At 54.4% G+C, this 57,397-nt stretch carries 53 protein-coding genes and 2 pseudogenes (1 of these 55 only partly in view); 38 read left to right on the top strand and 17 right to left on the bottom strand.

Features of this window, described 5'->3' with window-relative positions; all coding sequences use genetic code 11:
- The 13 genes and pseudogenes from pspC to FHC48_RS01250 all read left to right on the top strand — a co-directional run.
- On the top strand, positions 1-223 hold the 3' portion of the coding sequence (pspC, locus tag FHC48_RS01310; protein ID WP_059362794.1) for an envelope stress response membrane protein PspC. It extends 137 nt beyond the left edge of the window; only the last 223 of its 360 coding nucleotides appear in the window; its start codon lies off the left edge, out of view; it ends in the stop codon at positions 221-223.
- 12 nt (positions 224-235) lie between these two features.
- On the top strand, positions 236-460 hold the full coding sequence (gene pspD / locus FHC48_RS01305) for a phage shock protein PspD (protein WP_023292260.1): 225 nt from the start codon (positions 236-238) through the stop codon (positions 458-460).
- A 196-nt stretch (positions 461-656) separates the two neighbouring features.
- Positions 657-2,354, top strand: coding sequence for a sugar phosphorylase (locus FHC48_RS01300; RefSeq protein WP_259281106.1), 1,698 nt, complete (start codon positions 657-659; stop codon positions 2,352-2,354).
- Positions 2,355-2,368: 14 nt separating this feature from the next.
- Complete coding sequence (locus tag FHC48_RS01295) at positions 2,369-3,661, top strand: ABC transporter substrate-binding protein (protein WP_023292262.1); 1,293 nt, start codon at positions 2,369-2,371, stop codon at positions 3,659-3,661.
- A gap of 22 nt (positions 3,662-3,683) precedes the next feature.
- The gene (locus tag FHC48_RS01290) at positions 3,684-4,565 is read left to right on the top strand and encodes a carbohydrate ABC transporter permease (protein ID WP_008501242.1); all 882 of its coding nucleotides are present in this window, start codon (positions 3,684-3,686) and stop codon (positions 4,563-4,565) included.
- Positions 4,552-5,394 (top strand): carbohydrate ABC transporter permease, encoded by an 843-nt coding sequence (locus tag FHC48_RS01285; RefSeq protein WP_008501243.1) that lies wholly within the window; start codon positions 4,552-4,554, stop codon positions 5,392-5,394. The genes FHC48_RS01290 and FHC48_RS01285 overlap by 14 nt, the downstream gene beginning before the upstream one ends.
- Positions 5,395-5,422: 28 nt before the next feature.
- Positions 5,423-6,475, top strand: a complete 1,053-nt coding sequence (locus FHC48_RS01280; RefSeq protein WP_119312125.1) for a zinc-binding alcohol dehydrogenase — start codon at positions 5,423-5,425, stop codon at positions 6,473-6,475.
- A 17-nt stretch (positions 6,476-6,492) separates the two neighbouring features.
- Entirely contained in the window at positions 6,493-7,281 is a 789-nt protein-coding gene (locus tag FHC48_RS01275) for a sugar phosphate isomerase/epimerase (RefSeq protein WP_008501245.1), read from the top strand.
- Between the two features lie 11 nt (positions 7,282-7,292).
- A complete protein-coding gene (locus FHC48_RS01270; protein WP_088728495.1) occupies positions 7,293-8,351 on the top strand; it encodes a Gfo/Idh/MocA family protein in 1,059 nt (352 codons plus the stop codon).
- Positions 8,345-10,624, top strand: a pseudogene (locus FHC48_RS01265) (glycoside hydrolase family 65 protein). Before FHC48_RS01270 ends, FHC48_RS01265 begins: the two are co-directional and overlap by 7 nt.
- Positions 10,614-11,279, top strand: a complete 666-nt coding sequence (pgmB, locus tag FHC48_RS01260) for a beta-phosphoglucomutase (RefSeq protein WP_023327613.1) — start codon at positions 10,614-10,616, stop codon at positions 11,277-11,279. The pseudogene FHC48_RS01265 and the gene pgmB overlap by 11 nt, the downstream one beginning before the upstream one ends.
- A 13-nt stretch (positions 11,280-11,292) precedes the next feature.
- Positions 11,293-12,375 (top strand): ABC transporter ATP-binding protein, encoded by a 1,083-nt coding sequence (locus FHC48_RS01255; protein ID WP_021240476.1) that lies wholly within the window; start codon positions 11,293-11,295, stop codon positions 12,373-12,375.
- A 65-nt stretch (positions 12,376-12,440) separates the two neighbouring features.
- Entirely contained in the window at positions 12,441-13,355 is a 915-nt protein-coding gene (locus FHC48_RS01250) for an OmpG family monomeric porin (RefSeq protein ID WP_008501250.1), read from the top strand.
- Positions 13,356-13,390: 35 nt separating this feature from the next.
- On the opposite strand, the gene FHC48_RS01245 is transcribed toward FHC48_RS01250, so the two are convergent.
- Positions 13,391-14,401 (bottom strand): LacI family DNA-binding transcriptional regulator, encoded by a 1,011-nt coding sequence (locus FHC48_RS01245; protein WP_059364489.1) that lies wholly within the window; start codon positions 14,399-14,401, stop codon positions 13,391-13,393.
- Between the two features lie 155 nt (positions 14,402-14,556).
- On the opposite strand from FHC48_RS01245, the gene FHC48_RS01240 reads away from it, so the two are divergent.
- From FHC48_RS01240 to tyrR, 3 genes are all read left to right on the top strand, one after another.
- Entirely contained in the window at positions 14,557-15,954 is a 1,398-nt protein-coding gene (locus FHC48_RS01240; RefSeq protein WP_045415711.1) for a YcjX family protein, read from the top strand.
- On the top strand, positions 15,951-17,003 hold the full coding sequence (locus FHC48_RS01235; RefSeq protein ID WP_021240274.1) for a YcjF family protein: 1,053 nt from the start codon (positions 15,951-15,953) through the stop codon (positions 17,001-17,003). The genes FHC48_RS01240 and FHC48_RS01235 overlap by 4 nt, the downstream gene beginning before the upstream one ends.
- A gap of 112 nt (positions 17,004-17,115) precedes the next feature.
- On the top strand, positions 17,116-18,657 hold the full coding sequence (gene tyrR / locus FHC48_RS01230) for a transcriptional regulator TyrR (protein ID WP_008501254.1): 1,542 nt from the start codon (positions 17,116-17,118) through the stop codon (positions 18,655-18,657).
- Between the two features lie 37 nt (positions 18,658-18,694).
- On the opposite strand, the gene FHC48_RS01225 is transcribed toward tyrR, so the two are convergent.
- Together FHC48_RS01225 and tpx are read right to left on the bottom strand one after the other, a co-directional pair.
- The gene (locus FHC48_RS01225) at positions 18,695-19,903 is read right to left on the bottom strand and encodes an aldose 1-epimerase family protein (protein WP_059364487.1); all 1,209 of its coding nucleotides are present in this window, start codon (positions 19,901-19,903) and stop codon (positions 18,695-18,697) included.
- 275 nt (positions 19,904-20,178) lie between these two features.
- Positions 20,179-20,685: a thiol peroxidase gene (tpx, locus tag FHC48_RS01220; protein ID WP_008501256.1), complete on the bottom strand. Its 507-nt coding sequence runs from the start codon at positions 20,683-20,685 to the stop codon at positions 20,179-20,181.
- A 107-nt stretch (positions 20,686-20,792) separates the two neighbouring features.
- Between tpx and ycjG the strand changes: the two genes are divergently transcribed.
- Entirely contained in the window at positions 20,793-21,758 is a 966-nt protein-coding gene (gene ycjG / locus FHC48_RS01215; RefSeq protein ID WP_045334856.1) for an L-Ala-D/L-Glu epimerase, read from the top strand.
- Here ycjG and mpaA read toward each other — a convergent pair.
- A complete protein-coding gene (gene mpaA / locus FHC48_RS01210; RefSeq protein WP_059364485.1) occupies positions 21,749-22,462 on the bottom strand; it encodes a murein tripeptide amidase MpaA in 714 nt (237 codons plus the stop codon). The two genes, ycjG and mpaA, sit on opposite strands and share 10 nt — an antisense overlap.
- Before the next feature lie 185 nt (positions 22,463-22,647).
- On the opposite strand from mpaA, the gene FHC48_RS01205 reads away from it, so the two are divergent.
- On the top strand, positions 22,648-24,264 hold the full coding sequence (locus FHC48_RS01205; RefSeq protein ID WP_059364483.1) for an ABC transporter substrate-binding protein: 1,617 nt from the start codon (positions 22,648-22,650) through the stop codon (positions 24,262-24,264).
- 89 nt (positions 24,265-24,353) lie between these two features.
- On the opposite strand, the gene FHC48_RS01200 is transcribed toward FHC48_RS01205, so the two are convergent.
- The 4 genes from FHC48_RS01200 to FHC48_RS01185 form a co-directional block, all read right to left on the bottom strand.
- Positions 24,354-24,917, bottom strand: a complete 564-nt coding sequence (locus FHC48_RS01200; RefSeq protein WP_008501260.1) for a DJ-1/PfpI family protein — start codon at positions 24,915-24,917, stop codon at positions 24,354-24,356.
- A 217-nt stretch (positions 24,918-25,134) separates the two neighbouring features.
- Positions 25,135-25,275, bottom strand: coding sequence for an Ecr family regulatory small membrane protein (locus tag FHC48_RS01195; protein WP_059364481.1), 141 nt, complete (start codon positions 25,273-25,275; stop codon positions 25,135-25,137).
- 74 nt (positions 25,276-25,349) lie between these two features.
- Complete coding sequence (locus tag FHC48_RS01190) at positions 25,350-26,585, bottom strand: sensor domain-containing diguanylate cyclase (protein ID WP_059364479.1); 1,236 nt, start codon at positions 26,583-26,585, stop codon at positions 25,350-25,352.
- A gap of 92 nt (positions 26,586-26,677) precedes the next feature.
- Positions 26,678-28,801, bottom strand: coding sequence for a bifunctional diguanylate cyclase/phosphodiesterase (locus tag FHC48_RS01185; protein WP_008501262.1), 2,124 nt, complete (start codon positions 28,799-28,801; stop codon positions 26,678-26,680).
- 457 nt (positions 28,802-29,258) lie between these two features.
- On the opposite strand from FHC48_RS01185, the gene FHC48_RS01180 reads away from it, so the two are divergent.
- The 4 genes from FHC48_RS01180 (at position 29,259) to dbpA (ending at position 33,397) form a co-directional block, all read left to right on the top strand.
- Positions 29,259-30,401, top strand: a complete 1,143-nt coding sequence (locus FHC48_RS01180; RefSeq protein WP_023292274.1) for a methyl-accepting chemotaxis protein — start codon at positions 29,259-29,261, stop codon at positions 30,399-30,401.
- 155 nt (positions 30,402-30,556) lie between these two features.
- Positions 30,557-31,540, top strand: coding sequence for a zinc transporter ZntB (zntB, locus tag FHC48_RS01175; protein ID WP_023292275.1), 984 nt, complete (start codon positions 30,557-30,559; stop codon positions 31,538-31,540).
- Between the two features lie 291 nt (positions 31,541-31,831).
- Entirely contained in the window at positions 31,832-31,996 is a 165-nt protein-coding gene (locus tag FHC48_RS23425) for a hypothetical protein (RefSeq protein ID WP_304665500.1), read from the top strand.
- 27 nt (positions 31,997-32,023) lie between these two features.
- Complete coding sequence (gene dbpA, locus FHC48_RS01170) at positions 32,024-33,397, top strand: ATP-dependent RNA helicase DbpA (protein WP_059364477.1); 1,374 nt, start codon at positions 32,024-32,026, stop codon at positions 33,395-33,397.
- Between the two features lie 42 nt (positions 33,398-33,439).
- Here the strand turns inward: dbpA and ttcA are convergent, their stop codons facing one another.
- Together ttcA and FHC48_RS23420 are read right to left on the bottom strand one after the other, a co-directional pair.
- Positions 33,440-34,375, bottom strand: coding sequence for a tRNA 2-thiocytidine(32) synthetase TtcA (ttcA, locus tag FHC48_RS01165; protein ID WP_008501267.1), 936 nt, complete (start codon positions 34,373-34,375; stop codon positions 33,440-33,442).
- Between the two features lie 35 nt (positions 34,376-34,410).
- Positions 34,411-34,500, bottom strand: a pseudogene (locus FHC48_RS23420) (hypothetical protein); the annotation flags it as partial.
- A 133-nt stretch (positions 34,501-34,633) separates the two neighbouring features.
- Between FHC48_RS23420 and FHC48_RS01160 the strand changes: the two are divergent.
- Positions 34,634-35,368, top strand: coding sequence for a YnfC family lipoprotein (locus FHC48_RS01160; protein WP_227028269.1), 735 nt, complete (start codon positions 34,634-34,636; stop codon positions 35,366-35,368).
- A 162-nt stretch (positions 35,369-35,530) separates the two neighbouring features.
- Complete coding sequence (locus FHC48_RS01155) at positions 35,531-35,977, top strand: GNAT family N-acetyltransferase (RefSeq protein ID WP_252454964.1); 447 nt, start codon at positions 35,531-35,533, stop codon at positions 35,975-35,977.
- A 33-nt stretch (positions 35,978-36,010) separates the two neighbouring features.
- On the opposite strand, the gene FHC48_RS01150 is transcribed toward FHC48_RS01155, so the two are convergent.
- Complete coding sequence (locus FHC48_RS01150) at positions 36,011-36,421, bottom strand: ASCH domain-containing protein (protein WP_021240261.1); 411 nt, start codon at positions 36,419-36,421, stop codon at positions 36,011-36,013.
- 700 nt (positions 36,422-37,121) lie between these two features.
- Between FHC48_RS01150 and FHC48_RS01145 the strand changes: the two genes are divergently transcribed.
- The 6 genes from FHC48_RS01145 (at position 37,122) to FHC48_RS23415 (ending at position 40,530) form a co-directional block, all read left to right on the top strand.
- Positions 37,122-38,645, top strand: a complete 1,524-nt coding sequence (locus tag FHC48_RS01145; protein ID WP_059363571.1) for a cyclic diguanylate phosphodiesterase — start codon at positions 37,122-37,124, stop codon at positions 38,643-38,645.
- Positions 38,646-38,740: 95 nt separating this feature from the next.
- Positions 38,741-39,094 (top strand): DUF1294 domain-containing protein, encoded by a 354-nt coding sequence (locus FHC48_RS01140; RefSeq protein WP_032676794.1) that lies wholly within the window; start codon positions 38,741-38,743, stop codon positions 39,092-39,094.
- Between the two features lie 178 nt (positions 39,095-39,272).
- Positions 39,273-39,722: a hypothetical protein gene (locus FHC48_RS01135; protein WP_059360572.1), complete on the top strand. Its 450-nt coding sequence runs from the start codon at positions 39,273-39,275 to the stop codon at positions 39,720-39,722.
- Positions 39,723-39,761: 39 nt separating this feature from the next.
- A complete protein-coding gene (locus tag FHC48_RS01130) occupies positions 39,762-39,959 on the top strand; it encodes a hypothetical protein (RefSeq protein ID WP_008501277.1) in 198 nt (65 codons plus the stop codon).
- Between the two features lie 2 nt (positions 39,960-39,961).
- Positions 39,962-40,384, top strand: a complete 423-nt coding sequence (locus FHC48_RS01125) for a GFA family protein (protein WP_008501278.1) — start codon at positions 39,962-39,964, stop codon at positions 40,382-40,384.
- Positions 40,385-40,452: 68 nt separating this feature from the next.
- Positions 40,453-40,530, top strand: coding sequence for a hypothetical protein (locus FHC48_RS23415; RefSeq protein WP_223239581.1), 78 nt, complete (start codon positions 40,453-40,455; stop codon positions 40,528-40,530).
- A gap of 338 nt (positions 40,531-40,868) precedes the next feature.
- On the opposite strand, the gene ompC is transcribed toward FHC48_RS23415, so the two are convergent.
- Positions 40,869-42,029, bottom strand: coding sequence for a porin OmpC (gene ompC, locus FHC48_RS01120; protein ID WP_059363574.1), 1,161 nt, complete (start codon positions 42,027-42,029; stop codon positions 40,869-40,871).
- Between the two features lie 388 nt (positions 42,030-42,417).
- On the bottom strand, positions 42,418-45,942 hold the full coding sequence (gene nifJ, locus FHC48_RS01115) for a pyruvate:ferredoxin (flavodoxin) oxidoreductase (protein ID WP_059363576.1): 3,525 nt from the start codon (positions 45,940-45,942) through the stop codon (positions 42,418-42,420).
- Positions 45,943-46,214: 272 nt separating this feature from the next.
- Between nifJ and FHC48_RS01110 the strand changes: the two genes are divergently transcribed.
- Positions 46,215-46,481, top strand: coding sequence for a DUF333 domain-containing protein (locus tag FHC48_RS01110; protein WP_008501281.1), 267 nt, complete (start codon positions 46,215-46,217; stop codon positions 46,479-46,481).
- Here FHC48_RS01110 and hslJ read toward each other — a convergent pair whose 3' ends face one another.
- The 4 genes from hslJ to FHC48_RS01090 all read right to left on the bottom strand — a co-directional run bounded on the left by hslJ (position 46,482) and on the right by FHC48_RS01090 (position 49,584).
- On the bottom strand, positions 46,482-46,919 hold the full coding sequence (gene hslJ, locus FHC48_RS01105; protein WP_059363578.1) for a heat shock protein HslJ: 438 nt from the start codon (positions 46,917-46,919) through the stop codon (positions 46,482-46,484).
- Positions 46,920-47,045: 126 nt separating this feature from the next.
- Complete coding sequence (locus tag FHC48_RS01100; RefSeq protein ID WP_008501283.1) at positions 47,046-47,174, bottom strand: DUF2474 domain-containing protein; 129 nt, start codon at positions 47,172-47,174, stop codon at positions 47,046-47,048.
- The gene (gene cydB / locus FHC48_RS01095) at positions 47,174-48,184 is read right to left on the bottom strand and encodes a cytochrome d ubiquinol oxidase subunit II (RefSeq protein ID WP_059363580.1); all 1,011 of its coding nucleotides are present in this window, start codon (positions 48,182-48,184) and stop codon (positions 47,174-47,176) included. Before cydB ends, FHC48_RS01100 begins: the two co-directional genes overlap by 1 nt.
- Positions 48,184-49,584 carry a cytochrome ubiquinol oxidase subunit I gene (locus FHC48_RS01090; RefSeq protein WP_008501285.1) on the bottom strand — a complete coding sequence of 467 codons (1,401 nt, stop codon included), beginning with the start codon at positions 49,582-49,584 and terminating at the stop codon, positions 48,184-48,186. The genes cydB and FHC48_RS01090 overlap by 1 nt, the downstream gene beginning before the upstream one ends.
- A 391-nt stretch (positions 49,585-49,975) precedes the next feature.
- On the opposite strand from FHC48_RS01090, the gene FHC48_RS01085 reads away from it, so the two are divergent.
- The 7 genes from FHC48_RS01085 (at position 49,976) to patD (ending at position 57,295) form a co-directional block, all read left to right on the top strand.
- Positions 49,976-50,164 carry a hypothetical protein gene (locus FHC48_RS01085; protein ID WP_008501286.1) on the top strand — a complete coding sequence of 63 codons (189 nt, stop codon included), beginning with the start codon at positions 49,976-49,978 and terminating at the stop codon, positions 50,162-50,164.
- A gap of 82 nt (positions 50,165-50,246) precedes the next feature.
- The gene (locus FHC48_RS01080) at positions 50,247-51,656 is read left to right on the top strand and encodes a PLP-dependent aminotransferase family protein (protein WP_021240253.1); all 1,410 of its coding nucleotides are present in this window, start codon (positions 50,247-50,249) and stop codon (positions 51,654-51,656) included.
- A 271-nt stretch (positions 51,657-51,927) separates the two neighbouring features.
- A complete protein-coding gene (gene ydcS, locus FHC48_RS01075; RefSeq protein ID WP_025910840.1) occupies positions 51,928-53,073 on the top strand; it encodes a putative ABC transporter substrate-binding protein YdcS in 1,146 nt (381 codons plus the stop codon).
- Positions 53,074-53,090: 17 nt separating this feature from the next.
- Positions 53,091-54,104, top strand: a complete 1,014-nt coding sequence (locus tag FHC48_RS01070; protein WP_059363583.1) for an ABC transporter ATP-binding protein — start codon at positions 53,091-53,093, stop codon at positions 54,102-54,104.
- A 1-nt stretch (position 54,105) separates the two neighbouring features.
- Positions 54,106-55,050, top strand: coding sequence for an ABC transporter permease (locus tag FHC48_RS01065; RefSeq protein WP_059363585.1), 945 nt, complete (start codon positions 54,106-54,108; stop codon positions 55,048-55,050).
- Positions 55,040-55,846 (top strand): ABC transporter permease, encoded by an 807-nt coding sequence (locus tag FHC48_RS01060; protein WP_023292290.1) that lies wholly within the window; start codon positions 55,040-55,042, stop codon positions 55,844-55,846. The genes FHC48_RS01065 and FHC48_RS01060 overlap by 11 nt, the downstream gene beginning before the upstream one ends.
- A 24-nt stretch (positions 55,847-55,870) precedes the next feature.
- Entirely contained in the window at positions 55,871-57,295 is a 1,425-nt protein-coding gene (gene patD / locus FHC48_RS01055; RefSeq protein ID WP_021240249.1) for an aminobutyraldehyde dehydrogenase, read from the top strand.
- Positions 57,296-57,397 lie beyond the last annotated feature (102 nt).

The following is a 57,397-nucleotide window of genomic DNA, read 5'->3' as shown; positions in this document are numbered from 1 at the left end:
CTTCGGTCTGGCATTTATTACCCTGGTTGCGTACATCGTGTTGTCGTTTGTGCTTGACCCGATGCCGGAAGGAGAACTGGCGGCGGAAGGCGCTCCCACCAGCAGCGATCTCCTCAATGCTGTGGATGCGCAACTCGCCGCCAGTGAGAAGCGGTTACGGGAAATGGAACGTTATGTCACATCCGATACCTTTACGCTGAGAAGTCGTTTCCGTCAGCTTTAAGAGAGAAAAGAGATGAAACAACACTGGCAACAGGCCGGTCAGAAGGTAAAACCCGGCCTGAAAATCGCAGGTAAGCTGGTCCTGATGACCGCGTTACGTTACGGTCCGGCTGGGGTAGCGGGGTGGGCGATTAAATCGGTTGCCCGCAAGCCGGTCAGAATGGTACTGGCCGTGGCGCTCGAACCGCTGTTGCAAAAGGTGGCGAAACGGCTGTCACGCCGCTACTTATCCCAGTAGTTTCCGCTCGCAGCAGCCCTTTCTCTTTCAGGAGAGGGGCTGGCGATGATTACCCGCACTTCCTCATTTCACCTGCTTTCTTTGCGGCAGCTCACAATATTGCGCTGAGCTGCTTTGCAATCGCATTTTTCTCCTGCCCGGTCCGTTGACAGATATTTTTCATGGGAGTAGATTGCCATTCCGTGGGACCGCTACCATGGAAAATCAAGTGAACGAAAAAATTAAAGCACTCATTAATCTTGTTTATGGAAAAACGTTTTCTGAAGCACATCTTCATATGCTGCTGGAAAATATTGAAAAGGCCGCCTCTGTTATTACTGAAAGGCGTAAAATGGGCTGGGATGAAAAAGATATCGTTCTGATAACCTATGCCGATCAGTTTTCCGCGAAAGGGGAGAAAGCACTCCCTGTTTTTACACGTTTTTATAACAAATGGCTTTCGCATTCTTTTTCTCATGTCCATCTTTTGCCTTTTTATCCGTGGTCTTCGGACGATGGCTTTTCTGTTATTGATTATCATGAAGTTGCGCCTGAAACGGGAACATGGCGAGACGTTGCTGAATTAAAACAGTCAACCAGTTTGATGTTTGATTTCGTCTGCAATCATATGTCGGCCAAAAGTGCCTGGTTTGCTAATTATCTGAAGCAAATGCCGGAATATGATGATTTCTTCATTTCTGTCGATCCTGAGACAGATTTATCCGCGGTGACGCGTCCGCGTGCCTTACCGCTTCTTACGCCTTTCACACTTCATGATGGCAGCGTGCGACATCTGTGGACCACCTTCAGTGAGGACCAGATCGATCTCAACTTCGCCTCTCCGCAGGTACTGATTGCGATGGTCGACGTGCTGCTGCATTACCTTATTGAAGGGGCGCGGTATATTCGACTGGATGCCGTAGGGTTCATGTGGAAAATACCGGGAACGCGCTGCATTCACCTTGAGCAAACCCACCAGCTCATCCAGCTTTTCCGCGCCATTACCGAGGTGGTTGCCCCCGGCACGGTGATTATCACCGAGACGAACGTTCCGCATAAAGATAACGTCTCTTACTTCGGTAACGGCGAAAATGAAGCGCAGATGGTTTATCAGTTCTCGTTGCCTCCGCTGGTGCTGCATGCGGTGCACAGCCAGGATGTCAGCACGCTGAGCCAGTGGGCTGCGTCGCTGGCGTTGCCTTCCACAAAAACCACCTGGTTCAACTTCCTGGCCTCGCATGACGGCATTGGTCTTAACCCATTGCGCGGAATTTTACCGGAGTCGGAGATCCTCTCGCTTGTAGAAAAGCTCCAGACCGAAGGTGCGTTGGTTAACTGGAAAAATAACCCGGATGGCACACGAAGCCCGTATGAAATTAACGTGACCTATCTGGATGCCTTAAGTACGCGAGAAAGTCATGATAGCGAACGCATTGCCCGGTTTATTCTGGCCCATGCCGTCCTGTTAAGCTTCCCCGGTGTGCCTGCGGTTTATATTCAGAGCATTCTCGGCTCCCGTAATGATTATGATGGCGTAGAGCGTCTGGGATATAACCGTGCGATAAATCGTGAAAAATATGCCGCGGGTCAAATTGATTGCGCGCTTGAAGATAAAAATAGTCTCCGTTATCAGGTTTACAGTGCGTTAAGTCAGTTAATCGTATTGCGCCGGGCGGAAAAAGCATTCCATCCCGACAGTGAGGCTTATTTCAGTACGTCAGGGAAGCATGTTTTAAAAATTGTCCGCGTGGCGGATTGTGGTGAGAAAATAACAGCGTTGTTTAATTTCAGTGATAATTCTCAAACGGTTGAGTCCGATATTCACTCGGGAAGGGAATTGATTAGCGGAAAAGATATTACCGACACGACTCTGATCCTAAATCCATGGCAGGTATTGTGGATTAAAGAAAACTAAAAAGGACCTTAAACATGAAAATACCCAGAATTGTGCTGATATCAGCACTGGTTTCGTGCGCCCTGTTATCAGGCTGTAAGGATGACAAAGCGTCCTCTGTCACCATTGAGTTTATGCACTCGTCGGTAGAGCAGGAGCGTCAGGCCGTTATTACGAAACTGATCGAAAAATTCGAGAAAGAGAACCCGGGCATCACGATAAAACAGGTACCGGTAGAAGAGGATGCCTACAACACCAAGGTGATTACGCTGGCGCGAACCGGCGCGCTGCCTGAAGTGATTGAGGTCAGCCATGACTATGCAAAAGTGATGGATAAAGAACAGCTTCTGGATCGTGACGCAATCGCTGAAGCAATTAAGGCGGTGGGGGAAAACACCTTCTATGACGGCATCTTGCGCGTTGTCCGCACGGAAGACGGCGCAGCCTGGACGGGCGTGCCGATCAGCGCCTGGCTCTCTGGCGTGTGGTACCACAAAGATGTGCTGGCCGCGGCGGGCATTGAGGAGCCGCATAACTGGGAACAGCTTCTGCAAGCCAGCCAGCGCCTGAACGACCCGGCTAAAAAACATTACGGCATCGCGTTACCGACTGCGGAAAGCGTGATGACCGAACAGTCGTTCTCTCAGTTTGCCCTTTCCGGTGGCGCGAACGTGTTTGATGCAAAAGGGAATGTCGACATCGATACCCCGGAAATGGCCAAAGCGCTGGCGTTTTATAAAGCGCTGGCTGCGACCACCATGCCGGGTTCGAACGATGTTATGGAGATCAAAGACGCCTTCATGAACGGTTCTGCGCCGATGGCGGTTTACTCCACCTACATCCTGCCCGCCGTCTACAAGGACGGAAACCCTGCCAACCTGGGCTTCGTTGTCCCGACTGAAAACTCATCGGCGGTGTACGGCATGATCACCTCGCTGACGATCACCACCGGACAAACCGAAGAGGAGACCAAAGCGGCCGAGAAGTTTGTTACCTGGATGGAACAGGCTCAAAACGCGACGGACTGGGTCATGATGTCGCCGGGCGCGGCGCTGCCGGTAAACAAAGGGGTGGTGGGCACGGATACCTGGAAAAACAACGACGTGATTAAAGCGTTTGGGCAGTTGCCATATGAGCTGATTGCACAGTTCCCGAACGTGCAGGTGTTTGGCGCGGTTGGGGATAAAAACTTCACCCGCATGGGCGACGTGACGGGCTCCGGCATTATCAGCTCCATGGTACATAACGTCACGGTGGGGCAGAAGGACCTTAACACAACGTTAAGCAGCAGCCAGAAGCGACTGACTGATCTCATTACACAACGATAGGAGCGCTCTGCGGAAGGAAATTATGAAGACGTTGTTTTCTGGTCGTTCAGATATGCCTTTCGCCATGCTGCTGTTGGCCCCCAGCCTGATTCTGCTGGGGGGCCTGGTGGCCTGGCCAATGATTTCCAATATTGAAATCAGTTTTTTACGCTTGCCGCTCAACCCGCGCATTAGCGCCGTGTTTGTCGGCCTGGACAATTACATTCGCATCCTCGGCGATGCCGCTTTCTGGCACTCGCTGTGGATGACCTTCTGGTACACCGCGCTGGTGGTGATTGGCAGCACGGTGCTGGGGCTGGCCGTCGCCATCTTCTTTAATCGCGAGTTTCGCCTGCGTAAGACGGCACGTTCACTGGTGATTTTATCCTACGTCACGCCGTCTATTTCGCTGGTTTTTGCCTGGAAATACATGTTCAACAACGGCTACGGCATTGTGAACTATCTGGGCGTAGACCTGTTGCACCTGTATGACCAGGCGCCGCTGTGGTTCGACAACCCGAACAGCAGCTTCGTACTGGTGGTGCTGTTCGCGATCTGGCGTTACTTCCCGTACGCATTTATCTCATTCCTGGCGATTTTACAGACCATTGATAAATCCCTGTATGAAGCGGCGGAAATGGACGGCGCGAATGCCTGGCAACGTTTTCGGATCGTCACGCTGCCCGCGATTATGCCGGTACTGGCCACGGTGGTCACGCTTCGCACCATCTGGATGTTCTACATGTTTGCTGACGTCTACCTGTTGACCACGAAGGTCGATATTTTGGGCGTCTATCTCTACAAAACCGCATTCGCTTTCAACGACTTGGGTAAAGCAGCGGCGATCTCTGTGGTGCTGTTCGTGATCATCTTCGCTGTGATTCTGCTGACCAGAAAAAGGGTGAACCTCAATGGCAACAAATAAACGCGTACTGAGCCGTATTGGTTTTTATCTCGGGCTGGCGGTATTTCTGATCATCACGCTTTTCCCGTTCTTCGTGATGCTAATGACGTCGTTCAAGAGTGCGAAAGAGGCAATCTCGCTCCATCCGACCATTCTGCCGCAGGCGTGGACGCTGCAGCATTACATCGACATCTTTAACCCGCTGATCTTCCCGTTTGTGGATTACTTCCGAAACAGCATGGTGGTGTCGCTGACCTCATCGGTGATTGCCGTGTTTCTCGGTACGCTGGGGGCTTACGCCTTGTCCAAGCTGCGCTTTAAGGGCCGCACGACGATCAACGCGAGTTTTTACACCGTCTACATGTTCTCCGGCATCTTGCTGGTGGTGCCGTTGTTCAAAATCATCACCGCGCTTGGGATCTACGACACCGAGCTGGCGCTGATTATCACCATGGTGACGCAGACGTTACCGACGGCAGTGTTCATGCTGCGCAGCTACTTCGACACCATCCCGGACGAAATAGAAGAAGCCGCGATGATGGACGGCCTTAACCGCCTGCAAATCATCTTCCGTATTACCGTACCGCTGGCGATATCCGGGCTCGTATCGGTGTTTGTCTACTGCTTCATGGTGGCGTGGAACGACTATCTGTTTGCGTCCATTTTCCTGTCCAGCGCCAGCAACTTCACCTTGCCGGTCGGGCTGAACACGCTCTTTAGCACACCCGATTATATCTGGGGTCGCATGATGGCGGCATCGCTGGTGACGGCACTTCCGGTGGTCATTATGTACGCCCTGTCTGAACGTTTTATTAAAAGTGGTTTGACCGCCGGTGGCGTGAAGGGCTGAGGCGGCCAATTTTAACAAGGAGTCAATCATGAAAAAATTAGTTGCGACAGCGCCACGCGTGGCGGCGCTGGTGGAATATGAAGATCGTGCTGTGGAAGCACATGAAGTGAAAATTCGTGCCCGCTTTGGTGCCCCGAAGCACGGCACTGAAGTGGTCGATTTCCGCGCCGCAAGCCCGTTTATCGATGAAGAGTTTAACGCGGAGTGGCAGATGTTCACTCCGCGTGAAGAGGGCGCAGCGCGCGGTATCGAGTTCGGTAAGTTCCAGCTGGGCAACATGATTGTTGGCGACATCATCGAATGCGGTGCGGACGTCACGGAATACCAGACTGGCGATCGCGTTTGCAGCTACGGTCCGCTGCAGGAGACGGTTATCGTGAATGCCGTCAACAACTACAAGCTGCGCAAAATGCCGCAGGGCGCCTCCTGGAAGAACGCCGTCTGCTACGATCCGGCACAGTTTGCCATGAGCGGCGTGCGTGATGCCAACGTCCGCGTGGGCGACTTTGTTGTCGTGGTCGGCCTGGGAGCCATCGGACAGATTGCGATTCAGCTGGCGAAAAAAGCTGGCGCGTCAGTTGTCATCGGCGTTGATCCGATCGAACACCGCTGCGAGATCGCCCGTCGTCACGGTGCGGACCACTGCCTGAACCCAATCGGCACAGACGTTGGTCTGGAAATTAAAAAGCTGACCGGGAAGCAGGGCGCGGACGTGATCATTGAGACCAGCGGCTTTGCTGATGCGCTGCAGTCCGCGCTGCGCGGCCTCGCCTACGGCGGCACCATCTCCTACGTTGCGTTCGCTAAACCGTTCTCAGCAGGCTTTAACCTGGGGCGTGAAGCGCATTTCAACAACGCGAAGATTGTCTTCTCTCGCGCCTGCAGTGAGCCAAATCCGGATTACCCGCGCTGGAGCCGCAAGCGTATTGAAGAGACCTGCTGGGAACTGCTGATGAACGGTTATCTGAATTGTGAAGATCTGATCGACCCGGTCGTGACCTTCACCACCAGCGCTGAAAGCTACATGAAATATGTGGATCAGCATCCGGAACTGAGCATCAAAATGGGCGTCACTTTTTAAGCTAAGGAAAGCAACTCATGAAAATCGCAACACAAAATCAGGCCTTTTTCCCGTCAAACATTCTGGAGAAATTCGAGTACATCAAGGCGATGGGTTTTGATGGCTATGAGATTGACGGCAAGCTGCTGGTGGAAAATCTCGCCGAGGTGAAAGCGGCGATTAAGGCCACCGGCCTGCCGGTCACGACCGCCTGCGGCGGATACGATGGTTGGATTGGTGACTTTATCGAAGAGCGTCGTCTGAACGGTTTAGCGCAGATTGAACGCATTCTGGAAGCCCTGGCCGAAGTGGGCGGCAAGGGCATTATCGTGCCTGCAGCCTGGGGAATGTTTACCTTCCGTTTGCCGCCGATGACCTCTCCACGCAGCCTGGAAGGCGACCGCAAAGCGGTGAGTGCGTCGCTGCGCTGGCTGGATGAGGTGGCCGCGCGCACCGGAACCACCGTCTATCTGGAGCCGCTGAACCGCTATCAGGATCACATGATCAACACCCTGGCTGACGCACGACGCTATATCGAAGAGAACGGCCTCAAGCACGTGCAGATCATCGGCGATTTCTATCATATGAACATTGAAGAAGATTCGCTGACGGAGGCGCTGCATCAGCACAGCGATCTGCTGGGCCATGTGCACATCGCCGATAATCACCGTTACCAGCCGGGAAGCGGTAGCCTCGATTTTGCCAGCCTGTTCAATCAGCTGCGTGCGGATAATTACCAGGGCTATGTGGTTTACGAGTGCCGCGTGCGTGCTGAAGATCCCGCTCAGGCTTACCGGGATTCTCTCACTTATTTACGCGAATGCTAAGGATGACGAGCGTGATGAGTGCTTCAACAACGTCGCCACTGCGCGTCGCCATCATTGGCGCCGGGCAGGTTGCGGACAAAGTGCATGCCTCGTATTACGCCACGCGCAGTGATGTTCAGATGGTGGCTGTCATGGACAGCCGCCTCGAACAGGCACAGGCTTTTGCGGAGCGTCATGCCATACCGTCGGCGTGGCAGGACGCGTGCGCCATGCTGGAGGCGGTTAAGCCGGACGTGGTGAGCGTTTGTTCGCCAAACCGATTTCATTTTGAGCATGTGATGGCGGCGCTGGAGGCTGGCTGTCATGTGATGTGCGAAAAACCGCCCGCCATGACGCCGCAAGAGGCCGATGAGATGCGGATGGCCGCACGTAAGGCGGGGAAGGTGCTGGCATATGATTTTCATCACCGCTTCGCGCTCGACACGCAGCTGCTGCGCGAGGCCGTGATGAACGGAACGCTGGGCGAAATCTACTTCACCTCGGCGCAGGCGCTGCGGCGCTGCGGCGTGCCGGGCTGGGGCGTCTTCACCAACAAAGCGCTGCAGGGCGGTGGGCCGCTGATTGACATTGGCATTCACATGCTGGATGCCGCGATGTACGTACTGGGTTTCCCGGCGGTCAAAAGGGTCACGGCGCACGGTTTCCAGAGGCTGGGAACCCGGAAAAGCAGCGGCCAGTTTGGCGAGTGGGATCCAGCTCAGTTTACGGTGGAAGATGCTCTGTTTGGCACCATCGAATTCTGCAACGGCGGCATTTTGCGTCTGGACACCTCGTTCGCGCTGAATATCCGCGAGCAGTCGATCATGAATGTCGCGTTTTGCGGTGAAAAAGCGGGGGCGACGCTTTTCCCGGCACATATTTATCAGGATGACGCCGGGGCGTTACAGACCCTGATTCAGCGTGAAGAGGCTGACGATCAGCGCCATTTACGCAGCATGGAGGCCTTTGTCCGCCACGTGCAGGGAGAGCCCGTAATGATTGCAGATGCTGAACAGGGGCTGGTGATTCAGCAGCTTGTCGCGGCGCTTTATCAGTCGGCAGAAACAGGAGAAAGCGTAACATTATGCTGAGCGTGTCTGTATTAACCGATCCGGGCTTTTGTCCGCACAGTCTGAATAAGTACGCGTCCATTATGGCATGCGGTAACGGCTACATGGGCATTCGCGCTGCGCATGAAGAAGATTACACCCAGCAAACCCGAGGGATGTATCTTGCGGGCTTGTATCACCAGGCGGGACGTAATGAGACCACTGAGCTGATCAATTTGCCCGATATCACCGGTATCGAGGTTGAGCTGGACGGGGTGAATTTTACCCTTCTGTCCGGGGACATTCTTGAGTGGCAGCGCGAGCTGGCGTTTGCCAACGGCGAGTTGCATCGCCGCGTTGTCTGGCGCTCGCCCAACGGAAAGCGCTATCGCCTGGAGAGTCGTCGTTTTGTCTCTCTGGATCAGCTGCCGCTTGTGGCCATGCAGCTTGCGATCACCCCGCTTGACGCAGCCTCGCAGGTGGTGATGAAAACCGGTATTGATGCAACACAAACCAATACCGGCCGTCAGCATCTGGATGAAATTTCTGTCAGGGTATTCGACCAGCACTATATGCAGGGTGTGTATGAAACACAGGACCGGGACTCTGACGTTGTTATCTCGGCCTTTTGTCAGCTATCAGCCGACAGCGAAAGCTGCTTTACCGCTAAAAATCGTCGGCTCTCTGCTCACTATTCCCTGACGATACCGCAGGGTGACACTGTCACGCTGGATAAGTTGGTCTGGGTGGCCCATCGCAGCGATAAAGCCCTGTCGCAGGAGTCTTTCGCGCGCGGCGCGCTGGCGGATCTCAAGGTTTGTGCGGCAAGGGGATATGCCTCGCTGCTGGAGAGTTCAGCCTGCGCATGGGAAGACGTATGGCGTGATGCCCGGGTGGAAGTGGCTTCTGCAGCCCCTGACGATCAGATGGCGCTGGACTATGCCGTCTGGCATCTGACCACCATGACGCCAGCCCATGATGAGCGGAGCAGTATTGCCGCTAAGGGATTGACCGGCGAGGGGTATAAAGGCCACGTCTTCTGGGACACCGAAATATTCATGCTGCCTTTCCATCTTTTCACCCGTCCGCAGGTGGCCCGCAGTCTGCTGCGCTATCGCTGGCTGAACTTGGCCGGGGCACGGGAAAAAGCCCGTCGCAACGGCTGGCCGGGCGCGCTGTTCCCGTGGGAGAGCGCCGCAAGCGGCAAAGAGGAGACGCCGGAGTTTGCAGCCATCAACATCCGTACGGGCATGCGGCAGAAAGTGGCCTCCGCCCTGGCCGAACACCACATCGTGGCGGACATTGCCTGGGCCGTTGTGGCCTACTGGCAGGCCACGCGTGATGACGCATTTATGCGCAATGAAGGGCTGACCCTGCTGGTAGAGACGGCAACGTTCTGGATGGGTCGCGCTACGGAGATCAACGGGCGCCTGGAAATTCATGATGTGATTGGGCCGGACGAATACACCGAACATGTGAATAACAACGCCTACACCAACTATCTGGCCTGGTACAACGTGGCCAGCGCATGTCGGTTTATGTCGTTGTTTGAGCGTGAAGATGCCTGCTTCATGGAGAAGGCGACCACCTTCCTGGCCCGCTTGTGGCTGCCGGAAGCCGACGCCGGGGGCGTTATCCCGCAGGACGATTCGTTCATGGCGAAACCGGCGATCGATTTAAGCCGCTATAAAGCCAAAGCGGGTAAGCAGACCATCCTGCTGGATTACTCTCGCGCGGAAGTTAACGAGATGCAGATCCTCAAGCAGGCTGACGTGGTGATGCTTAACTACCTGTTGCCGTAGAAATTTACCCCCGCCCAGTGCGCGGCCAACCTGGCGTTTTACGAGCCACGTACGATCCATGACTCTTCGCTGAGCAAGGCTATTCACGGCATTGTGGCCGCCCGCTGTGGCGATACGGAAGGGGCCTACGCCTTCTGGCGCGCTGGCGTGGCTATCGATCTGGGCGACGATCCGCACAGCAGCGATGACGGCATTCATGCCGCTGCCACGGGGGCTATCTGGTCCGGCGTTATTCAGGGGTTTGCCGGCATGCAGATTGTTGAGGGCGAGCTGCACCTTGCGCCGAAGCTACCCGCTCGCTGGCGAAAACTTGCCTTCCCGCTGCGCTGGCAGAACGCTCGCCTGCGCTTCACGTTTGAAAATGACGTTTTAACCATCGAGACCACCGCGCCCGTCACGTTAACCCTGTGGGGAAAAACGGTATGCGTATCGGAGCGGCAGGCACTGTCTCGTAGGGAATTTCTTGCATCTTTTAATGGGACCGCTACCACGGAGGCCAGCCATGAAGCCTGAAGCTGTTGTATTCGATCTTGATGGGGTCATCACCGATACGGCGCATCTCCATTTTCTCGCCTGGCGTTCGGTCGCGCAGGAGATCGGCATCACTATTGATGAGGTGTTTAACGAGGAGCTGAAGGGAATTAGCCGCATGGAATCCCTGCAGCGGATCCTGCGACACGGTGGGAAAGAGGGGGCGTTTGACGACAAACAATGCCTGGCGCTGGCGGGGAAGAAAAATGCGCTCTACGTCGCATCGCTGTCGTCGTTGACCGAGGCGTCGCTGCTGCCGGGCATCCGGGAGGTGCTGGCGGACATTCGGGCGGCGAAGGTCAAAATTGGGCTCGCCTCCGTTTCCCTCAACGCTCCTGGAATACTGCATGCCCTGGGTATTCATGACGCCTTTGATTTTTGCGCCGATGCCTCCCGTATCGTCTGTTCAAAACCGGACCCGGAGATCTTCCTCGCCGCGTGTGCAGGCCTGGACGTCCGCCCCGAGGCGGCCATTGGGGTCGAAGATGCGCCCGCGGGCGTGGCGGCGATCAACGCGGCGGGCATGCTGTCGGTCGGGATTGGCTCAGGCCTGACCCATGCGGGACTACAGCTTCATTCGACGCAGGAACTGACCTGGAAATGCCTGACCGATTTCTGGGCCTCCCGGGCGTATTGATAAGGAATTAAAAATGGCACAACTGTCACTGAAACATATTCAGAAAATTTACGATAACCAGGTCCACGTGGTGAAGGATTTTAACCTCGAAATCGAGGACAAGGAGTTTATCGTTTTTGTCGGTCCGTCCGGTTGCGGTAAATCGACGACGCTGCGCATGATTGCCGGGCTGGAGGAGATTTCCGCCGGTGAACTGGTGATCGACGGTGTTTGTATGAACGATGTGCCCGCCAAATCGCGTGACATCGCCATGGTGTTCCAGAACTATGCGCTTTACCCGCATATGACGGTCTACGACAACATGGCGTTTGGCCTGAAGATGCAGAAAATCGCTCCGGCGGTTATCGAAGAGCGCGTCAACTGGGCCGCACAAATCCTCGGCTTACGGGAGTACCTCAAGCGTAAACCCGGCGCGCTGTCCGGCGGCCAGCGTCAGCGTGTGGCGTTGGGCAGGGCGATAGTGCGTGAAGCGGGCGTGTTCCTGATGGATGAACCGCTCTCCAACCTCGATGCCAAGCTCCGCGTGCAGATGCGGGCTGAAATCAGCAAGCTTCACCAGAAGCTCAATACCACGATGATTTACGTGACCCACGATCAGACGGAAGCCATGACGATGGCGACCCGCATTGTGATCTTAAAAGACGGCATTATTCAGCAGGTCGGTGCACCGAAGCAGGTATACAACGAGCCGGCAAACATGTTTGTCGCGGGGTTCATTGGCTCGCCAGCCATGAACTTTGTTCGTGGTGCCATCGACGACCGCTATTTCGTCACGGAAACGCTGCGCCTGGCGATCCCGGAAGACAAGCTCGCTGCACTGCAAGCCGCTGGATATCAGCGTAAAGCTGTGGTCTTTGGGATCCGCCCGGAAGATATTCTCACCCAGCAGAGTAGCGGTGAAAATATCGCGGCGAAAGTCAGCGTAGCCGAACTGACCGGTGCGGAGTTCATGCTCTACGCCACCGTTGGCGGCCATGAGCTGGTGGTTCGCGCGGGAGCCGCGAATGATTATGCCGCAGGGGATAATATCGGTATCCAGTTCGATATGAATAAGTGCCATTTCTTCGACGCCGATACCGAAGCGGCTATTAGATAAGAAAGGTGTTTGCCGGAAATGCAAATTTCCGGTTTTTTGTTTGTTAATTATAAAGGGAATATTTTATGAGTACTCTACTAAAAAGTGCTGCGCTCGTGCTGTGCGCAGGGGTGAGCTGCGCACATGCAACAGAAACGGCTAAGCAATGGGAATTTAATATTGGCGCGATGTATGAAATTGAAAACGTCGAAGGCCAGGGAGAAGATAAAGACGGATTATATGAACCCTCCGTGTGGTTTAATGCGACCTGGGATGCCTGGACTATTTCGCTGGCGATGTATCAGGAAGGACCGGTTGATTATAGCAGCATGACCCGTGGGACCTATTTCGATCGCCCGGAATTTGAATTACGCTATCGTTTTATTGGTACCGATGATTTCACGTTCGGTCTGACCGGTGGTTTCCGTAATTATGGCTATCACTTTAAGGATGAACACGGCGCCAGAGACGGCAGCGCAAATATGCAGCGCTACAAAATTCAGCCGGACTGGGATATTAAATTAACCGACGACTGGCGTTTCGGCGGCTGGTTTGCCATGTATCAGTTTGCCAACGATCTGGAAAAAACAGGCTATTCAGACAGCCGCGTCGAAACCGAAACGGGCTTTACCTGGACCATTAACGACACCTTTGCCGCTAAAGTGAATTACTATTTAGAGCGCGGTTTCAATATGGACGGTTCACGTAATAACGGCGAGTTCTCCACTCAGGAAATTCGCGCCTACCTGCCTATTTCATTGGGTCAGACGACCTTAACGCCTTACACACGACTGGGGCTCGATCGCTGGTCGAACTGGGACTGGCAGGACGATCCTGAGCGTGAAGGACATGATTTCAACCGTCTGGGTATGCAGTACGCCTATGACTTCAACAACGGTTTATCCATGACGCTTGAATACGCCTACGAATGGGAAAACCATGACGAGGGTAAAAACGACCGCTTCCACTATGCGGGCGTTGGGGTAAATTACGCGTTCTGACCCGTGGGTCTTCCAGGGGCCTGGTGCCCCTGGTTTTAGCGCAGCGAGGCCGCCAGTAAAAAATGGGTATCAACCAGCACTTTTTGCGGGGCGGGGTGACCCGCAATACGCCTGAAGAGAAGATCGCAGCTCTCTTCCCCCAGTTTGCGGGTGGGGATATCAAAGCCGCCTGGTGCGGGCGTTAAAATGAGAGACAGCATCGGGTCACTGTATCCGGCTATCACCACCTTTTCCGGTATCATCAGATTTAACTCGTCCGCCGCGCGATAAAGGCCGAGTAACTTCATGCTGTCGGTAGCAAATACGGCATCAGGCGGCGTGGGTGAAGAGAGCAGTTCCAGAGCCGCCTTAAGCGCACTCTCATGGGTATAACCACCATCCATGATCCAGTCCGGGTTAATCGCAATATGGTGCTTTTCCAGACTGGCTTTATAACCCGCCAGGCGATCGATCGAAACATGATATTCAAGCGGCGCATGCAGGCAGGCAATTTTCCGGCGGCCGTTTTTGATAAAGGTTTCCGTCAGCGTGGCGCTGTCATGAAAATTATCCGTGTCGACGGAATAAATATTCTGATACTCACCTTCCACTTTGCCGATAACCACTACCGGTACGCCATACGCGTCCAGCGTGGTGAAAAAGGATTCATTTGCGGGCGAACTCAGCATGATGATCCCTTTGATCATCTTCTGTTTTATTTTACTCACGCATTTCAGGAGATCGTCTTCACTGCTTTTTGAGGTTTGTAAAATAACATCGAATCCTTCTTCTTCCGCTTTTGCCGTAATGGCATGAAGAACATCGGAGAAAAAAGGATTGCCGGCAGTGGTTTTGGTTGAACGGGTCGAAATAACCATAATGGCATCGAATCCTGAAGAGGTCAGGGCACGGGCCAGTTTGTTGGGCTGATAATTTAATTCGTCAATCGCCTTCAGCACTTTGTCACGCGCTTCAGGAGAAATATTCGTTTGTTTATTCAGAACGCGGGAAACGGTTGATTTCGATACGCCCGCAACCCGTGCGATATCATAAATGGTGGGTGACATACACCTTACTCACTCAGGACTGACAGCAATGGCGTTCATCTTACTGGAGAAAAAACGGCAATAGCAATAAATAAGAATTGATAATCAACGATCTGCCCCCATTTATTGTATTCTGAAGCCATGCATTCAAGGCTTCCAGGCAACGAAGGACGGCGATGAAGCGACTTAAAAACGAAATCAATTCACTGGTAAACCGCGGCGTTGACCGTCATCTGCGACTGGCGGTGACGGGGTTGAGCCGAAGCGGTAAGACGGCGTTTATCACCGCGATGGTGAACCAGCTCCTGAACCTGCACGCCGGGGCGCGTCTGCCGTTGCTTGGCGCGGTGCGGGAAGAGCGTCTGCTGGGCGTTAAGCGCGTTCCACAGCGTGATTTTGGCATTCCCCGTTTTACCTATGACGAAGGGCTGGCACAGCTTTATGGCGACCCGCCCGCGTGGCCGACGCCGACGCGAGGGGTCAGTGAAATTCGTCTTGCGCTGCGTTTCCGCTCGAATGAATCCCTGATGCGCCATTTCAAGGATACCTCCACGCTATATCTTGAAATCGTCGATTACCCCGGCGAATGGCTGCTCGACCTGCCGATGCTGGCGCAGGATTACCTCAGCTGGTCACGCCAGATGACGGGATTGCTGCAGGGGCAACGCGCCGGGTGGTCGGCCAAATGGCGACAGCTGTGCGAAGGGCTGGACCCGCTTGCCCCAGCAGATGAAAACCGTCTGGCGGCCATTGCCGACGCCTGGACGGCGTATTTACACCAGTGTAAACAGGAAGGGTTACACTTCATTCAGCCGGGGCGCTTTGTTCTGCCGGGTGATTTAGCGGGCGCGCCTGCGCTTCAGTTTTTCCCCTGGCCGGATGTGGATGGGGTGGGCGAGTCGACGCTGGCGCAGGCGGATAAGCATACTAACGCCGGTATGCTGCGCGAGCGCTACCATTACTACTGTGAGAAGGTGGTCAAGGGATTCTATAAGAACCACTTTTTACGATTTGACCGTCAGATTGTGCTGGTGGATTGTCTGCAGCCGCTCAACAGCGGGCCACAAGCATTCAACGATATGCGCCTTGCCCTGACGCAGCTGATGCAAAGTTTTCACTACGGGCAGCGGACGCTGTTCCGCCGTCTTTTCTCACCAGTGATCGACAAACTGCTCTTTGCGGCCACAAAAGCCGATCACGTTACCGTCGACCAGCATGCCAATATGGTGTCGCTGCTACAGCAGCTGGTGCAGGACGCCTGGCAAAACGCCGCCTTCGAAGGGATCAGCATGGATTGCCTTGGGCTCGCGTCCGTGCAGGCGACGCAAAGCGGGCTAATTGACCTTAACGGCGAGAAAATACCGGCATTACGCGGGAACCGGCTCAGCGACGGTGAACCGCTTACTGTCTACCCAGGCGAAGTGCCTGCGCGGCTGCCGGGCCAGGCCTTCTGGCAGAATCAGGGCTTCCAGTTTGAAGCCTTCCGCCCGCAGGCCATGAGCGTCGACAGGCCTTTACCGCATATCCGTCTGGATGCGGCGCTGGAGTTTTTGATTGGAGATAAATTGCGATGACGGAACCGTTAAAACCGCGCATTGACTTTACCGGAACGCTTGAGCAGAACCCGCAGGAGGCGTTCAAAACGGCGCAGACGTTCAGCGGTACCCAGGCCGATAACTTTGCCCCGGCGCTGCAGGACGAGCCGGTTGTTGAGGATGGTCCGGCGGAGGCGGTCGTGGACGCCGCGCTGCGTCCAAAACGCAGCCTGTGGCGCAGGATGGTCACCGCCGGTCTGGCGCTGTTTGGCGTAAGCGTGGTGGGTCAGGGCGTGCAGTGGACGATGAATGCCTGGCACACGCAGGACTGGGTGGCGCTGGGCGGATGTGCCGCAGGCGCGCTGATTGTGGGGGCTGGCGTCGGGTCGGTTGCCACCGAATGGCGTCGACTCTGGCGTCTGCGACAGCGCGCGCACGAGCGTGATGAAGCGCGGGATCTGCTCCACAGTCACGGCACCGGGAAAGGGCGCGCGTTCTGTGAAAAGCTGGCCAGCCAGGCCGGAATCGATCAGTCGCATCCGGCGCTTCAGCGCTGGTATGCCGCCATCCATGAGACCCAGAATGACCGGGAAGTGGTGACGCTCTATTCCCACATGGTTCAGCCGGTGCTGGATGCTCAGGCGCGGCGCGAAATCAGCCGTTCTGCGGCGGAATCCACGCTGATGATTGCCGTCAGCCCGCTGGCGCTGGTCGATATGGCCTTTATCGCCTGGCGTAACCTGCGCCTGATCAACCGTATTGCGAACCTTTACGGCATAGAGCTGGGTTACTACAGTCGGATCAGACTGTTTAAGCTGGTCCTGCTCAATATCGCGTTTGCCGGGGCGAGTGAGCTGGTGCGCGAAGTGGGCATGGACTGGATGTCGCAGGATCTGGCGGCGCGTCTTTCTGCCCGTGCGGCTCAGGGCATCGGTGCGGGATTATTAACCGCACGCCTGGGGATTAAAGCGATGGAAGTCTGCCGTCCGCTGCCCTGGATTGACGGCGATAAGCCCCGGCTGGGGGATTTCAGGCGTGAACTGATCGGCCAGCTCAAAGAGACGCTCAATAAAAAACCTTCGCCGTGAGGTTTTGTTCACTAATCGTGCTGGCTGTCAATATTTGTTGACAGCCATCTTCCCGATCACCGTGTTCTGACATATCATTTTACTGTTATTGGCTTAAAACGGTGAATTTCCCATGCGTCTTGAAGTCTTCTGTGAAGACCGTCTCGGTCTGACCCGCGAATTACTCGATCTTCTTGTTTTACGTAGCATTGATTTACGTGGCATTGAGATCGATCCTGTCGGGCGAATTTACCTCAATTTTGCCGAAATTGAATTTAATACCTTCAGCAGCCTGATGGCGGAAATCCGCCGTATCGCTGGCGTTACGGATGTACGCACCATTCCCTGGATGCCGTCCGAGCGTGAGCACCTGGCGCTGAGCGCGCTGCTGGAAGCCATGCCTGAACCGTTCCTCTCTCTGGATTTGAAAAGCAAAGTTGAGCGCGTTAACCACGCGAGCTGCCAGCTTTTCGCGCAGAGCCAGGAGAAGCTGAGCAATCATCACGCCGCGCAGCTGATCCCCGGTTTTAACTTCCAGCGCTGGCTGGACAGCAATCCGCAGAACACGCACAGCGAGCATGTGGTGATTAACGGGCAGAATTTCCTGATGGAGATCACGCCGGTCTATCTGAAAGGGGAAGGGAATACCCGCGTGTTGACCGGGGCGGTGATCATGCTGCGCTCGACGCTACGCATGGGTCGTCAGCTGCAAAACCTCTCCAGTCAGGACGTTGGCGCATTCAGCCAGATTATTGCCGTCAGCCCGAAAATGCGTCATGTGGTTGATCAGGCGCGTAAGCTCGCAAGCCTGACCGCGCCGCTGCTGATTACCGGCGATACCGGCACCGGGAAAGACCTGCTGGCTCACGCCGTGCATCTGGCGAGCCCGCGTGCGGCTAAGCCTTATCTGGCACTTAACTGTGCCTCTATCCCGGAAGATGCCGTTGAAAGCGAGCTGTTTGGTCACGCGCCGGAGGGCAAGAAAGGGTTCTTCGAGCAGGCTAACGGCGGTTCCGTACTGCTGGACGAGATCGGCGAAATGTCGCCGCGTATGCAGGCTAAGCTGCTGCGTTTCCTGAACGACGGCACGTTCCGCCGCGTCGGTGAGGATCACGAAGTGCATGTGGACGTGCGCGTCATTTGCGCCACCCAGAAGAACCTGGTGGAACTGGTGCAAAAGGGGATCTTCCGCGAAGATCTCTATTACCGCCTTAACGTCCTGACGCTGAATATTCCGCCGCTGCGCGATTGTCCGCAGGACATCATGCCGCTTACGGAGCTGTTCGTCGCCCGCTTTGCCGATGAGCAGGGGGTTCCTCGTCCGAAGCTGTCAGCCGATCTGGGCACGGTGCTTATGCGCTACGGCTGGCCGGGGAACATTCGTCAGCTCAAAAACGCCGTATATCGTGCGCTGACCCAGCTTGAAGGGTATGAGCTGCGCCCGCAGGATATCCTGTTGCCGGATTACGACGCCGGAACGGTATCGGTAGGGGAAGAGGCGATGGAAGGGTCGCTTGATGACATCACCAGCCGTTTCGAGCGTTCTGTGCTGACGCAGCTGTACCGCAGCTATCCCAGCACCCGCAAACTGGCAAAACGCCTGGGCGTCTCGCACACCGCGATCGCCAATAAGCTACGTGAGTATGGTTTGAATCATAAGAAAGGTGACGAATAACAAAAAAGCCTCTGCAAAGAGGCTTTTTACTTTTGTTTTATTCCTTCGCCAACGGCGTGTTAACGATGTCTGTTTTTGTCTCGCCCTGTATCGACGCAATCCTGCTTTCGACCTCTTTCACCTGCTGCGGGCTGTGGAGCAGGGTATAGGTCAGATCAAACTGCGCGCTGGCACCCGGCTCCAGCTGCTTAACCCGCTTCTGTTGGCGTTCAATCGTAACGGGGTAGGCGTAGCTGGTGCCCGGTTCAATGCCCGTGACATAACCCTGCTTCAGCGTATCGGTGTTTTTCCATAAGGTCAGCACGGGCAGCTGGCGCGTATCAAACTGGATTGATGCGCCTTTATCGCCGGCTTTATTGACCACCGCCGCGAGCGTTTCGTGGTTGTTGTCGGCGAGCGGCTGAATGTTAAAGACCATCTCATCAAAGCCTTTTGTCGGCCCGGCATAGGTTTGCCAGTCGTTAACGCCCGCTTTGGCGTAGTCATTGAATGGGCTTACGCTCGCCGCTGGCGCAAGGAAACGTGCGCCTTCTTCGAGGATCGGCGTCCCGAAGTTGCTGTGATAGATGATTTGGTAATCGTGAGGGTAATCGGCATGGTTAGTGAGAACATCATGCAGGCTGAACTGGTTGGTTCCGGGAACGTAGCGCAGTTCGGTCATGGTCTGCAGATCCGCTTTTTTGAACGTGCTCTCTTTGATCAAACCCCGAACGCGGATCTCATGCGGGGCGGCATCCGCCACCTCAACTTCCACCTGCGATACCGGGGTATTCCCGGCTCTGCCGTGCAGGGTGTAAATTTGCCCGTCCGCCGTGACAGGGTGACCTGTCCACTCGTAGCCACAGCGCACCATCATCTCGTTGAAACCATCCAGCCAGCCGAGACCGTTGCGGCTCTCAAGGTTGATATAAGCCGGATTCACGACCTCTTTGACAGGGGAATCCCACCCCAGTCGGGTGCCAAACCCTTCAACGTGCAGAAGGTTCATGCCGCGTGTCGGGCTCAGGGTAATCGTCAGGCCATCTTTACTGCTAATAATGATGACTTTACTGCCTTCCTGCTTGCCGCCGTGCAAGACTTTTTGCTCAATGCTGAACGTCTGATCTTTAACTTTCAGCTCATCACTCGAAATCTTCCAGTTTCCTTTCTCTACGCTGCTTTCAGCACTTGTCAGCACCCAGGTTTTAGCCGCGGCATGGCCAGAAACCAGGACCGCCAGGAGCGTAAAAGCGAATTTGATCTTCATATTTTATCCTTTTTGCTGAAACGATTATTTACTTTCGTAAGCAAATCTAATGTTTAGACAAAAAGGGAAATGTGATGGGCTTCACTGAGGTTAAAATTAGGTGATTTTAACAATTAGAATGCGCTAATGATCACGCGTAAGTTACATGTTGCTGTCTTTATTGCATGCTTTTTGTGATCGATGAATATTTTAGCTTTAACGATTCAGCTATTTTCTAATAAAAAACCCCGCCGTGGCGAGGTTGAGAATAAGTTGTATAGAATGCTAAGGACTTATTATGCTTTCAGCACGTCCAGCGCGGCAGTGTAGTCCGGCTCGGTGGTGATTTCGTTAACCAGTTCGCTGAAGACGACAGTGTCGTTTTCGTCCAGAACCAGTACAGCACGTGCTGCCAGACCCTTCAGTGGGCCTTCCGCGATGCTGACGCCGTAGTTCTCGAGGAAATCAGCGCTGCGCAGGGTGGAAAGGGTGATAACGTTGCTCAGGCCTTCGGCACCGCAGAAACGGGACTGGGCAAACGGCAGGTCAGCGGAAATGCACAGCACCACGGTGTTGTCCATTTCAGTCGCCAGCTGGTTGAATTTACGCACGGATGCGGCACAAACGCCGGTATCAATGCTTGGGAAAATGTTCAGTACTTTGCGTTTGCCCGCAAACTGAGCCAGTGTGACGTCAGACAGATCTTTAGCCACCAGAGTAAAAGCCTGCGCTTTGCTGCCAGCCTGCGGAATGGAACCTGCTACAGCAACCGGGTTGCCCTGGAAATGAACGAGTTGTGACATAGATATCTTCCTGTTTACATATAGTTAACGTCGTGGCTAGTGTATGCCATCAGCAGATAACACGGCAAACCAAATTTTTCGCCTTTCCGGGCCGCAAGGAGTCAGTGATGAGAAGCGTTAAGGTCTATGAAGAAGCCTGGCCATTGCATACCCCGTTTGTGATCTCTCGCGGCAGCCGAAGTGAAGCCAGCGTGGTCGTGGTTGAAATCGAAGAAGAGGGGTTTAAAGGCGTCGGGGAATGTACGCCTTACCCGCGCTATGGGGAAAGTCTGGCATCCGTGATGGCGCAGATCATGACCCTGGTACCTGACCTGCAAAAAGGCCTCACGCGTGACGCGTTACAGCAGCGTTTATCCGCCGGGGCGGCGCGCAACGCCATCGACTGTGCGCTCTGGAGCCTTGAAGCCGCTAAGCAGCAAAAATCGCTGACGTCATTGCTGGGCGTGGTCGTGCCGGAGTCCGTCGTGACCGCGCAAACGGTCGTGATTGGGGAGCCCGAGCAGATGGCCGCCAGTGCGAAAGCGCTCTATGACGCCGGGGCCACGCTGTTAAAAGTGAAGCTCGACGATCGTCTGATCAGCGAGAGGATGGTCGCCATTCGCTCGGCGGTGCCGTCAGCCACGCTCATTGTTGACGCCAACGAGTCGTGGCATCCCGAAGGGCTGGCCGCGCGATGCCAGCTGCTGGCCGATCTGGGCGTGGCGATGCTGGAGCAGCCTCTGCCGGCAAAAGAGGATGCGGCGCTGAAGAATTTTATCCATCCGTTGCCCGTCTGTGCGGATGAAAGCTGTCATACCCGTGAGAATTTGAGCGCGCTTAAGGGCAGCTATGACATGGTCAATATCAAACTCGACAAGACTGGCGGACTGACTGAAGCCCTGGCCCTGGCGGCGGACGCCCGGGCGCAGGGGTTCGCCCTGATGCTGGGATGCATGCTTTGCACCTCGCGGGCGATCGGTGCGGCGCTGCCGCTGGTCAATCAGGTCCGTTTCGCCGATCTGGATGGCCCGACGTGGCTGGCCGTTGACGTTTCACCGGCGCTTAATTTTACCAGCGGCGTACTTCACCTCTGAGGTTGCCAGCGCAGAAGCTCCATCATGGCCTTTAAGTATTTTTCGCTGGCTTCGTCGGAGGAGATCGCCGGGAACTCAGCGGTGATGCAGGGCAGGCTCAAGTCGGCGCACCAGCTGCCGAATGAACCGGGTGTCTCATAGCCCACGCTGGTGACGAGCGGGAGGGCGAACGCCTGGGCCAGCCACGCGCCCAGGTCAGAGTGGCGCGGATCTTCAATACAGGCCAGCGGATCGTGAAAGGAGACAACCCAGGCGGGGTGGATCTTATGGATAAGCTGGCACAGCGCCTGCGTTTCCGGCTCCGATCCGGGTTTATCGCCCGTGAGCAGCACCACGTCCCGCTCCTCGGCGGAGCTGTTCCAGCGATATACCGTTTCCCCTGCGCGCCAGTTTGCCGCAGGGAAATTACGGTTCAGGTCGATTCCTCGCGCATTCGCCCGTAATCCCAGCTGACAGCCGTCCGGATTCACGGCAAGAATCACGTGGTGACGTCGCAATGCCGGGGTCAGCGTCCGCAGCGCGCACGAGAGCGTGACGACAGACGAGTTCTCATCTCCGTGCGTGCCGGCAATAACCAAACCGCTGTCGCGATCGGCATCGGGGGCCGGGAACCAGATCAGCGATGCGCCTAAAAATGAGCGGCCATATTGTTCAGCGCCCGGAGGGAAGGCGCCGCGTTCCGCGCGGGGTCGGGTGGTTGCCATACGATATCCTGATAACGAAGTCTCTACAGGCAGTGTTGTGCAAAAGCCGCTGTTAATCAAATAGTTTCCTTAACGGCTGAGAATTGCCTTAAATCACTATTCAGGCGTAAGTTGTTTGCATTTCTTACTGTCGAAACAAATAATTACGCATCTGCTTTTTACCTGAATTTTTTAAAGGGGATCTTATGAAGCATCCTGTTTCGCGTCTTTTTGCCGCACTGTGCCTGTGCGGACTCTCTTCACTCTCATACGCTGCTGATGTGCCACAGGGCACGGTGCTGGCGCAAAAACAGGAGCTGGTCAGACACATTAAAGACGAACCGGCTTCGCTCGATCCCGCAAAAGCGGTGGGGTTGCCAGAGATTCAGGTGATTCGCGATCTTTTCGAAGGGCTGGTAAATCAGAATGAGAAAGGGGAACTGACTCCGGGCGTGGCGACGCGCTGGCAGAGCAACGATAACCGAATCTGGACGTTCACACTGCGCGATAACGCAAAATGGTCTGACGGTACGCCGGTTACCGCGCAGGATTTTGTCTACAGCTGGCAGCGTCTGGTTGATCCGAAAACGACCTCTCCGTTTGCCTGGTTTGCGGCGCTGGCAGGCATCAGCAACGCGCAGGCCATTATTGATGGTAAAGCGTCGCCAGATACCCTGGGCGTGACGGCGGTGGATGCCAGAACGTTGCGCGTCCAGCTGGATAAACCGCTACCGTGGTTTAGCAACCTGACGGCAAACTTCGCCTTCTATCCGGTGCAAAAAGCCAATGTTGAAAGCGGGAAAGAGTGGACGCGTCCAGGAGCGCTGGTCGGTAACGGGGCCTACGTTCTGAACGCGCGCGTGGTGAATGAAAAACTGGTTGTCGTGCCGAACACCCACTACTGGGACAATGCGAAAACTGTCCTGCAAAAAGTGACCTTTATTCCGATTAATCAGGAATCGTCCGCCACGAAACGCTATCTGGCAGGGGATATCGATATTACCGAATCGTTCCCGAAAAACATGTATCAGAAGCTCCTGAAGGATATTCCTGGCCAGGTGTATACGCCGCCTCAGCTCGGGACCTATTACTACGCGTTTAACACGCAAAAGGGGCCGACGGCCGATGCCAGGGTCCGTCTTGCGCTGAGCATGACTATCGATCGCCGCATTATGGCGGAAAAGGTACTGGGTACCGGCGAAAAACCGGCCTGGCATTTCACCCCTGACGTGACGGCGGGCTTCACGCCTGAACCTTCGCCGTTTGAGCAGATGTCCCAGCAGGAGCTGAACGCTCAGGCCAAAACCTTGCTCCAGGCCGCAGGCTACGGCCCTCAGCGTCCGCTGAAGCTGAACCTGCTGTACAACACGTCGGAAAACCACCAGAAAATCGCCATTGCGGTGGCGTCCATGTGGAAGAAAAACCTCGGTGTGGATGTCAAGCTGCAAAATCAGGAGTGGAAAACCTACATCGACAGCCGCAACACCGGCAATTTTGATGTGATCCGCGCGTCATGGGTGGGGGATTACAACGAGCCCTCGACCTTCCTGTCCCTGCTGACCTCTACCCACAGCGGCAATATCTCGCGCTTCAACGATCCGGCTTACGATAAAATTATCCACCAGGCGACGCTCGAAACCACGGCGAAAGCGCGTAATACGGACTACAACATGGCGGAGAAAATCCTCATGGAGAAAGCGCCGATCGCGCCTATTTACCAGTACACCAACGGCCGTCTGATTAAGCCGTGGGTGAAAGGGTATCCGATTAATAACCCGGAAGACGTGGCGTATAGCCGGACGATGTATATTGAGAAGCACTGATGGTTAATGCGAACTGGCGCACGTGAGCGCCAGTTTTGCCATGGATGATACCGCGCTGTGCTTTTCGGCAGCGATAAGACCGGAACGTATTATTCTAACAACGCATTAAACTTCGCCAGCCACTGCGGATGGGCGGGCCACGCGGGAGCCGTCACCAGGTTGCCGTCGACATGTGCCTGATCGATGCCGATCGTGGCATAGTGTCCCCCCGCGAGACGGACCTCAGGAGCACAGGCCGGGTAGGCGCTACAGGTACGGCCTTTCAGGATGCCCGCGGCAGCGAGCAGCTGCGGGCCATGGCACACCGCCGCAATCGGTTTGCGCGCGGCGTCAAACGCCTGTACCAGCTTTAACACATCCTCATTTAGCCGCAGATACTCGGGCGCTCTCCCGCCGGGGATGAGCAGCGCGTCGTAGTCCTGCTCCTTTACGGCGGAAAAGTCGGCGTTGAGGGTAAAGCGGTGACCGGGTTTTTCGCTATAGGTCTGGGCGCCGTCGAAATCATGGATTGCCGTTATGATGTAGTCGCCCTTCGGTTTGTCGGGGCAGACGGCATCCACCTGATGACCAACCATCTGTAACGCCTGAAAAGGCACCATGGTTTCGTAATCTTCGGCGTAATCGCCAACCAGCATCAGGATCTTCTTGCTCATCATTTCTCTCCCTTGTCATTAAAGATGATTAAGATATAGCCTGGCGTGGCTGAAATGCCGGAAATAAAAAAGCCCGTCAGAGCACGGGCAACATAAGCAAGTGAATAAATGATTCGTTATCAACGTAGTTGGAGGATAACGACGCGTATCTTACGCGGCCGTCAGGCTGGCAGATACCTGACAAATTCGGTAGGTGAAACACGATATTAAACGTGCGTTAAGGGGCGTCGAAGGTCGGGTAAAGACTATTTTCGAGATACTCGACGAGATACCAGATTTCCCCGCTAAAAATAAACCAGAAGCCAAATATAATAAGGAGCAAAATAATTAAGGTGAGTATTATTTCTGTTTTGCCCATTGCAGATTTTACCCACCTGACGTTAATTTATTCGAGGCAGGCATTGTAGCGGGGCTTTCCCGTATACTCCAGTTTCATGCTGCAAGGACTTTATTGCGCCCATCATTTTTAGCGCGATACAGCGCATCGTCTACACGCTTAAACAGCTCATCAATCGTCTCCCCCGGGTTATGTCGCGCCACGCCAATGCTGACGGTAAACCGTGGTAAGCCCGGAATCGTAATGCGGGCAACGGCTGCACGGATCGACTCGGCAATCTGCAACGCGGTGTCGAGAGAGGTATGCGGCAGCAGGATGACGAACTCTTCGCCCCCCCAGCGGAACACCATGTCGTTCTCCCGACTACAGGCTTCCAGCGTTCGGGAGAGGGCAATAAGCACCTCATCGCCCTTCAAATGACCAAACAGGTCGTTGATGTTTTTGAAGTGATCGGTGTCAACCAGCAGCAGGCTAAACTGCTGCTGGGCAGGTCGATTATTCAGATTGTTGGCGTCGGTAATCGCGTAGAACTGGCGTCGGTTGAGTAACCCGGTCATGGAGTCACGTAACGCGGCATGTTCCAGCTCTTGCTCCAGTCTTTTTTGCTCGGTGATATCGTGGATGATGCACAGCATCAGCTTGTCACCGTAGATCTCAATGGGTCCGGCATACGTCTGAACATGGCGGGTGGAACCATCGGCAAGGCGGTGAACAAAGTTGAGCGGCTTATGGCCGCCGGGCAGCGCGGCAATCGCGGTCATAATGGGCATAACGTCTCGCCCCAGGGTATTGATTTCCCAGGTATGCTTGCTGCACATACCATCATGCGAGTAACCGTAAAAATTGAGCGCAGCCAGGTTGGCATCAACAATCTGACCATCGCGGGCAGGATCGATTAACAGCATCGGCGCGCTGTTGGTCTGAAAAAAACGGGCGTAAAACCCCTGTTTTTTTCGCCGGTAGGTTGCGGAGCGGCTGGCCTTCAGTCCTGAGAGGATATGTTGGGCGATCCCCTCGAAGACAATCACATCTCCCCAGGGGGCGTAACGGGCAAGCGAGAGACGACAGCTTAACGGCGTATCCAGCCCATCCCGGCTTCTTATTGTCCAGATTTCGACGATCTCCTGCTCGGCTTTCAGTTCTGGTACATACATCGACAGGAGAGCTTGTGCATTCGCGGAATAGATGCCTTTACGCAGCTGATCGAGCGTCTTATCTCCCATAAGCTGCGTTGCGACCACGTTCGCAAAAATGATCTCTTCCGAAACGGGTGAAATAAGCCACACGGGTGTTTTAATGACGTTCAGCGCTTCAAAACCGTTTTGCGACATAGGCATTTCCTGTTCATCGGCTTAATACGCCTGACAATCATGACAGACGTGACTCGTGTGTTCTGCTTTGAAACATACTCTACTAAACCCCGTCAGGCATGGTTTTTTTGTGAAATAAATGCGGCGTCCGTTTGAATTTTATTAAGGGGGATAATTTGCCTTTCTGAGTTTATCTGCAGAAGCAGCCACGGCACCTGTTCGGCAGGTAAGGGGCGGGAGAAGAGGTAACCCTGCAGGTAGTCGCAGCCGAGACGGGTGAGAACCGCCTGCTGTTCTTCCGTTTCAATCCCTTCTGCCACCACGTTCATCTCCATGGTGCGGGCGATACTCATAATGGTTTCAACCAGCTTGTAGGTTTTTTCATTTTCCAGCATCGACGTTACAAAGCTTTTGTCGATCTTGAGCTCTTTTGCCGGCAGCACGCTCAGCATCAGCAGGTTGGAGTAGCCCGTACCAAAATCATCAATCGAGACGGTGATCCCCGCATGATTAAAAGCGTTGAGCAACTCAATGCTGCGGTCGAGATTTTTCAGCGCGGTGCTCTCCGTGACCTCAAGGATCAGCCTGGACGGGGACAAGTTATATTTTTCCAGCATCGACGATACGATGTGGAAAATGTCCGGCTGCTCGAACTGGACGGGGGATAAGTTGAGCGATAACGTCCACTGGCTGAACCCTTGTTCAGTCCAGAAATGCAGCTGTCGACATGCCGCTTCAATGGCCCAGTTGCCCACCGGAATAATTAAGCCGGTTTGCTCCAGCGAGGGGATAAACAGACCAGGCAGCACAACGCCTTGCTCAGGGTGCCGCCAGCGCAGCAGGGCTTCAAAACCATGGATAGTCTTCTCTTGCGCATACCAGGTTGGCTGGTACCACAGTTCAAACTGATCGCGCTCAAGCGCCTGAGAGAGCTCCTGAAGAAAACCGGGTTTTGCCGGGATTGCTGTCGACATCTCGGTTCTGTAACGCGCCCAGCCGTTGCGGCCGTCGTCTTTGACGTGATGCAGGGCTGCATCTGCTTTGAGTTTCAGTTCATGCAGCGTTTCGCCATCCTGAGGATAGAGGCTGACGCCCGCACTCATTGTCGTGTTAAGCGTATGACCACAGATCGAAAGAGGACGTCGCACATCCTCGAGCAGCGACGCGAGCAGGGCGTTGAGTTTGTCGTCGTCACATTCCGGCACCAGCAGGATAAAAGCGTCTCCTCCCAGCCTTGCCAGGGTCATCTCACGCGAGAGCCGGGAAGTGATGCGTTGTGCGACGGTGATCAATAACTCATCGCCGACGCTGTGACCCCAGGTATCGTTGACGCGTTTGAAGTGATCGACGTTCAGGAAAATAACGGCAAATTGCCTGTTGCTCAGCAACGCGCTGCGCAGGCAGTCCTGCATGCGGAGATCCATCTGATGGCGATTCGCGAGTCCGGTGAGCGCATCAAAGCGCGCCTGGAGCTCAAGCTGCCGATTGAGTTGTCGAAGATTATCCGTCAGCCGGCCGGTGCGACGGTGAGAATCGATAAGGGAAATAATTAACATCACGCCAAGCAGGCAGAGCGTGGTGACAGAAACCCAGATGGATAACCCCAGCTCGCCGATCCCGCCGGGGAGGGTATGCGACATTTCCGGGTAATGCGCGGCGCTCATGCCGGTATAGTGCATCGCACAAATGGCGGCACCCATGACCAGGGCGGCGAGAAGGCGCTCGATAAAAACCCCTTTGTCTCGCAGGCGGAAAGCCAGCCACAGCGCCGTGCCGGACGCCACCACGGCAATGACCACCGACAACCCCACAATACGGCGATCCCAGATAATGCTGCCATCCAGCATCAGGGCAGCCATACCGATATAGTGCATAGATACCACGCCTGCGCTCAGGATAGCCGTGGCAACGATCGGTCGAAACGAAGAACGTTTTTTTCCCGCGACGGCAATATCAAGGGCCGTGGTCGACGCAATAATCGCGACGCCCAGAGACGCAAGGGTTAACCAGAGGTCATAGCGCATCATCATCGGCATCTGCATCGACAGCATGCCGATAAAGTGCATCGACCAGATGCCAATCCCCAGCGTCATACCCCCGGCAATGCGCCAGAACAGGGCAGCCTTTCGGCTGGAAAGGGGGATCTTTCCGGCACTGTCCAGCGCCACAAAGGAGGCGATAAATGCCACCAGATAAGAGATAGCGATTAACACAGGGTCCCACGATATATTGAGCATTATGCAATCCCACGCCTGAGAGGGTTACCGATTTCGCCTGCCGGGCACATCTTAATCTGGCAACGAACATGCGCATTCAAACAATATTAGTTATTTATCGTGAAGCATGACCAGTCATATTAATACTCTACATCGCATTAAGAATATAAAATATATTCTCTTTGTTAACGTATTAAGCATTGCTAAACAAGAGCGAATAAAAGTAGCAAAGCTCCTTAAATATAACGGCGATTGTATCGGTTCGCCGCAGCGGATGGTATCGCTTAACGTGGCGGCAGACCAGTATCACAGCATGCTGCGAAGAACATTTTCACTAATACGCTTTTTTCATCTGACTTAAGCTAAATCCCAGGTTGCTAACGGCGAAACAACAAACCCGTGAAGTTTCCGAGGAAAAACGTTTGTGCCAATGCTATAAGTCTAGATGCCGACCAAAATATAAAATGTGGGTATCATCATGCTAAGAAATATTAGTGTCCGAACCTTTATTATCGGGTTCCTTTTATCGCTATTTTTGGTAAACGCAGGTGTCGTTGTTCTAATTTCCAGCAAGCCCTCTCTCTTTATTTCCCTTAACGCTATCAATTTCGTTGCGCTATTTTTGCTTTGGGTCTATATGACCCGGTATCTTGTGACGCCGATCAATACGGTGAAGAAAAGTATTGAAGAGGTGACTGCCGGCAACCTGGGGGTTTCTATCCCGGAGTTTGGCAATAACTGTGCGGGGCGACTCATTCCCGGGATCAACAGCCTGTCCGGCAACATTGCGACGCTGGTGCGTGAGATCAGGGCGTCATCGCAAACCGCCATGACCTTATCGGATCAGCTCTCGACACGTAGCGCTCAGCTCTCGGTAAAAACCGAACAGCAGTCTGCGTCTTTAGTGCAAACCGCAGCCAGCATGGAGCAAATGGCGGCGAGCACTAAAAATAACGCCGATAACACCCGCCTGGCGAGTGAACAGGCGAATATGGCGACGCTGCAGGCGCGTAAGGGCGGGGAGCTGATGGGGCAGGTTGCCAACAATATGCAGTCCATAACCGAATGCGCCCAGCAGATGACGGAGATCATTTCGTTGATTGACGGCATTGCGTTCCAGACCAATATTCTGGCGCTCAACGCGGCCGTTGAGGCGGCAAGAGCGGGCGACCATGGAAAAGGTTTTTCTGTCGTTGCGGAAGAGGTCAGAAACCTGGCGCACCGCAGCGCAGAGGCCGCGAAGAATATCAAAGCGCTGATTGAAGTCACCAGCAGTAACGTCACGCAGGGCGCGACCGTGGTGTCGCAGGCAGAGAAGAATATGCATGAAATCGTGACGGGCTCGGGAAACGTCAGTCGCTTAATGGATGAAATCTCCGCGTCGACGTCTGAGCAGGAGAAAGGTATTTCCCAGATCACGCTGGCGCTATCGGAGCTGGAGCGGGTCACGCAAAGCAACGTGGCGATGGCGGAGGAACTCAACGGCTCCTCGGATGTACTGCGCAATCAGGTGATTGAACTCCAGGCCCGCACCCGGAATTTCAGATTGGATCACGGGTCTTCGTCCCCATTACCGACCGGCTCACCCTCCTTCCTCCAGCAGCCAGAGCACTCTCTCTGAAAGCGACACAAAGCCTGGCATGCCAGGCTTTTTGCATACATTTGCCCACCCAGCTCATTTCCCGAGCGATTTCAGCGCGATGGAATACATAGTTGTTGCTTAACCCCTCATGAAAGCTAGACTGACACCGAAAGAGTTAAAAAGGTGGAGGTGCTGTGGAAAGCATTAAAGGATCTGAACTTAACGTTCCTGACGCAGTTTTTGCGTGGGTGCTGGACGGCCGCGGCGGTGCCCGACCGCTGGAAGATAATGATGTGATCGACAGTGCGCATCCCTGCTGGCTGCATCTGAACTATACCCATCCGGACAGCGCTGACTGGCTGGCGTCGACCCCGCTCTTGCCCAATAACGTGCGCGATGCGCTGGCGGGTGAAAGTCTGCGGCCCCGCGTAAGCCGCATGGGTGACGGGACGCTGATTACCCTCCGCTGTATTAACGGCAGCACGGATGAACGTCCGGATCAGCTGGTGGCGATGCGGGTCTATATGGACGATGGGCTGATTGTCTCCACCCGACAGCGTAAGGTCCTGGCGCTGGATGACATCGTCAACGATCTGAAAGAGGGCACGGGGCCGATCGACTGCGGCAGCTGGCTGGTGGATGTCTGTGACGCGCTTACCGATCACGCCAGTGAGTTTATTGAAGAGTTGCACGACAAAATCATCGACCTGGAAGATAACCTGCTCGATCAGCAGATCCCGCCGCGCGGTTTTCTGGCCTTATTGCGCAAGCAGCTGATTGTTATGCGCCGCTACATGACGCCGCAGCGCGACGTGTATGCGCGGCTGGCCAGCGAAAGGCTCGCCTGGATGAACGACGATCATCGGCGCAGAATGCAGGATATTGCCGACAGGCTGGGCCGCGGGCTGGATGAAATTGATTCCTGTATTGCCAGAACGGCGGTGATGGCGGACGAAATCGCGCAGGTGATGCAGGAGTCGCTGGCGCGAAGAACCTATACGATGTCCCTGATGGCGATGGTGTTTTTACCGAGCACGTTTCTGACCGGGTTGTTTGGCGTCAACCTGGGCGGAATTCCGGGTGGCGCTTATCGCTACGGTTTTACGGCGTTTTGCGTGATGTTAGTTGTTTTGATTGGGGGTGTTGCATGGTGGTTGCATCGTAGTAAATGGCTGTAAATTTACGCTTTTTTCATCTTTTTCCGGGATTAAAACGCTCTTTTAATTGAGCGAAGTCAATAAACATATACCCCGTAAGGTGCAATATTACTCCCGCAGGTGAATGCAACGTCAAGCGATGGGCGTTGCGCTCCATATTGTCTTACTTCCTTTTTTGAATTACTGCATAGCACAATTGATTCGTACGACGCCGACTTCATAGTCGGCTTTTTTTTGCCTCCTGATTCTGAGCGTCTACCCTAAAAGGGATGACAGCAAATTATGGAGGGAATGATGAGCATCCTTAACGCTCTGCTACTGCCACAATCGCGTCAATCCGATCCTATCCCCAGCGATCCGGTACCTATGCCCGATCCCATCCCGCGTCCCCAGCCGATGCCCGACCCGCCGCCCGATGAAGAACCGATTAAATTGTCGCATCGGACCGCGAGATCTGCGAGGATACGCGCCATCTGACCGCAAAGATCACCACGAGAGACAATTGTGACCGCTTTTTCTACCCTGAATGTTCTGCCCGATGCCCAACTCGCTAACCTCAACGAGTTGGGATACCTCACGATGACGCCTGTTCAGGCGGCCGCCTTACCCGCCATTCTTGAGGGCCGTGACGTGCGCGTGCAGGCGAAAACGGGCAGTGGGAAAACGGCGGCCTTTGGCCTTGGCCTGTTGCAGCATATCGATGCGGCGCTTTTTCAGACCCAGTCTTTGGTGCTGTGTCCGACCCGCGAGCTGGCAGACCAGGTTGCGGGTGAACTGCGTCGCCTGGCACGTTTCCTGCCAAACACCAAGATTTTAACCCTCTGCGGCGGGCAGCCGTTCGGTGCCCAGCGTGATTCGCTTCAGCATGCGCCGCACATTATTGTCGCGACGCCGGGACGCCTGCTCGATCACCTGCAAAAAGGCACGGTCTCGCTGGATGCGCTACAAACGCTGGTGTTGGATGAGGCCGATCGGATGCTGGATATGGGCTTCAGCGAGGCCATTGACGAAGTGATCCGTTTCGCACCGGCCGATCGCCAGACGCTTCTGTTCTCCGCAACCTGGCCGGAAGTTATCGCCGCCATCAGCGGGCGCGTGCAGAAAAATCCTCTTACCATTGAAATCGACGGCGTAGATGCGCTGCCCGCCATCGAACAACAGTTCTTTGAAACCTCGCAGCAGGGGAAGATCCCGCTCCTGCAGAAATTACTGAGCCAGCATCAGCCTGCCTCCTGTGTGGTGTTCTGTAACACCAAAAAAGACTGTCAGTCGGTTTGTGATGCTCTGAATGCCGCCGGGCAGAGCGCACTGTCGCTGCATGGCGATCTTGAACAGCGCGATCGCGATCAGACGCTGGTCCGTTTCGCGAACGGCAGCGCCCGCGTGCTGGTGGCGACCGACGTCGCTGCGCGCGGTCTGGATATTAAATCGCTTGAGCTGGTGGTGAACTTTGAACTGGCGTGGGATCCGGAAGTGCACGTGCACCGTATTGGCCGCACCGCGCGCGCCGGGAACAGCGGTCTGGCGATCAGCTTCTGCGCACCTGAAGAGGCGCAGCGCGCCAATATTCTCTCTGAGATGCTGCAGATTAAGCTGAACTGGATGAATCCCCCAGCCGGCGTCAGCCTTGTGCCGCTGGAGGCCGAAATGGCGACCCTGTGCATTGATGGCGGTAAAAAAGCCAAGATGCGTCCTGGTGATGTACTCGGTGCACTGACCGGGGATGTGGGGCTGGACGGGGCGGATATCGGTAAGATTGCTGTCCATCCGGCGCATGTCTACGTCGCGGTTCGCCAGGCGGTTGCCCATAAGGCATGGAAGCAGCTGCAAAACGGGAAAATTAAGGGTAAAACCTGCCGCGTACGTCTGCTGAAATAAAGCATGAAGCGTCTCAGACGGTGTTTCTGAGACGCTAACCGCTTACTTCACTTCAAGCACGTTCAGACGCAACGCTTCAAACTGATTGTCATCGTCTTCCGGCTGCCAGCCTGCTGGCTGCATCGGGATCTCTTCCCGGTCAAACGCCAGATCGCCGCCGTTCACGACTTCTGACTCGTGATTGATGCCTTTAAAGTCGAACAGTTCCACATCCGCGAGATGGGAAGGGACGACGTTCTGCATGGCGCTGAACATGGTTTCGATACGACCCGGATAGCGCTTATCCCAGTCGCGCAGCATGTCGCCAATCACCTGACGCTGCAGGTTAGGCTGGGAGCCGCAGAGGTTGCATGGAATGATCGGGAACCCTTTCGCCTGAGAGAAACGCTCAATGTCTTTTTCACGGCAGTAGGCAAGCGGGCGGATCACAATATGTTTACCGTCATCACTCATCAGCTTAGGCGGCATACCTTTCATCTTGCCGCCGTAGAACATATTGAGGAACAGCGTTTGCAGGATATCGTCGCGGTGGTGTCCCAAAGCAATTTTGGTCGCGCCCAGCTCGGTCGCGGTGCGATACAGAATACCGCGGCGCAGACGAGAGCACAGAGAGCAGGTGGTTTTCCCTTCAGGAATTTTCTCTTTCACAATACCGTAGGTATTTTCTTCGACGATTTTGTACTCAACGCCCAGATTTTCGAGGTATTCCGGCAGAATGTGCTCCGGGAAGCCCGGCTGTTTCTGATCAAGGTTGACCGCCACCAGGGAAAAATTCACCGGCGCGCTTTGCTGAAGATTACGCAGGATCTCCAGCATGGTGTAGCTGTCTTTACCCCCTGACAGGCAAACCATGATGCGGTCGCCTTCTTCAATCATGTTGAAGTCTGCAATGGCTTCGCCCACGTTACGGCGCAGTCGTTTTTGCAGTTTATTCAGGTTGTATTGCTCTTTTTTGTTAATCTCTTGATTCTGTTGCATTGAGTACTACCTTCGGAGCCAGCAGGGGCAAAAATTGTATGCCGCGTATGGTACGGATTCCGGCGGCGAATGCCAGCACGTTTTACTGCTGCGTGAAATCTGGCGCCGATGCGTGATAAAGGGTAGCGTTCAGACGTTTGGATACGATAGCGATTTTACGGCAAACGGCGCAGTTGTGGCGCAATCATCTCCGCCAGTATCAATGTTGAAGATTAGCAGTAAGCATGCTGTAATGAGCTTAGTTAATCTGAGGGTAACTTGAGCTTATATTTAAAAATGATAAAAACTTCTACTCTTTTCTTTTGTACTTCCTTATTTTCAAGTATGGCTTTTGCAGAAAATCACTACATACCTCTACTTTATAACTTATCGACTAGGTTTGATTTCAATCCAGTTAAGGGGGCTGTTAAATCCTTAGATACTGATGTTGAGGAGAATGGAAAAATTACTTATAAAATCTCCATCAGACTGAATAAAAATGGTTGTGTTGATAGCTTAAACCTTGATAAGGTTTCTTCTGGACATGAAACCATTCTAAAATATACAAATGGAAGTCTTATTGGCCATAGAGATGGCAAGCCTTTCTCAATACAACTTGATGAAAAATGTCACATTTTGAGTAAAAATGAAAACGGTGACGAGTTGCGTTACACTCTTTACCCGAATGGATTAATTAAAGACACCTATTTTTTAGGCAAAAAAATATCTGAACATTTTTATGATGAAGACGATAATTTGACGCGCTCTGAATTTTATAGTTCAGAAAGCGTTATGTCTAAAAATGAAATATCTTATGTTGATAAAAAAAGAAAGCCTCTTGATTATAAACTAATAAACTCATCAGTTTTCTCGGAGGGGTATACAGCAACCAGCCCTTGTCATTATAACGAAATGCTTGTGCCTGAAATATGTAATGCCACAGTACAGAACGCAGGTAATCCGGCACCGAAACCAGTTTCAATGACAGCACATACGAAAGTTGAATTCTACTAGATTAAAACGATTCCAATAAGCTACCTCCGGCGTCATGGTGTTTTATCGGGACGAGTTCAATGAAGGCACTGGCTTAATGTAAGAGGAATTTAAGATGAATATAGAAACGGTCCGCTTAATCCTGGAACCCTTTAATGATTCACATTATAAGGCTTAAGGGTAATGGATAGTGATGCTGAGGTGATGCGCTATATCAATAAGGGTATCGTTAAAACGCCCGAAGAAACCTGGGAGGGCATCAGAAGGGTGCAGGCTCGCTGGGATAAGTATCACTTCTCGTGGTGGGCTATCAGAGAGAAATCTTCTGGTGCGATCGTTGGTGCAGCATGCCTCCAGCACCTGGCGAACGTGGAGGGGGCACCATTAGAGATTGGCTGGCGCCTCGTGCCTGAACACAATGGCAAAGGCTATGCTACAGAGGCAGCGAAAGCGATCGTTGATTACGCTGTAGAGCGGGTGGGAGCATCTTATCTGGTGGCCGTGGCCGATCCAGAAAATATCGCATCGCAGCGTGTAATGAAAAGGTTAGGCATGTCTTATAAAGCCTTAGAGCGGCATTACGATACGGAATGCGTAGTGTATGAGCTTAACATGAGTAAGCCTGCTTAATTAAGCGACACATCTCTGCCACTTTATCTCAGCTTACAGCACCTCAACCAATTCAAATTCTTCTGCGATCAGTTCCATATCTTCAGAAAAATGGCCTTCGCGGAAGAAAAATCGCTGATGCTCTTTCCGCCAGTATTCAAGGCTTAAATCACCTTCCCCCTCTTTGCGAGCGAATTCCTCATTAACATCGCAAAAACGCACCAGTCGCATGGAAACCAGCCGGATCACACAGACCGGAACATTCTGACCATCAAGGATGATGTTGTAGCTTCCTATCCGTGGAGCAGAGACATCCTGCGAGTACGAGGCAAAAGATCCGCAGGTGGCCGTTTTGAGCCCTTTTTTAATCAGGTCCGCAAGCGCGTTCGCCAGTTCCGGGCTGTCACCCATTTGCCAGGCCGCTGCGCCTGGGTACTTCGTTTTTAATTCTTCAACCTTAACCATTCAAATCCCTTCTCAATCCTTGACCATAAGAAACATAATAGCGGTTTTAGCATAAACTCCCTCGGTATTTGAAGCGTAATCGGCTTTCCTTCTACTTTTGTACACAGGCTAGCTGGAATACAAAGGGTTGCATGCATTGGCTGTGTAAATATATTCTTATGGGGTTATTTGTGTGGTGAATCTGCTGCCTGCAGCCCGGCGCGTGACGTTATAATCAGTAACGAGTCATCGGGATGCTATCGGCACCACGCATTTTCTGTAACTTTTATCCCATTGGAAGGGGTTAGCGTGTTCAAGCTTAATACATCTCTACTGGCGGTTTTGCTGCTGTCAGGCTGTAGCTCCGATCTGGTTCTAAGCCCACCTAAGCAACCTGAATACAAGTCGATGCCTGAAATAACGCAGTCTGTGACGCCATCACAACAGCGTGCAATCATGGCTGGCGAGCGGCCTGACTGGTCAGAAAGAACGCCGGTCAAGACAATAAAGCAATACTAATAAGCACTTAACAACCAGGGCTGCCGTTCGGCGGCCTTTTTATTTACCCATTTGAGAAGGTGCAAAGACGGAGCCTGGTTTGGGGAAAATTTCTGACGGCGGACATGGTATTTCTTTCTTTATCAACCATGCTTAAGGCGAAGATAATTCAATCACTTCAGCATCACCGAAGCGGCAACGTCACTCGAGTCGAGAACCCTGAATGCGCCACGCGTCTATCTCCATAGCTGCAGCCACGGCAATTTTTGTGCTGGGCGTTTTTATCATCAATATCCAGGTCTGGTACTCGGCGCGGGCTGACAGCCTTGCCGGGGCGCACTACGTCGTCAGGAATATGCACGTCATTCTTACAGAAGCGCATCATGCGACCCAGGTTGCAATGCGGCTTGCTGAGAATGAGTGTGATGCTGAAGGACAGTATCGGCTCGGCACTGAAGCGGCATTACAACCCCATCTGAGAACGATCGTTATTCTGAAAAAAGATGCGGTCTGGTGTTCCTCCTTGCCGGGAAACCGCGTGTTGTTGGTTAACGGCTCAGCGCTGCCTGAAGTGCCATTGCTACTTGTTCCATCGAAAAGTACGGTCAACGGCCTGCCGGTTCTCTTATACCAGACAAACCATGCCGGAAGCCGAATCATGGTGAGCATCAGCGACAGCCATATCCGGGATGCGCTGAATATGCCACTACGTGGCGTGGCGTATTCGCTGCTGGTCGGCAATCGTCGTTTAGGCCAATCAGGCGATGTCTTGACGGCAGCCCATTCAAACAACGATGTTCTGACGGTAAAAGACGTTGATTATGCCTTCGCGATTCAATTTAACGCTCCGCCTATTTTTAGCCTGACGCGATTATTCGACCAGGCCGGTGGAGTGGTGTTATTTCTGCTGCTCGTTTCCTCGCTTTCTGCTTATCTTCTGCAGCGATATCTGTCTAAGGATATTTCGCCGGAAGAATCGCTGCGTACCGCCATCTACAGAAATGAAATTATTCCCTATTACCAGCCCGTCGTGAGCGGAAAAGAGGGCACCTTGCGGGGTGTAGAGGTGCTGGCAAGATGGAAGCATCCGCAATCCGGGTTTATCTCTCCCTCGTCATTTATTCCTCTTGCTGAGAAAACAGGGCTAATAATTCCACTAACCCAAAGCTTAATGCGTCAGGTTGCAACGCAGATGAATGCAATTTCTACGCTGCTGCCGGAAGGATTTCATGTCGGGATTAACTTCAGTGCGTCTCATATCGTTGCCTCTACCTTTTTTGAAGAGTGTCTGAATTATAAGCGCAGCTTTGTGCAACAGGATCTTAACCTCGTTGTGGAGGTGACCGAGCGTGAACCTCTCCACGTAGATGAACATCTCGTTAAAACCCTGAATGGGCTGCATAACAAGGGATTTGCAATCGCGCTGGATGATTTTGGAACGGGATATTCCGGCCTGTCCTACCTGCAGGACCTGCATATTGATTACATCAAAATCGACCAAAGCTTTGTTGCCAGGGTTAATGAGAATGAGGATTCCACCCTGATTCTGGATTCAGTACTGGAACTGGCAAAAAAACTGTCAATCCGTATTGTGGCGGAAGGGGTTGAAACCCAGGAACAGCTTGATTACCTCATGCGCAATAACATCACGTTTTTACAGGGCTACTTCTTCTACAAACCCGTTCCTTTTAAGGAGTTGATAAAAATTCTGTTATCGAAGCCAAAGGTTAAAGTGAGGGTGGAGTGACGTTTGTCCCGTTGTCAGCAATTCCCGCCCGATACATTCATAAGTAGCGTATAATGCGGCGTCGAAAACCGCTCAACTCTTCTCTGGCCAATACTATGACCCTCAATCGCGTTTGTTATTTACTCCTGCTCTTTGCTGCGATCGGCAGTCTTTTTACCTCGAGCCCTTTGGCTATGTGGTTTCTGCTGATCAATATGCTGACGTTGGTCATGTATGGCGCCGATAAAATAGCGGCGCGGAAAGGCATGCGCAGGGTGCCGGAAGCCACGCTGCTGGTATTTGGCGTAACGGGCGGCTGGCCTGGCGCGATTGTGGGCCAACAGCTCTTTCGCCATAAAACACAAAAGCAGCCGTTTAAAACCTACTTCTTCTTAAGCATTGTCGTTAGCATCGCCGTGATGGCGGCGGTTTACCATTTCTCGCCTGTTTCTTCTTTATGGCCGTTTTGACATCAAGTTAGCCTGAGTTTTTCAGATGCCAGCACTACGTTGATAAGAACGGTCATTCGGATAGTGCGTCGTGAAGAAATCCTCTATCACTGCCAATAGTAGTAGGACTATTCTTAAGTTGTTGCTGTTTTTTGCACAATCTGAATAATACGTGCAACAACACGGACGGCAACATCCCATGAAAATAGTCTCTTTTACGCTGGCAGCGCTGGTGCTTTATTCTGCACCTGCCTGGTCCGCTTTTCAGGAGCGGGAATATAATACCTGGTATATGAAAAATGCGGTGCTTTATGATATGACGCAGACCTCGGAAGGTTTTCCCGTCATGGTGAGCGTATCCCAGCCTGGGAGAAAATCCGCTAATTTGCTGGTGTCATATATTACGGAAGGCCGCTGTGGTGAGAATAATCTACCGCTTAATGTGAATGGTAAAGTGCTGCCCGCCAAATATAATTGTGTCCAAATAGGAAAGAACAGAATTGAACATTTTTCAGTGGTGGATGCAGACAGCGTTAATGGCATGGTGACGCATCTGAAATCTGATTTCACTATTCTCCTGCAAAACGATATCAAAATTTGGGCGGCAAATATCAAAGCGCCAAAATACGGGCTAACCCCGCGCTTTTAAAATCATGCTACGCTTGTTTGTTGTATCAGGAGCATGAGTATGAAGAACAAAGACGAACAAACAGGATTAGTGGGGCTGGCGATTGGGGCGGCCGTTATTGGGCTGGTTTCTGCCCAGAAACCAATCGATCGCGACAGCATTGTTGATGAGCTGGTCAGGCTCGGCAGGCAGAAAGGCGATGGTGTAGAAGATGAGGTTTTCGTCAAGGCTGCTGACCTGGTGAGGAAGGGGATCTAGCCATGGCTGATATTCGTCATGCGCAGTGCCATTGTGGCGCGGTGGCCTTTACCGTTGCGCTAACGGATGGCCTGAATACCGCGCGGCGCTGCAGTTGTTCCTTTTGTCGCATGCGGGGTGCGGTCGTCGTCTCTGCGCCGCTGTCAGGGATTACCGTGACCAAAGGTGAGGATAAGCTCACGGAGTACCGCTTCAATACGGGAACGGCACGGCACTTTTTCTGCTCGGTGTGCGGAATTTACACGTTCCATCAGCGGCGTTCTAATCCAAATGAATACGGCGTGAATGTGGCCTGCTTTGATAACGTCTCACCGTTCGATTTCCCTGAAGTGACGGTGATGGACGGGGTTAACCATCCCTCGGATGGAGATAGCGGGGTGTTTGGCTACCTCTCTTTTCGCAAGAAAGGAACAGGTCAGGCGTAATTGCCGCCTGGCCACTCTGTAATTAGCCTGGCTATAGTGGAGGGTGGTTATCTGAAACAGGAGAAACTATGCTTTGTGTTGAAAAAGACGATCCGCGTGAGGCCCCTGAATCAGGTGATAAAAAGCCTCAACCCGTAAAAAAATAACGCAACCTGTGCGTTTTCCCGCCACCGGCACTGCTGGTGGCTTTTCATTTCTCAGGGAATACTGTTAACCGCCATCCAGGTGATTCAACACAGCACTGAGATGCCCGACAATATCAGCAAAATCAAAAATTAACGCCATCCAGATGAGCGCTAAAAGAGTTAGTACGACAACGGATACACAACCAAACAACGCTGTTATCCTTAGTGATGGAAAGGCTATCACCTGAGTTTAAACAGCTTTACCTCAACTTACCCTCAACCACGTGATTTCAGAACCTGCTTTTTGTGACGAACGTCAAGAGATGGGTGAGCCCGCATACTGATGCGGGCTCTGGCAATCAGAACTGGTAAACCAGGCCCAGTGCCACGACATCATCCGTGCCGATGCCGTTGTTTTTGTAGAAGCTGTCATCTTCATCCAGCAGGTTGATTTTGTAATCAACGTAGGTGGACATGTTTTTGTTGAAGTAATAGGTTGCGCCGACGTCAGCGTACTTAACCAAATCCTGGTCGCCCTGGCCGTTGCCAAGGTCCTTGCCTTTAGACTGCAGGTAGGAAAGGGACGGACGCAGGCCGAAGTCGAACTGGTACTGTGCGGTCACTTCGAAGTTCTGGGTTTTGTTGGCAATACCGCCGCCTGAAGTGCTGTCACTGGAACCGTATGGCGTCATATTGCGGGTTTCAGAGTACATTGCCGCCAGGTAGATATTGTTAGCGTCATATTTCAGACCCGCGGTCCATGCGTCCGCTTTATCGCCGCCAGCATATTGAGATGCTGCACCGGTGCCTGCGATCACCTGGTCATTAGTACGATCTGAAGAGGTATACGCTGCACCCGCAGTAATCCCCATGCCAAAGTCATAGGTTGTGGAGATACCGAAACCGTCACCGTTTTGGTTACGAATGTTGTTATCAGAACGGTTGTTCGTTCCTTCCTGAGAACAACCATTCTCGTCACAGTTGCTGCCTTCATTTTTGCCCTGATACTGCAGCGCAAAGTTCAGACCCTGCACCAGACCATAGAAGTCGGTGTTACGGTAGGTTGCTACGCCATTGGCGCGGCCGGTCATGAAGTTGTCGGCTTTGGTGTAGGAGTCGCCGCCGAACTCAGGCAGCATATCGGTCCAGCCTTCCACGTCGTACAGTACGCCATAGTTACGACCGTAATCGAAGGAACCGTAGTCACCCACTTTGATACCGGCGAAGGCCAGACGCGTCCAGGACTGGTTATCAGACCCTTCGGTGTTATTGGCCTGAATGTTGTATTCCCACTGTGCGTAGCCAGTCATCATGTCGTTGATCTGGGTTTCGCCTTTAAAGCCCAGACGCATGTAGGTTTGATCCCCGTCAGCGCCTTTATCATCGGAGAAATAGTGCAGACCATCTACTTTTCCGTACAGATCTAATTTGTTACCGTCTTTATTATAAATCTCTGCTGCATGAGTTGCGCCAGCCATTAACAGAGCCGGAATCATCAGGGCCGGTACTTTTCTTTGCATTTTGATATTCCTTTGCGGTTGTTTTTATTTAATTACCTGTTGAACTTTCCGAATGCGAAAGTTGTCTCATGCTAAATCACTCCCGTGTAAGAGTAATAAATTATAATTGTTACGAACTAAGTAAAATCTAAACTGAATACATCAACGGTAATGGTCATTGGTTTGGTGAATGCTTTAAGGCTAAACATAATAAATTAAAATTATTAATCAGGTATGAATTAAGCTATTCTTGATGGCGTTATATGCCTTTAAGATTATTTATCCATAATTCGCATGAATAATATTTAGGGAACTAAATAGATATTTAATGATTATCTGGATTCGCCCGGTGTGAATACACCGGGTTTTTTTATGGCAAAAAAATGCCCGGACGCGCCGGGCAGAGAGACTAGTCGTTGGTCGATTTTTCGGCTTTACCCGCCAGCTGCGCCAGGAAGTCATACCGTTTTTGCAGATCCGCCGCAGCGTCTTTCCATAGCTGTTCGGCCACTTCCGGCTGCTGCGCGTTAAGGCGGCGGAAGCGCTGTTCCTGCATTAACGTCTCGGCCAGAGCATCTGACGGCGGACGTGAATCCAGTGCCAGCGGTAATTTACCCTCGTCCGCACGGCGCGGATCGAACCGGTACAGCGGCCAGAAGCCGGTCGCGGTTAGCTGTCGCATCTGATCGTGGCTGAGTGCCAGGTCGTAGCCATGCTCTTCACACGGGCTGTAGGCAATGATCAGCGACGGGCCGGGATACGCTTCCGCCTCCTGGATCGCCTTCACCGTCTGGTTAAGCTGTGCCCCCAGCGAGATTTGCGCGACGTAAACGTGGCCGTACATCATCATGCTCACCCCGAGATCTTTGCGTGCCTTGCGTTTCCCGTGCTCACCGAATTTCGTGACGGCACCCAGCGGCGTGGCTTTCGACGCCTGACCACCGGTGTTGGAATAACACTGCGTATCCAGCACCAGGATATTGACGTTTTCGGTCAGGCTCAGCACGTGGTCCAGGCCGCCAAAGCCGATGTCATAAGCCCAGCCGTCACCGCCAATCAGCCAGATCGATTTTTCGACCAGGGCGTCCGCGTCGGTCAGCAGCTGTTCAGCGCCCGCCACGCCCTGAAGCGCCTGACGCAGCTCTGCAACCTGCTCACGACGTACCTCTGGCGTCGCGTCGGCGTGAAGCGCGTCATTGAGCCCGGCGGGGATCTGCCCGGCAAACTGCTCCAGCAGGCGCATCACGCGCGCGCGGTGCTGGTCAACGGTCAGGCGGAAGCCCAGACCAAATTCGGCGTTATCCTCGAACAGCGAGTTGGCCCACGCGGGACCGCGGCCGTTGGCGTCAGTGGTATACGGCGTAGAGGGCAGGTTGCCGCCATAGATAGACGAACAGCCGGTAGCGTTGGCAATCAGCATCCTGTCACCGTACAGCTGGGTAAGCAGCTTGATATACGGTGTTTCACCGCAGCCCGAACAGGCACCGGAGTATTCAAACAGCGGCGTGATCAGCTGCGAAGTGCGAATATCAATGCGTTCCAGTTTGCTGCGATCGATTTCCGGCAGATTCAGGAAGAAGTCATAATTCACTTTCTCTTCTTCGACGTGCTCCAGACGCGACATCATATTGATGGCTTTAATCTCCGGGTTCTGCCTGTCTTTCGCCGGACAAACCTCGACGCACAGGTTACAGCCGGTGCAGTCTTCCGGCGCGACCTGCAGAACGTATTTCTGTCCGCGCATATCGCGGGATTTTACATCCAGGGAATGCAGGCTGGCCGGGGCGGCCTCCATCTCTTCCGGCGACACCACTTTGGCGCGAATGGCAGAGTGCGGGCAGGCCGCCACGCAGTGGTTGCACTGGGTACACAGATCTTCTTTCCAGATGGGGATCGCTTCGGCGATGTTGCGTTTTTCCCAGCGGGTGGTGCCGATCGGCCAGGTGCCATCCGGCGGTAGGGCAGAGACGGGCAGGGCATCACCCAGCCCGGCCAGCATCGCCGCCGTCACGGTCTTCACGAAATCAGGTGCCACATCGGATACCACCGGAGGGCGGTTCGGGCTTGCGGCATTGACCGGCTGCAGCGGGACCTCAAACAGCGACTCGCGCGCCAGGGCCAGCGCCTGCCAGTTACGCTCGACCAGCTCCTGGCCCTTGCTGCTGTAGCTTTTGGCAATCGCGCCCTGCAGTTCCGCCAGCGCGCTGTCGCCCGGCAGGATATTCGTCAGATGGAAGAAGGCCATCTGCATAACGGTATTGATACGCGCGGCAAGGCCACATTCGCGGGCAATTTTCGCCGCGTTAACCACAAAGAAACGGGCTTTTTTCTGGTTCAGCACCGCCTGCACTTCCTGCGGCAGGCGCGACCAGACTTCATCCGCGCTGTATGGCGTATTCAGAAGGAAAATACCGCCAGGCTTCAGGCGCTCGGCCATCTGGTACTTATCAATGAACTGCAGCTGGTGACAGCCAACAAAATCAGCCTGAGAAATTAGATACGCAGAGCGGATGGGCTGTTCGCTCACCCGCAGGTGGGAAACGGTCAGGCCGCCGGCTTTCTTGGAGTCATAGACGAAGTACCCCTGGGCGTACCACGGCGTGGAGTTCCCGATGATTTTGATGTTGTTTTTGGTCGCGGAGACGCTGCCGTCACTGCCCAGACCATAGAACAGCGCCTCGAGTTTGGCGGTCGAGGGCAGGGTGTTTTCCGGCAACGTCAGGGACAGATTCGTCACATCATCATAAATGCCGACGGTAAAGCGCGGCTTGGGCTTCGCTTCGCTGAGCTCGTTGAAGACCGCCAGCACGCAGTCCGGTCCGAACTCTTTGGAGGACAAACCGTAACGCCCCCCGATCACGCGCGGCAGCGTTTCACGTTCGCCATGATTAAAGGCCTCGGCCAGGGCGGTCATCACATCCAGATACAGCGGTTCCGCCTGCGCGCCCGGCTCTTTGGTGCGATCGAGCACCGCAACGGTACGCGCGCTTTCCGGCAGCGCAGAGAGGAGATGTTTCGCCGAGAACGGCCGATAGAGACGCACTTTCAGCACGCCAACTTTTTCGCCGCGCGTCAGCAGCTCATCAACAACTTCCTCGCAGGTGCCAATGGCCGATCCCATCAGCACAATGACCCGTTCCGCCTGCGGATGGCCGTAATACTCAAAGGGTTTGTATTCCCGACCCGTTGCGGCAGCAAAGTCATTCATCGCCTGTTCAACATGGTCGTAAACCGCGTTGTACCACGGGTTGGTGGCCTCGCGGGACTGGAAATAGGTATCCGGGTTCGCCGACGTGCCGCGAATCACCGGGTGTTCCGGATTCAGAGCGCGGGCGCGATGCGCGTCAATGTCCGCCTGCGGAAGCAGATTCAGAATTGTCTCGTCAGCCAGCGGGACGATTTTGTTAATTTCGTGAGACGTACGGAAACCATCAAAGAAATGAATAAACGGCACCCGGCTTTTGAGCGTGGCGATATGCGAAATCAGGGCAAAGTCCTGGGCTTCCTGAACGCTGCTGGCGCACAGCATCGCGCAGCCGGTCTGGCGAACGGCCATCACGTCAGAATGATCGCCAAAGATAGAGAGCGCGTGGGTGGCAACGGTACGCGCAGCGACGTGCAGAACGAAGGGAGTCAGTTGTCCGGCAAGTTTGTACAGCGTCGGGATCATTAATAACAATCCCTGGGAAGAGGTAAACGACGTGGAAAGCGCGCCGGTCTGAAGTGCGCCGTGGACCGTGGCAATTGCACCGGCTTCAGACTGCATCTCAACCACTCGCGGGACATCGCTCCAGACGTTTTTTAACCCGTTACCCGCCCAGGCGTCCGCCTGCTCAGCCATGGTAGAACTTGGCGTAATCGGGTAGATGGCGATAACTTCACTGGTGCGAAACGCGACTGAGGCAACTGCACCATTACCGTCAATAGTTTGCATAGGACAACACCCTTACATTGCGCAAAAAAATAGGGGTCTGTATTACGGCAACAAACCCTGAATATTATCTGTGTATTCTAGCAAACGGGGGATTTTTCGATTTTCGCTTTTGTGTCCTCGTTATTCCTGCCATCAATGTGTAGATCAAACTTTTGGCAGAAAAATTGCGAGAAATTGTTTCAGGAGCGCATAAATACGCACTTCCGCTCTCGACGACACGGGATGGGATGCCTATTATGCATAGGTTTCGCATTATTCATGGGGGAGAGAGCATGCGCTCAGCATTTTTGGTAGGGTGTGCCGCATTATTGTTGTCGGCATGCAGCAGTGAACCTGTCCAGCAGGCAACGGCCGCGCACGTGGTGCCGGGTATGAAAGCCGCGATGTCCAGCTCCGGTCAGGCCAACTGCGCGATGATTGGCGGTTCGCTGTCGGTAGCTCGCCAGCTTGATGGTTCAGCTATTGGGATGTGCGCCTTGCCAAACGGCAAACGCTGCAGTGAACAGTCGCTTGCCGTTGGAACCTGCGGTAACTACTGATTATTCTGCACGCTTAAACATCAGCGTTTTATCGGCTGTCGCCAGCGTTAACTGGTCTTCAGTCAGGTCGACCTGCGCGCCTTTGCGCAGCATGTCGCCGATGGCCTGATCCAGCTCGTTAAGCTGCGGCTCATTACAGAGCTTGCGCGTCATGGCCAGCGTTTTCACCTTCAGCTCGCCTTCGGACAATTTCCCCTGTCCGTTGAAGCGGTTACACATCTGGCCAGAAACGCTGATGTTATTCACCAGGCTGATATCTGGCAGTGCGCTAAAACCGATCTCAGGTTGCGTTTTCGCGGTCTTCACGGCCTTACCGTCCACACTTTCCAGCACAAAGCGGTGGTTCTTAAGTTGCTCCGGCTGAACGGAGGCTTTACCCGGATTAACGCAGCCGGTAAGGACAAGACTGATAACACTTAACGCAATGAGCTTTTTCATTTTTCTTCTCAAACTATAAATACTGTGAATCTTTTTCCAGTGTAACGATACTCTGCCATGCGTTAATGGGGTTTATCTGAAAGTGCGGGGAGGAGCCGGGCAACGCAGCGGTTGCCCGGGATGACGTTAATGTGATTTAAACCCTGCCGCCGTCATCAGCATACGGAAGAGCATACTGACCGCAGCCAGCGCCAGTACGCTGCCGCCCCAGATAATGGCCAGCCACAGTAATCTTTTCCAGACCGGTTGTTGCATCAGTGATAACCCTCCCCATGCTGAACTTTGCCGCGAAATACGTAGTAACTCCAGAAGGTGTAGACCAGGATAACGGGAATAATCAATAGCGCGCCGACCAGCATAAAGCCCTGGCTTTGCGTCGGTGCGGCGGCCTGCCACAGGGTGATTGACGGTGGAATGATGTGCGGCCAGATGCTGATCCCAAGCCCGCTAAAGCCGAGGAAGACCAGCCCCAGCGTCAGGATAAACGGTCGGCTATGGCTGTCGGGATTATTCAGGCAGCGCCACTGATACAAACTAAAAATCACCACCAGGGCCGGGACGGGCAGCAGATAGAACAGGTTCGGCAACGTAAACCAGCGCGCCGCGATGGCCGGCTGCGCCAGCGGTGTCCAGAGGCTGATCGCCGCAATAAACGCCAGCAGCACGAGTAACAGGGTTTTCGATACCTGACGCATCCGCTGTTGCAATGCATTTTCGCTTTTCATTACCAGCCAGGTCGAGCCTAACAGCGCGTAGGCCACCACCAGGCCCGCGCCGCAAAACAGATTAAACGCGGTAAACCAGTCAAAGGGGCCGCCGGTATAGGCCCGGCCGGTGACGCTAAAGCCGTTAATGACGGCGCCCACCGTCACGCCCTGGGTAAACGTCGCCAGAATGGAACCGCCTATAAATGCCTTATCCCAGAAAGGACGGTGTGCTGGCGTGGCTTTAAAGCGAAACTCAAACGCTACGCCACGAAAAATAAGACCGATCAGCATTAATGTGAGCGGAATGGTGAGGGCATCGATAATCACGGCGTAGGCCAGCGGAAAGGCGCCGAACAGGGCGGCCCCGCCCAGCACCAGCCAGGTTTCATTCCCGTCCCAGACCGGCGCGACGCTGTTAACCATCACATCGCGATCGTCGGCGTTCTGCGTGGCCGGGAACAGAATGCCAATCCCCAGATCAAAACCGTCCATCACGATATACATCAGCGTGGCAAAGACGATGATCACAAACCAGATAATGGAAAGATCGATACCCATTACGGCTGCTCCTTATGTTCAGTTGTGACGGCAGAAAGCGGGCGCGCCGGACGTCCGTCGGACTCGGTGGCGAAAGATTCATGCGGCTGCGGGCCTTTACGGATGAGGCGCACCATATAGCTGTAACCCACGCCAAATACCGAGGTGTAAACAACGAAGAAGGCCAGCAGGCTCACGCTCATATGCAAATCGCCATGGGCAGAAACCGCATCCTTCGTGCGCTGGAGCCCATAGACCACCCACGGCTGGCGGCCCACTTCGGTGGTGATCCACCCGGCCAGAATAGCAATCAGCCCGGAGGGCCCCATCAGCAGGGCAAACCACAGGAAAGGACGGGAAGAATAAATGCGCTTTTTATAGCGCAGCCAGAGTGCCGTCACCCCAAGCAGCAGCATAAGCATGCCCAGGCCCGCCATAATGCGGAACGACCAGAAGACGATGGTGGAATTTGGGCGGTCTTCCTTTGGAAACTCTTTGAGCGCCGGTACCTGTTTATCCAGACTGTGCGTCAGAATAAGGCTGCCGAGTGCGGGGATCTCCAGTCCAAAGCGGGTGCGCTCCTGTTCCATATCCGGCCAGCCAAACAGCAGTAGCGGGGTAGGCTCGCCCGGTGGATTTTCCCAGTGCCCTTCAATGGCGGCAATTTTCGCGGGCTGGTGCTTTAAGGTGTTCAGCCCGTGCATATCGCCCACCATGGCCTGGAGGGGCGCGACAATCAGCGTCATCCACAGCGCCATTGAAAACATTGCCCGGATGGCGGGGGTATTATTCCCGCGCAGCAGATGCCATGCCGCGGATGCGCCAACAAACAGGGCGCTGCTCAGGAACGCGGCTATCGACATGTGCAGCAGGCGGTAAGGGAAGGAGGGGTTAAACACCACGGCGAACCAGTCCACCGGCACCACCTGACCGTTGACGATCTCATAGCCCTGCGGGGTTTGCATCCAGCTGTTGGAGGAGAGGATCCAGAAGGTGGAGATAATGGTCCCCAGTGCCACCATGCAGGTGGAAAAGAAGTGCAGCCTCGGCCCGACTTTATTCCAGCCGAACAGCATCACGCCGAGGAACCCGGCTTCGAGGAAGAAGGCGGTAAGCACTTCATAGGTCAGAAGCGGGCCGGTAATACTGCCCGCAAACTGCGAAAAGCCGCTCCAGTTGGTGCCAAACTGGTAGGCCATCACCAGCCCGGAGACCACGCCCATGCCAAAGTTGACGGCAAAAATCTTCGACCAGAAATGGTACAGCGAGCGCCAGACCGGATTTTTTGTTTTCAGCCACAGCCCTTCGAGCACGGCAAGATAGCTTGCGAGACCAATGGTAATGGCCGGGAAAATAATGTGGAAGGATACGGTAAAGGCAAACTGTATCCGCGCAAGGTGAAAAGCATCTAAACCAAACATGCACAGCCTCAATGTCAAACGGTGTGCTGTTATGGTATAGGGGCGAAGATCGGACGAGCAGACGCAGAAAAGCGAATTTTAACCATAACAGTTGGCGTAAATTTCACGCTTTAGCCATCTGATATACCTCGCCGTTGTGGAATAAAAATATTCTTTTTATGATTTTTCCGCATTAAACCGCTTGTTTTGTCGTCAGCGTCGTGCGTTAATGGCCTTCTGGTTTTGAGTCCAAATAAATATCTGACGTAGTTTTATAAAGCAGTTCTCATCACGTTGTGCCTCTCCGCAGCCTCTCTTGGGTCTTTATCTACATTCCGATTCGTTTTGTTTAAAACCATTATGCCCAATCGGCCCATTAGTAATTTACGTTTTTACGTTTCAGGAGAAACCTATGACTTCATATATCCATTTTCGCTGCCCATGCTGTCATGGCTCGCAGTACCGTACCTCAGCCTTTGATGTGTCTGAGAAAAACCCGTTTGGCGCGAAATGCATTTTTTGCAAATCGTCGATGATCACGCTCGACCACCTGGCCGCCGCGCGTTCCGCTCAGAGCCACGTGACCGAATACCGTAAGTAATTCATCTTCCAGAATATAACAGTTCGCTAAATCTTCTCTTTTTCTCCTGCTGATATACACTGTCGGCAATAAGGAGAATCTGATGAAAAAATACCAGCGTCTGGCGCAACAAATTATCTCGCAGATTGAGCTTGGCGTATGGCTGCCGGGCGATAAGCTGCCTTCCCTGCGAGAGCAGGTGGCAAGCAGCGGCATGAGTTTTATGACCGTTGGCCACGCGTATCAGATGCTGGAAAGTCAGGGGCGCATTGTCGCCAGACCGCAGTCGGGCTATTACGTTGCCTCGCGCCCGACCGCACAACAGCCTGCGCCACCCGCTCAGGTGATGCGTGACGAAGCGGTGGATATCAATACCTACATCTTCGACGTCTTACAGGCCAGCCGCGACCCGTCCGTTGTTCCTTTTGCTTCCGCGTTTCCCGACCCCAGGCTTTTCCCGCTTCAGCAGCTCAACCGTTCGCTGGCAAACGTCAGCAAAACCGCGACGGCGATGAGCGTGATTGAGAACCTGCCGCCGGGAAACGTCGATCTCCGCCATGCTATTGCCCGCCGCTACGCGCAGCAGGGGATGAACATCTCCCCGGAAGAGATCGTGATCACCGCAGGCGCGCTCGAAGCGCTGAATCTTAGCCTTCAGGCGGTAACCGAGCCGGGTGACTGGGTGATTGTCGAAAACCCCTGTTTTTACGGTGCGCTGCAGGCGCTGGAACGCCTGAAGCTCAAAGCGTTGTCGATTGCGACGGACGTTCGCGAGGGGATCGATCTCAATGCCTTAGAGCAGGCGCTGAATGAATACCCGGTTAAAGCCTGCTGGATCATGACTAACAGCCAAAACCCGCTCGGCTTCACGCTGAGCGCGGAGAAAAAAGCCCAGCTTGTCGCCCTGTTAACCCAGCACAACGTCCCGCTGATTGAAGATGACGTCTACAGCGAGCTCTATTTTGGACGTGAAAAGCCGCTCCCGGCGAAAGCGTGGGATCGTCAGGACATGACGCTACACTGCTCGTCATTTTCAAAATGTCTGGTGGCCGGTTTTCGCATCGGCTGGGTGGCGGCAGGAAAACACGCGCGGCGCATTCAGCAGCTGCAGCTGATGAGCACGCTTTCAACCAGTTCTCCCATGCAGCTGGCGCTGGTGGATTACCTGGCGACCAAACGCTACGACGCCCACCTGCGCCGCCTGCGGCGTACGCTGGCCGAGCGAAAGCAGCAGGCCTGGCAGTCACTTCTTCGCCATATGCCTGCAGGCGTTAAAATTCACCATAACGACAGCGGCTACTTTTTATGGCTGGAACTGCCGGCACAGCTGGACGCGGGGCTGCTGAGCGAAAAGGCCTTAACGCACCACATCAGCATTGCTCCCGGAAAAATGTTTTCCACCTCTGACGCGTGGACGCCGTTCTTTCGTTTTAATACCTCCTGGGCCTGGGGAGAGCGGGAAGAGCAGGCGGTCATTCAGTTAGGAAAATTAATTAGCACGATGCTGGAATAATTCTTTTTCCGTTATTTAAATAATCAATTCTTATCCTGATGACGGCGCTGCGACTATTTCGCGGTGACCCGTCATAGGAAATCTGCATACCGTCTCTCGCGCCTAACCCCTTGTCTATAATCCAGTTAACGGGGAATGCGCCCTCGGTCACACCTTGATGAAATTTCCTGAAGCCGAACGGTGCGGCGCATTTGCGCGGTCTACGTTTAATAAGGGAGATATTTTTACGGCACGGCTGCCGCTAAATTTCATTGCGACAGGAGTAACTCTTATGAGCAAAAAATTTGCCCGCAGCAGCCTGTGCGCGCTCGGCATGACTATCATGGCCGCGCAAGCCGCAGAACCACCAAAGGCCATTGGCGACGGGGAAGGTCGACTGGATATTATCGCCTGGCCGGGATACATCGAGCGGGGGCAGACGGATAAAAACTACGACTGGGTCACCCAGTTTGAAAAAGAGACCGGGTGTGCGGTTAACGTCAAAACGGCGGCCACGTCGGATGAAATGGTCAGCCTGATGGCGAAAGGGGGATATGACCTGGTGACCGCCTCAGGTGATGCCTCCCTGCGGCTGATCATGGGCAAACGCGTCCAGCCGATTAACCCCGATCTTATCCCCAACTGGAAAACCCTCGACGAGCGGATTGTGAAAGGGGAATGGTTTAACGTCGGCGGTAAAGTCTACGGCACGCCGTACCAGTGGGGACCAAACCTGCTGATGTACAACACCAAAACCTTTCCGACACCGCCGGACAGCTGGAGCGTCGTCTTTACCAAACAGGATCTGCCGGACGGTAAAACCAATCAGGGACGCGTGCAGGCCTATGACGGCCCGATTTATATCGCCGATGCGGCGCTGTTCGTCAAAGCGACCCAGCCGCAGTTGGGTATCAAAGACCCTTACCAGCTCACCGAAGCACAGTATGCCGCCGTGCTGAAAGTGCTGCGCGACCAGCATGCGCTGATCCACCGCTACTGGCACGACACCACCGTCCAGATGAGCGATTTCAAAAACGAGGGCGTGGTGGCCTCCAGCGCCTGGCCGTATCAGGCGAATGCCCTGAAGGCCGAGAACCAGCCCATTGCCACCGTCTTCCCGAAAGAGGGGGTGACAGGCTGGGCGGACACCACCATGCTGCACGCGCAGGCTAAACACCCGATGTGCGCCTACAAATGGATGAACTGGTCGCTGACGCCAAAAGTGCAGGGCGATCTGGCCGCATGGTTTGGCTCCCTGCCTGTGGTGCCGGAAGGGTGTAAAGCCAGCACGCTGCTGGGCGATAAAGGCTGCGAAACAAACGGTTATAATGAGTTCGACAAAATCATGTTCTGGAAAACCCCCATCGCAGAAGGCGGCAAATTTGTCCCTTACAGCCGCTGGACGCAGGATTACATCGCCATCATGGGCGGTCGTTAATTGCCCGGGAGCAGAACATGACGTACGCAGTCGAGTTTAACAATGTTTCCCGTCTGTACGGCGACGTCCGGGCGGTGGATGGGGTCACCATTGCGATCCGCGACGGAGAGTTTTTCTCCATGCTGGGGCCTTCGGGCTCCGGCAAAACCACCTGCCTGCGTCTGATCGCCGGTTTTGAACAGCTGTCAGGCGGGACGATTTCTATCTTCGGCAAAGAGGCAAGCGAACTGCCCCCCTGGGAGCGGGACGTGAACACCGTGTTTCAGGACTACGCGCTGTTCCCGCATATGTCGATCCTCGACAATGTCGCCTACGGGCTGATGGTCAAAGGCGTCGACAAGAAAAAACGCCATGCGCAGGCCCGCGATGCTCTGGAAAAAGTGGGCCTGAGCTTTGCCATCGCCCGCAAACCTTCGCAACTTTCCGGCGGCCAGCGTCAGCGTGTCGCCATCGCCCGCGCGCTGGTAAACGAACCGCGCGTCCTGCTGCTGGACGAGCCTTTAGGGGCGCTCGATCTCAAGCTGCGGGAACAGATGCAGTTCGAGCTGAAGAAACTTCAGCAGGAACTCGGCATCACCTTTATTTTCGTCACCCACGATCAGGGCGAGGCCCTTTCCATGTCGGACCGGGTGGCGGTGTTCAATAACGGGCGTATCGAGCAGGTGGATACCCCACGCGATCTTTACATGCGTCCGCGCACGCCGTTTGTCGCCGGATTTGTCGGCACCTCCAACGTTTTTGATGCGGGCCTTGCGCAGACGCTTTGTGGCATGGAGGGCACCTTTTCCCTGCGCCCGGAGCATATTCGCCTTAATGAACAGGGTGACGTTCAGGTTCAGGGCGTCGTGCAGGCCGTTCAGTATCAGGGGGCTGCCACGCGTCTGGAGCTGAAGCTCGCCGATGGCGCCAAACTGCTGGTGAGCCAGGCTAACTTCAGTGACGCCTCGCCGCTGAGCGGCATTGCGCCGGGGCAGGCGGTCATGGCGTCATGGTCACGCGATGCGATGATCCGCCTTCACGAGGAGGGGTGAAATGGATATGAGCGTTGCGCATCCTCCCGCCCCGCGCGGCCGTCTGAGCCGCATGACGGCCCTGTTCTGGCGAAAGCCGTCGCTCGGTCTGTTCCTGCTTCTGCTTGCGCCGCTGATGTGGTTTGGCATCGTCTATTTAGGGTCGCTGCTGACGCTGCTGTGGCAGGGGTTTTACACCTTTGACGATTTCACCATGGCGGTCACGCCGGATCTCACGCTGGCGAACATTCAGGCGCTTTTCAACCCGGCAAACTACGACATCATCCTGCGCACGTTAACGATGGCGATTGCGGTGATCATTGCCAGCGCCATCCTCGCATTCCCGATGGCCTGGTACATGGCGCGATACACCAGCGGCAAGTGGAAGGCTTTCTTCTATATCGCCGTGATGCTGCCAATGTGGGCGAGCTATATCGTTAAAGCCTACGCCTGGACGCTGCTGCTGGCGAAGGACGGCGTGGCCCAGTGGTTTCTCAGCCATCTCGGCCTGGAGCCGATTCTGACCTCAATCCTGACGCTCCCGGCAATTGGCGGCAACACCTTGTCCACCTCCGGGCTGGGACGGTTTCTGGTCTTCGTGTACATCTGGCTGCCGTTTATGATCCTGCCCGTCCAGGCGGCGCTGGAACGCCTGCCGGCCTCGCTGCTGCAGGCCTCAGCCGACCTTGGCGCGCGTCCTCGCCAGACTTTTCGCTATGTCGTTCTGCCGCTGGCCATTCCGGGCATTGCGGCGGGCTCAATCTTCACCTTTTCTCTGACGCTGGGGGATTTCATCGTTCCACAACTGGTGGGGCCGCCGGGCTACTTCATTGGTAACATGGTCTACTCCCAGCAGGGCGCTATCGGCAATATGCCGATGGCCGCCGCGTTCACGCTGGTTCCCATCGTGCTGATTTCTCTTTATCTGGCGTTCGTGAAACGTCTGGGAGCATTCGATGCACTCTGAACGCGCACCGCTGTTCCTGAAAGTGGCAGCGTGGGGAGGCGTCATCTTCCTGCACTTCCCGCTGCTGATCATCGCGACCTATGCCTTCAACACCGAAGACGCCGCCTTCAGCTTTCCGCCGCAGGGGCTGACGCTGAAGTGGTTTAGCGTGGCGGCGGGGCGCGGCGATATTATCGAATCCGTGACGTTGTCACTTCAAATTGCCGCGCTTTCCACCGCGATAGCCCTTGTGCTTGGCACGCTTGCTGCAGCGGCGCTGTGGCGAAGCGCGTTTTTTGGCAAGAATGCGATCTCTCTGCTGCTGCTGTTACCGATTGCGTTACCGGGGATCATCACCGGCCTGGCGCTGCTGACGGCTTTCAAAACGATCAATCTTGAGCCGGGGTTTTTCACCATCGTGGTCGGACACGCCACCTTCTGTGTGGTGGTGGTGTTTAACAACGTGATTGCCCGGTTCAGACGCACCTCCTGGAGCCTGGTGGAAGCGTCAATGGATCTCGGGGCTGACGGGTGGCAAACCTTCCGCTATGTGGTGCTGCCCAATCTGGGTTCCGCGCTGCTGGCCGGGGGAATGCTGGCGTTTGCCCTGTCGTTTGACGAGATCATCGTCACAACGTTTACGGCGGGACACGAGCGCACGTTACCGCTGTGGTTGCTCAACCAGCTCGGGCGTCCGCGCGACGTGCCCGTCACCAACGTCGTGGCTCTGCTGGTGATGCTGGTGACAACTATCCCCATTCTGGGAGCCTGGTGGCTAACCCGCGACGGCGAAAACATTGCTGGCAGCGGGAAATAACAGTGATTTCAACAGGAAAATGCTATGCAAAAACATCTGCTGATAAACGGTGAGCTGGTTGCCGGAGAGGGTGAAAAACAGCCGGTTTATAACCCGGCCACCGGAGAGGTGCTGCTGGAGATTGCTGAGGCGTCAGCGGCCCAGGTCGACGCGGCGGTGCTGGCGGCTGACCGTGCTTTTGCGGCGTGGGGACAAACGACGCCGAAAACCCGCGCCGAGTGCCTGCTGAAGCTGGCGGATGCGATTGAAGCGCACGGTGAGGCATTTGCCCGGCTCGAGTCCCTCAACTGCGGCAAGCCGCTGCACTGCGCGCTGGGGGATGAAATTCCGGCGGTGGTCGACGTTTTCCGTTTCTTTGCCGGGGCCGCTCGCTGCCTGAACGGTCTGGCAGCGGGCGAGTACCTTGACGGTCACACCTCGATGATTCGCCGCGACCCGGTGGGCGTGGTGGCCTCTATCGCGCCGTGGAACTACCCGCTGATGATGGCAGCCTGGAAGCTGGCCCCCGCGCTGGCGGCAGGGAACTGCGTGGTGATAAAGCCCTCTGAGATCACGCCCCTGACCGCGCTGAAGCTGGCAGAGCTGGCAAAAGATATCTTCCCGGCGGGCGTTCTGAACGTGCTGTTTGGTCGCGGGAAAACGGTCGGCGACCCGCTCACCGGGCACGAGAAGGTCCGCATGGTTTCGCTGACCGGTTCGATTGCGACCGGGGAACATATCATCGGCCATACGGCGTCCTCGATTAAACGCACCCATATGGAGCTGGGCGGCAAAGCGCCGGTGATCGTGTTTGATGATGCCGATCTGGATGCGGTGGTCGAAGGGGTGCGGACGTTTGGCTTCTACAATGCCGGGCAGGACTGTACGGCAGCCTGCCGCATTTATGCCCAGAAGGGAATCTATGCCCAACTGGTAGAAAAACTGGGTGCCGCAGTCGCCAGCCTTAAAATGGGGGCGCCTGAAGACACCTCGACCGAACTGGGACCGCTCAGCTCGGCCGCCCATCTGTCACGCGTCTGTCAGGCCGTCGATGAGGCGAAAGCGCTCGGCCATATCCGGGTTGTCACCGGCGGGAGCAAAAAAGAGGGGGCGGGCTACTACTTCCAGCCAACCCTGCTGGCGGGTGCAAAACAGGACGACGCCATCGTTCAGCGCGAGGTGTTTGGCCCGGTGGTGAGCGTCACCGAGTTTGATGACGAGGCGCAGGTGCTGGCCTGGGCAAACGATTCGCAGTACGGCCTGGCGTCATCGGTCTGGACCAAAGACGTGGGGCGCGCCCATCGCCTGAGCGCGCGCCTTCAGTACGGCTGCACCTGGGTGAACACCCATTTTATGCTGGTGAGCGAAATGCCGCACGGCGGCATGAAATTATCGGGCTACGGGAAAGATATGTCGGTCTACGGGCTTGAGGATTATACGGTTGTGCGGCATGTGATGATCAAACACTGATCCGCTTAGCCTGGCCGCTTGCGCGGTCAGGCGTTCTCTTTGCCCGCCAGATGTGTTACATAAGATACTCAATTGTTATTAGCCATAATTTTTAAGTGGTTA

Origin of the sequence: Enterobacter sp. EC_50 (assembly GCF_019584525.1) — a bacterium.
Classification (GTDB): domain Bacteria; phylum Pseudomonadota; class Gammaproteobacteria; order Enterobacterales; family Enterobacteriaceae; genus Enterobacter; species Enterobacter roggenkampii.
Note: the sequence above shows the minus strand (reverse complement) of the source record. Positions and strands in the feature narration are given on the sequence as shown.

Excerpts from the sequence above, each read along its gene's own strand:
- pspD (WP_023292260.1), top strand. The coding sequence starts at position 236 with ATGAAACAACACTGGCAACAGGCCGGTCAGAAGGTAAAACCCGGCCTG.
- FHC48_RS01300 (WP_259281106.1), top strand. The coding sequence starts at position 657 with ATGGAAAATCAAGTGAACGAAAAAATTAAAGCACTCATTAATCTTGTT.
- FHC48_RS01295 (WP_023292262.1), top strand. The coding sequence starts at position 2,369 with ATGAAAATACCCAGAATTGTGCTGATATCAGCACTGGTTTCGTGCGCC.
- FHC48_RS01290 (WP_008501242.1), top strand. The coding sequence starts at position 3,684 with ATGAAGACGTTGTTTTCTGGTCGTTCAGATATGCCTTTCGCCATGCTG.
- FHC48_RS01285 (WP_008501243.1), top strand. The coding sequence starts at position 4,552 with ATGGCAACAAATAAACGCGTACTGAGCCGTATTGGTTTTTATCTCGGG.
- FHC48_RS01280 (WP_119312125.1), top strand. The coding sequence starts at position 5,423 with ATGAAAAAATTAGTTGCGACAGCGCCACGCGTGGCGGCGCTGGTGGAA.
- FHC48_RS01275 (WP_008501245.1), top strand. The coding sequence starts at position 6,493 with ATGAAAATCGCAACACAAAATCAGGCCTTTTTCCCGTCAAACATTCTG.
- pgmB (WP_023327613.1), top strand. The coding sequence starts at position 10,614 with ATGAAGCCTGAAGCTGTTGTATTCGATCTTGATGGGGTCATCACCGAT.
- FHC48_RS01255 (WP_021240476.1), top strand. The coding sequence starts at position 11,293 with ATGGCACAACTGTCACTGAAACATATTCAGAAAATTTACGATAACCAG.
- FHC48_RS01250 (WP_008501250.1), top strand. The coding sequence starts at position 12,441 with ATGAGTACTCTACTAAAAAGTGCTGCGCTCGTGCTGTGCGCAGGGGTG.
- FHC48_RS01245 (WP_059364489.1), bottom strand. The coding sequence starts at position 14,401 with ATGTCACCCACCATTTATGATATCGCACGGGTTGCGGGCGTATCGAAA.
- FHC48_RS01240 (WP_045415711.1), top strand. The coding sequence starts at position 14,557 with ATGAAGCGACTTAAAAACGAAATCAATTCACTGGTAAACCGCGGCGTT.
- FHC48_RS01235 (WP_021240274.1), top strand. The coding sequence starts at position 15,951 with ATGACGGAACCGTTAAAACCGCGCATTGACTTTACCGGAACGCTTGAG.
- tyrR (WP_008501254.1), top strand. The coding sequence starts at position 17,116 with ATGCGTCTTGAAGTCTTCTGTGAAGACCGTCTCGGTCTGACCCGCGAA.
- FHC48_RS01225 (WP_059364487.1), bottom strand. The coding sequence starts at position 19,903 with ATGAAGATCAAATTCGCTTTTACGCTCCTGGCGGTCCTGGTTTCTGGC.
- tpx (WP_008501256.1), bottom strand. The coding sequence starts at position 20,685 with ATGTCACAACTCGTTCATTTCCAGGGCAACCCGGTTGCTGTAGCAGGT.
- ycjG (WP_045334856.1), top strand. The coding sequence starts at position 20,793 with ATGAGAAGCGTTAAGGTCTATGAAGAAGCCTGGCCATTGCATACCCCG.
- mpaA (WP_059364485.1), bottom strand. The coding sequence starts at position 22,462 with ATGGCAACCACCCGACCCCGCGCGGAACGCGGCGCCTTCCCTCCGGGC.
- FHC48_RS01205 (WP_059364483.1), top strand. The coding sequence starts at position 22,648 with ATGAAGCATCCTGTTTCGCGTCTTTTTGCCGCACTGTGCCTGTGCGGA.
- FHC48_RS01200 (WP_008501260.1), bottom strand. The coding sequence starts at position 24,917 with ATGAGCAAGAAGATCCTGATGCTGGTTGGCGATTACGCCGAAGATTAC.
- FHC48_RS01195 (WP_059364481.1), bottom strand. The coding sequence starts at position 25,275 with ATGGGCAAAACAGAAATAATACTCACCTTAATTATTTTGCTCCTTATT.
- FHC48_RS01190 (WP_059364479.1), bottom strand. The coding sequence starts at position 26,585 with ATGTCGCAAAACGGTTTTGAAGCGCTGAACGTCATTAAAACACCCGTG.
- FHC48_RS01185 (WP_008501262.1), bottom strand. The coding sequence starts at position 28,801 with ATGCTCAATATATCGTGGGACCCTGTGTTAATCGCTATCTCTTATCTG.
- FHC48_RS01180 (WP_023292274.1), top strand. The coding sequence starts at position 29,259 with ATGCTAAGAAATATTAGTGTCCGAACCTTTATTATCGGGTTCCTTTTA.
- ttcA (WP_008501267.1), bottom strand. The coding sequence starts at position 34,375 with ATGCAACAGAATCAAGAGATTAACAAAAAAGAGCAATACAACCTGAAT.
- FHC48_RS01155 (WP_252454964.1), top strand. The coding sequence starts at position 35,531 with ATGGATAGTGATGCTGAGGTGATGCGCTATATCAATAAGGGTATCGTT.
- FHC48_RS01150 (WP_021240261.1), bottom strand. The coding sequence starts at position 36,421 with ATGGTTAAGGTTGAAGAATTAAAAACGAAGTACCCAGGCGCAGCGGCC.
- FHC48_RS01145 (WP_059363571.1), top strand. The coding sequence starts at position 37,122 with ATGCGCCACGCGTCTATCTCCATAGCTGCAGCCACGGCAATTTTTGTG.
- FHC48_RS01140 (WP_032676794.1), top strand. The coding sequence starts at position 38,741 with ATGACCCTCAATCGCGTTTGTTATTTACTCCTGCTCTTTGCTGCGATC.
- FHC48_RS01135 (WP_059360572.1), top strand. The coding sequence starts at position 39,273 with ATGAAAATAGTCTCTTTTACGCTGGCAGCGCTGGTGCTTTATTCTGCA.
- FHC48_RS01130 (WP_008501277.1), top strand. The coding sequence starts at position 39,762 with ATGAAGAACAAAGACGAACAAACAGGATTAGTGGGGCTGGCGATTGGG.
- FHC48_RS01125 (WP_008501278.1), top strand. The coding sequence starts at position 39,962 with ATGGCTGATATTCGTCATGCGCAGTGCCATTGTGGCGCGGTGGCCTTT.
- FHC48_RS23415 (WP_223239581.1), top strand. The coding sequence starts at position 40,453 with ATGCTTTGTGTTGAAAAAGACGATCCGCGTGAGGCCCCTGAATCAGGT.
- ompC (WP_059363574.1), bottom strand. The coding sequence starts at position 42,029 with ATGCAAAGAAAAGTACCGGCCCTGATGATTCCGGCTCTGTTAATGGCT.
- nifJ (WP_059363576.1), bottom strand. The coding sequence starts at position 45,942 with ATGCAAACTATTGACGGTAATGGTGCAGTTGCCTCAGTCGCGTTTCGC.
- FHC48_RS01110 (WP_008501281.1), top strand. The coding sequence starts at position 46,215 with ATGCGCTCAGCATTTTTGGTAGGGTGTGCCGCATTATTGTTGTCGGCA.
- hslJ (WP_059363578.1), bottom strand. The coding sequence starts at position 46,919 with ATGAAAAAGCTCATTGCGTTAAGTGTTATCAGTCTTGTCCTTACCGGC.
- FHC48_RS01100 (WP_008501283.1), bottom strand. The coding sequence starts at position 47,174 with ATGCAACAACCGGTCTGGAAAAGATTACTGTGGCTGGCCATTATCTGG.
- cydB (WP_059363580.1), bottom strand. The coding sequence starts at position 48,184 with ATGGGTATCGATCTTTCCATTATCTGGTTTGTGATCATCGTCTTTGCC.
- FHC48_RS01090 (WP_008501285.1), bottom strand. The coding sequence starts at position 49,584 with ATGTTTGGTTTAGATGCTTTTCACCTTGCGCGGATACAGTTTGCCTTT.
- FHC48_RS01085 (WP_008501286.1), top strand. The coding sequence starts at position 49,976 with ATGACTTCATATATCCATTTTCGCTGCCCATGCTGTCATGGCTCGCAG.
- FHC48_RS01080 (WP_021240253.1), top strand. The coding sequence starts at position 50,247 with ATGAAAAAATACCAGCGTCTGGCGCAACAAATTATCTCGCAGATTGAG.
- ydcS (WP_025910840.1), top strand. The coding sequence starts at position 51,928 with ATGAGCAAAAAATTTGCCCGCAGCAGCCTGTGCGCGCTCGGCATGACT.
- FHC48_RS01070 (WP_059363583.1), top strand. The coding sequence starts at position 53,091 with ATGACGTACGCAGTCGAGTTTAACAATGTTTCCCGTCTGTACGGCGAC.
- FHC48_RS01065 (WP_059363585.1), top strand. The coding sequence starts at position 54,106 with ATGGATATGAGCGTTGCGCATCCTCCCGCCCCGCGCGGCCGTCTGAGC.
- FHC48_RS01060 (WP_023292290.1), top strand. The coding sequence starts at position 55,040 with ATGCACTCTGAACGCGCACCGCTGTTCCTGAAAGTGGCAGCGTGGGGA.
- patD (WP_021240249.1), top strand. The coding sequence starts at position 55,871 with ATGCAAAAACATCTGCTGATAAACGGTGAGCTGGTTGCCGGAGAGGGT.